Annotated in this window: 46 protein-coding genes, 2 tRNA genes, 3 rRNA genes and 2 pseudogenes (2 of these 53 cut by a window edge); 31 read left to right on the top strand and 22 right to left on the bottom strand. The window is 64.6% G+C overall.

Annotated elements, in window-relative coordinates; all coding sequences use genetic code 11:
• A protein-coding gene (locus H8F24_RS03695; RefSeq protein ID WP_197171014.1) for a response regulator crosses the window boundary here: on the bottom strand, positions 1–2732 show its 5' portion. The gene continues 28 nt to the left of window position 1, outside the view; only the first 2732 of its 2760 coding nucleotides appear in the window; the start codon lies at positions 2730–2732; its stop codon lies beyond the left edge, outside the window.
• Between the two features lie 193 nt (positions 2733–2925).
• On the opposite strand from H8F24_RS03695, the gene H8F24_RS03690 reads away from it, so the two are divergent.
• The 5 genes from H8F24_RS03690 (at position 2926) to H8F24_RS03670 (ending at position 8195) form a co-directional block, all read left to right on the top strand.
• Positions 2926–3555, top strand: coding sequence for a two-component system response regulator (locus H8F24_RS03690; RefSeq protein WP_197171012.1), 630 nt, complete (start codon positions 2926–2928; stop codon positions 3553–3555).
• Positions 3556–3582: 27 nt separating this feature from the next.
• Complete coding sequence (locus H8F24_RS03685) at positions 3583–4674, top strand: IS630 family transposase (protein WP_197169690.1); 1092 nt, start codon at positions 3583–3585, stop codon at positions 4672–4674.
• Positions 4675–4774: 100 nt separating this feature from the next.
• A complete protein-coding gene (locus H8F24_RS03680) occupies positions 4775–6322 on the top strand; it encodes an IS1182 family transposase (protein WP_197169597.1) in 1548 nt (515 codons plus the stop codon).
• Positions 6323–6503: 181 nt separating this feature from the next.
• On the top strand, positions 6504–7067 hold the full coding sequence (locus H8F24_RS03675) for an HD-GYP domain-containing protein (RefSeq protein ID WP_231598080.1): 564 nt from the start codon (positions 6504–6506) through the stop codon (positions 7065–7067).
• 27 nt (positions 7068–7094) lie between these two features.
• Positions 7095–8195 (top strand): ABC transporter substrate-binding protein, encoded by a 1101-nt coding sequence (locus H8F24_RS03670; protein WP_231598079.1) that lies wholly within the window; start codon positions 7095–7097, stop codon positions 8193–8195.
• A gap of 564 nt (positions 8196–8759) precedes the next feature.
• On the opposite strand, the gene H8F24_RS03665 is transcribed toward H8F24_RS03670, so the two are convergent.
• Together H8F24_RS03665 and H8F24_RS19100 are read right to left on the bottom strand one after the other, a co-directional pair.
• Positions 8760–9593 (bottom strand): IS3 family transposase, encoded by an 834-nt coding sequence (locus H8F24_RS03665; protein ID WP_231598221.1) that lies wholly within the window; start codon positions 9591–9593, stop codon positions 8760–8762.
• 49 nt (positions 9594–9642) lie between these two features.
• Entirely contained in the window at positions 9643–9930 is a 288-nt protein-coding gene (locus H8F24_RS19100; protein ID WP_231597691.1) for a transposase, read from the bottom strand.
• Here H8F24_RS19100 and H8F24_RS20070 point away from each other — a divergent pair.
• The 3 genes and pseudogenes from H8F24_RS20070 to H8F24_RS03655 form a co-directional block, all read left to right on the top strand.
• Positions 9827–10168 (top strand): annotated as a pseudogene (locus H8F24_RS20070) (hypothetical protein); the annotation flags it as partial. The gene H8F24_RS19100 and the pseudogene H8F24_RS20070 sit on opposite strands and share 104 nt — an antisense overlap.
• Positions 10169–10213: 45 nt before the next feature.
• Complete coding sequence (locus H8F24_RS03660; protein WP_231598078.1) at positions 10214–13135, top strand: response regulator; 2922 nt, start codon at positions 10214–10216, stop codon at positions 13133–13135.
• Positions 13136–13149: 14 nt separating this feature from the next.
• Positions 13150–13371 carry a hypothetical protein gene (locus H8F24_RS03655; protein ID WP_197158317.1) on the top strand — a complete coding sequence of 74 codons (222 nt, stop codon included), beginning with the start codon at positions 13150–13152 and terminating at the stop codon, positions 13369–13371.
• A gap of 245 nt (positions 13372–13616) precedes the next feature.
• On the opposite strand, the gene H8F24_RS03650 is transcribed toward H8F24_RS03655, so the two are convergent.
• On the bottom strand, positions 13617–14765 hold the full coding sequence (locus tag H8F24_RS03650) for a DUF819 family protein (RefSeq protein WP_197171008.1): 1149 nt from the start codon (positions 14763–14765) through the stop codon (positions 13617–13619).
• Positions 14766–14866: 101 nt separating this feature from the next.
• Between H8F24_RS03650 and cax the strand changes: the two genes are divergently transcribed.
• The 9 genes from cax to H8F24_RS03605 all read left to right on the top strand — a co-directional run bounded on the left by cax (position 14867) and on the right by H8F24_RS03605 (position 24774).
• Positions 14867–15976: a calcium/proton exchanger gene (gene cax / locus H8F24_RS03645; protein WP_197171006.1), complete on the top strand. Its 1110-nt coding sequence runs from the start codon at positions 14867–14869 to the stop codon at positions 15974–15976.
• Positions 15973–17163, top strand: a complete 1191-nt coding sequence (locus tag H8F24_RS03640) for a pentapeptide repeat-containing protein (RefSeq protein WP_197158323.1) — start codon at positions 15973–15975, stop codon at positions 17161–17163. Before cax ends, H8F24_RS03640 begins: the two co-directional genes overlap by 4 nt.
• Positions 17163–17945 carry a GIDE domain-containing protein gene (locus tag H8F24_RS03635; protein ID WP_197158325.1) on the top strand — a complete coding sequence of 261 codons (783 nt, stop codon included), beginning with the start codon at positions 17163–17165 and terminating at the stop codon, positions 17943–17945. Before H8F24_RS03640 ends, H8F24_RS03635 begins: the two co-directional genes overlap by 1 nt.
• Positions 17946–18755: 810 nt before the next feature.
• A 16S ribosomal RNA gene (locus tag H8F24_RS03630) occupies positions 18756–20241 on the top strand.
• A gap of 262 nt (positions 20242–20503) precedes the next feature.
• Positions 20504–20577 (top strand) — tRNA-Ile (locus H8F24_RS03625).
• A gap of 9 nt (positions 20578–20586) precedes the next feature.
• Positions 20587–20659: transfer RNA gene (locus H8F24_RS03620), tRNA-Ala, on the top strand.
• 467 nt (positions 20660–21126) lie between these two features.
• A 23S ribosomal RNA gene (locus H8F24_RS03615) occupies positions 21127–24008 on the top strand.
• 153 nt (positions 24009–24161) lie between these two features.
• Positions 24162–24278 (top strand): 5S ribosomal RNA (rrf, locus tag H8F24_RS03610).
• The 16S, 23S and 5S rRNA genes sit together here with 2 tRNA genes alongside, the layout of an rRNA operon.
• 214 nt (positions 24279–24492) lie before the next feature.
• Positions 24493–24774 (top strand): hypothetical protein, encoded by a 282-nt coding sequence (locus tag H8F24_RS03605; RefSeq protein ID WP_197158327.1) that lies wholly within the window; start codon positions 24493–24495, stop codon positions 24772–24774.
• Positions 24775–24780: 6 nt separating this feature from the next.
• Here the strand turns inward: H8F24_RS03605 and H8F24_RS03600 are convergent, their stop codons facing one another.
• Positions 24781–25119: a hypothetical protein gene (locus H8F24_RS03600; RefSeq protein WP_197158329.1), complete on the bottom strand. Its 339-nt coding sequence runs from the start codon at positions 25117–25119 to the stop codon at positions 24781–24783.
• Between the two features lie 154 nt (positions 25120–25273).
• Between H8F24_RS03600 and H8F24_RS03595 the strand changes: the two genes are divergently transcribed.
• Positions 25274–26200, top strand: coding sequence for a class I SAM-dependent methyltransferase (locus H8F24_RS03595; protein ID WP_197158331.1), 927 nt, complete (start codon positions 25274–25276; stop codon positions 26198–26200).
• A 10-nt stretch (positions 26201–26210) separates the two neighbouring features.
• On the opposite strand, the gene H8F24_RS03590 is transcribed toward H8F24_RS03595, so the two are convergent.
• Entirely contained in the window at positions 26211–29312 is a 3102-nt protein-coding gene (locus H8F24_RS03590; RefSeq protein WP_197158332.1) for a DEAD/DEAH box helicase, read from the bottom strand.
• Positions 29313–29339: 27 nt separating this feature from the next.
• On the bottom strand, positions 29340–29771 hold the full coding sequence (locus H8F24_RS03585) for a hypothetical protein (RefSeq protein WP_197159025.1): 432 nt from the start codon (positions 29769–29771) through the stop codon (positions 29340–29342).
• 68 nt (positions 29772–29839) lie between these two features.
• Here H8F24_RS03585 and alaS point away from each other — a divergent pair, with 68 nt between their 5' ends.
• Both alaS and H8F24_RS03575 read left to right on the top strand, forming a co-directional pair.
• Positions 29840–32551: an alanine--tRNA ligase gene (gene alaS, locus H8F24_RS03580; protein WP_197158334.1), complete on the top strand. Its 2712-nt coding sequence runs from the start codon at positions 29840–29842 to the stop codon at positions 32549–32551.
• 52 nt (positions 32552–32603) lie between these two features.
• Positions 32604–33017 (top strand): hypothetical protein, encoded by a 414-nt coding sequence (locus H8F24_RS03575; protein ID WP_197171004.1) that lies wholly within the window; start codon positions 32604–32606, stop codon positions 33015–33017.
• Between the two features lie 124 nt (positions 33018–33141).
• Here H8F24_RS03575 and H8F24_RS03570 read toward each other — a convergent pair whose 3' ends face one another.
• The 3 genes from H8F24_RS03570 to H8F24_RS03560 all read right to left on the bottom strand — a co-directional run bounded on the left by H8F24_RS03570 (position 33142) and on the right by H8F24_RS03560 (position 34557).
• Positions 33142–33654, bottom strand: coding sequence for a BCAM0308 family protein (locus tag H8F24_RS03570; RefSeq protein WP_197158337.1), 513 nt, complete (start codon positions 33652–33654; stop codon positions 33142–33144).
• Between the two features lie 85 nt (positions 33655–33739).
• Positions 33740–34300 carry a DUF924 family protein gene (locus H8F24_RS03565; protein ID WP_197158338.1) on the bottom strand — a complete coding sequence of 187 codons (561 nt, stop codon included), beginning with the start codon at positions 34298–34300 and terminating at the stop codon, positions 33740–33742.
• A gap of 5 nt (positions 34301–34305) precedes the next feature.
• Positions 34306–34557, bottom strand: coding sequence for a hypothetical protein (locus H8F24_RS03560; protein ID WP_197171003.1), 252 nt, complete (start codon positions 34555–34557; stop codon positions 34306–34308).
• A 298-nt stretch (positions 34558–34855) separates the two neighbouring features.
• Here H8F24_RS03560 and H8F24_RS03555 point away from each other — a divergent pair, with 298 nt between their 5' ends.
• The 4 genes from H8F24_RS03555 to H8F24_RS03545 all read left to right on the top strand — a co-directional run bounded on the left by H8F24_RS03555 (position 34856) and on the right by H8F24_RS03545 (position 38727).
• Positions 34856–36385, top strand: coding sequence for a deoxyribodipyrimidine photo-lyase (locus H8F24_RS03555; RefSeq protein WP_197171981.1), 1530 nt, complete (start codon positions 34856–34858; stop codon positions 36383–36385).
• 488 nt (positions 36386–36873) lie between these two features.
• Positions 36874–37119 (top strand): hypothetical protein, encoded by a 246-nt coding sequence (locus tag H8F24_RS03550; protein ID WP_197171001.1) that lies wholly within the window; start codon positions 36874–36876, stop codon positions 37117–37119.
• On the top strand, positions 37019–37489 hold the full coding sequence (locus tag H8F24_RS20065; protein WP_370594793.1) for a DM13 domain-containing protein: 471 nt from the start codon (positions 37019–37021) through the stop codon (positions 37487–37489). Before H8F24_RS03550 ends, H8F24_RS20065 begins: the two co-directional genes overlap by 101 nt.
• A gap of 146 nt (positions 37490–37635) precedes the next feature.
• A complete protein-coding gene (locus H8F24_RS03545; RefSeq protein WP_197158344.1) occupies positions 37636–38727 on the top strand; it encodes an AI-2E family transporter in 1092 nt (363 codons plus the stop codon).
• Positions 38728–38777: 50 nt separating this feature from the next.
• On the opposite strand, the gene H8F24_RS03540 is transcribed toward H8F24_RS03545, so the two are convergent.
• On the bottom strand, positions 38778–39599 hold the full coding sequence (locus H8F24_RS03540; RefSeq protein ID WP_197170997.1) for a cytochrome c biogenesis protein CcdA: 822 nt from the start codon (positions 39597–39599) through the stop codon (positions 38778–38780).
• Positions 39596–40018 carry a co-chaperone YbbN gene (locus H8F24_RS03535; protein WP_197170995.1) on the bottom strand — a complete coding sequence of 141 codons (423 nt, stop codon included), beginning with the start codon at positions 40016–40018 and terminating at the stop codon, positions 39596–39598. Before H8F24_RS03535 ends, H8F24_RS03540 begins: the two co-directional genes overlap by 4 nt.
• 315 nt (positions 40019–40333) lie before the next feature.
• On the opposite strand from H8F24_RS03535, the gene H8F24_RS03530 reads away from it, so the two are divergent.
• The 3 genes from H8F24_RS03530 (at position 40334) to H8F24_RS03520 (ending at position 43439) form a co-directional block, all read left to right on the top strand.
• Positions 40334–41674 carry a cation:proton antiporter gene (locus H8F24_RS03530; RefSeq protein ID WP_197158350.1) on the top strand — a complete coding sequence of 447 codons (1341 nt, stop codon included), beginning with the start codon at positions 40334–40336 and terminating at the stop codon, positions 41672–41674.
• Positions 41675–41682: 8 nt separating this feature from the next.
• Positions 41683–42552: a DUF6671 family protein gene (locus tag H8F24_RS03525; protein ID WP_197170993.1), complete on the top strand. Its 870-nt coding sequence runs from the start codon at positions 41683–41685 to the stop codon at positions 42550–42552.
• 317 nt (positions 42553–42869) lie between these two features.
• A complete protein-coding gene (locus tag H8F24_RS03520; RefSeq protein WP_197170991.1) occupies positions 42870–43439 on the top strand; it encodes a Crp/Fnr family transcriptional regulator in 570 nt (189 codons plus the stop codon).
• A 470-nt stretch (positions 43440–43909) separates the two neighbouring features.
• Here H8F24_RS03520 and H8F24_RS03515 read toward each other — a convergent pair whose 3' ends face one another.
• A complete protein-coding gene (locus tag H8F24_RS03515; protein ID WP_197170989.1) occupies positions 43910–44506 on the bottom strand; it encodes a hypothetical protein in 597 nt (198 codons plus the stop codon).
• Positions 44507–44569: 63 nt separating this feature from the next.
• Here H8F24_RS03515 and H8F24_RS03510 point away from each other — a divergent pair, with 63 nt between their 5' ends.
• A complete protein-coding gene (locus H8F24_RS03510; protein WP_197170987.1) occupies positions 44570–45979 on the top strand; it encodes an FAD-dependent oxidoreductase in 1410 nt (469 codons plus the stop codon).
• A gap of 18 nt (positions 45980–45997) precedes the next feature.
• Here the strand turns inward: H8F24_RS03510 and H8F24_RS03505 are convergent, their stop codons facing one another.
• Positions 45998–46663: an SDR family oxidoreductase gene (locus tag H8F24_RS03505; protein ID WP_197158360.1), complete on the bottom strand. Its 666-nt coding sequence runs from the start codon at positions 46661–46663 to the stop codon at positions 45998–46000.
• 178 nt (positions 46664–46841) lie between these two features.
• Here H8F24_RS03505 and H8F24_RS03500 point away from each other — a divergent pair, with 178 nt between their 5' ends.
• Positions 46842–47294, top strand: a complete 453-nt coding sequence (locus tag H8F24_RS03500) for an Hsp20/alpha crystallin family protein (protein ID WP_197158361.1) — start codon at positions 46842–46844, stop codon at positions 47292–47294.
• Positions 47295–47350: 56 nt separating this feature from the next.
• Here the strand turns inward: H8F24_RS03500 and grrM are convergent, their stop codons facing one another.
• The 5 genes from grrM to mnmE form a co-directional block, all read right to left on the bottom strand.
• Complete coding sequence (grrM, locus tag H8F24_RS03495) at positions 47351–48508, bottom strand: cyclophane-forming radical SAM/SPASM peptide maturase GrrM/OscB (protein ID WP_197158363.1); 1158 nt, start codon at positions 48506–48508, stop codon at positions 47351–47353.
• Between the two features lie 8 nt (positions 48509–48516).
• Entirely contained in the window at positions 48517–48930 is a 414-nt protein-coding gene (grrA, locus tag H8F24_RS03490; RefSeq protein ID WP_197170985.1) for a GrrA/OscA1 family cyclophane-containing rSAM-modified RiPP, read from the bottom strand.
• A gap of 83 nt (positions 48931–49013) precedes the next feature.
• Positions 49014–49973, bottom strand: a complete 960-nt coding sequence (gene grrP / locus H8F24_RS03485; RefSeq protein WP_231598076.1) for an extracellular substrate binding-like orphan protein GrrP — start codon at positions 49971–49973, stop codon at positions 49014–49016.
• A 136-nt stretch (positions 49974–50109) separates the two neighbouring features.
• Complete coding sequence (gene nadC, locus H8F24_RS03480; protein ID WP_197158366.1) at positions 50110–50994, bottom strand: carboxylating nicotinate-nucleotide diphosphorylase; 885 nt, start codon at positions 50992–50994, stop codon at positions 50110–50112.
• Positions 50995–51065: 71 nt separating this feature from the next.
• Positions 51066–52373, bottom strand: coding sequence for a tRNA uridine-5-carboxymethylaminomethyl(34) synthesis GTPase MnmE (gene mnmE / locus H8F24_RS03475; RefSeq protein ID WP_231598075.1), 1308 nt, complete (start codon positions 52371–52373; stop codon positions 51066–51068).
• 111 nt (positions 52374–52484) lie between these two features.
• Here mnmE and H8F24_RS03470 point away from each other — a divergent pair, with 111 nt between their 5' ends.
• Positions 52485–52985 carry a DUF2062 domain-containing protein gene (locus tag H8F24_RS03470; RefSeq protein ID WP_197158367.1) on the top strand — a complete coding sequence of 167 codons (501 nt, stop codon included), beginning with the start codon at positions 52485–52487 and terminating at the stop codon, positions 52983–52985.
• Here the strand turns inward: H8F24_RS03470 and H8F24_RS03465 are convergent.
• The 3 genes and pseudogenes from H8F24_RS03465 to H8F24_RS03455 all read right to left on the bottom strand — a co-directional run bounded on the left by H8F24_RS03465 (position 52972) and on the right by H8F24_RS03455 (position 57064).
• Positions 52972–53160, bottom strand: coding sequence for a hypothetical protein (locus H8F24_RS03465; RefSeq protein ID WP_197158369.1), 189 nt, complete (start codon positions 53158–53160; stop codon positions 52972–52974). The genes H8F24_RS03470 and H8F24_RS03465 overlap by 14 nt on opposite strands.
• Before the next feature lie 132 nt (positions 53161–53292).
• A pseudogene (locus H8F24_RS03460) lies at positions 53293–54621 on the bottom strand (protein adenylyltransferase SelO family protein).
• A 40-nt stretch (positions 54622–54661) separates the two neighbouring features.
• Complete coding sequence (locus H8F24_RS03455; protein ID WP_231598073.1) at positions 54662–57064, bottom strand: bifunctional (p)ppGpp synthetase/guanosine-3',5'-bis(diphosphate) 3'-pyrophosphohydrolase; 2403 nt, start codon at positions 57062–57064, stop codon at positions 54662–54664.
• A gap of 92 nt (positions 57065–57156) precedes the next feature.
• On the opposite strand from H8F24_RS03455, the gene H8F24_RS03450 reads away from it, so the two are divergent.
• A protein-coding gene (locus tag H8F24_RS03450) for an ABC transporter ATP-binding protein (RefSeq protein WP_197158370.1) crosses the window boundary here: on the top strand, positions 57157–57671 show its start. Its footprint extends 1159 nt past the window's final position; only the first 515 of its 1674 coding nucleotides appear in the window; its start codon is at positions 57157–57159; the stop codon falls past the right edge of the window.

Raw genomic sequence — 57671 nt, 5'->3', positions numbered from 1 at the left:
CTGCCAGGGTGGCCGCAGAGCCGGCGGATCAGGGCGATGGCCTCGGCCACGTCGAACGGCTTGGTCAGAAAGGCGTCCATGCCCGCCTCCATGGCGGCCTGTCGCTGCCCGGTGGTGGCCCCGGCGCTGAGGGCCACCACCGGCAGGTGGGCCAGGCTCTCCTGGGCCCGGATCTGCCGGGTGGCAGCGCAGCCACCCAGGCCGGGCATCTGCAGATCCATCAGCACCAGATCGGCGCTGCCGGGGTGGGCCGCCAGCCAGTCGAGGGTCTGCTGGCCCCCCTCCGCCTGGCTGACGCTGGCCCCCTCGTTGCTGAAGATCCGCTCGGCCAGGTGGCGGTTGAGCCGGTTGTCATCCACCACCAGCAGATGCAGGCCCTCCAGGGGCTTCCGGGCTGCTGCTGTCTTGGTCGCTGCGGTCGGGGCCGCTCCAGTCTCGGTCGCTGCCGTCGGGCGATCTTCGGCCATGGCGGCCGCCAGTGCCGTGGCGGTGATCGGCTGGTCGAGCACGCCATCCACGCCGGCGGGCAGGCCGGAGGCATCCAGGGCCAGGCTCTGGCCAGCCCGCACGATCAGCAGGATCCGCGGCGGCGGCTCTCCGCAGGCCTGGCGAATCTCCTCGGCCCCTGCCGCCCGATCCAGCAGCACCAGCTGCGGTGGCGGCTGCTGCGGGTCATCGCGGTGGAGCAGGGCCAGGGCCGCGGGGCCGTCGGCCACGGCGCTGGCCTGCCAGCCCAGGGCGCGGCAGTGCAGCAGCAGGGCGTCGCCGCTGGCGGGGTCGTCGTCCACCACCAGCACCCGCAGGGGCGAGCGGGCCGGTGCGGCCAGGGCGGTGGGCAGCCGTTCGAAGCTCACCGTGAACTGGAAACAGCTGCCCTGGCCCGGTGTGCTCTCCACCGCCAGCTGGCCGCCCATCAGCTCCACCAGCCGGTGGCTGATCGCCAGCCCCAGCCCGGAGCCGCCGTAGAGCCGGGCGATCGAATCGTCTTCCTGCACGTAGGGGCGGAAGATCGCCTCCTGCAGCTCCTGCGGGATGCCGATGCCCGAGTCGCGCACCTCGAAGCGAATCTCCACCCGCCGCGGCTGCAGCTCCAGCACGGTGGTCAGAAGGCTGATGTGCCCCTGTTCGGTGAACTTGGCGGCGTTGGTGGTGAGGTTCACCAGCACCTGCTCGAGCCGGGTGGCATCACCCCGCAGGCGGCCCAGGGGGTAGGCCGGCGGGGTGATCCGCAGGTCGATCGGCTTGTTGGCGGCCGCCACGGCCAGGATGGTGGCGAGGCGATCCAGCACCGCGTCCAGCGTGAAGATGCCGTCCTCCAGCTGGAGCTGGCCCGCATCGATCTTGGTGAAATCGAGGATGTCGTTGGTGAGGCTGCGCAGCAGCTGTCCAGACGCCTGGATCTGACTCACCAGCTTGCGCTGACCGGCCGTGAGTGTGTCCTGGGCGAGCAGATGGGCCAGCCCCAGCACCACATGCAGCGGCGTGCGGATCTCATGGCTCATGTTCGCCAGGAAGGCGGTTTTGGCCTCGGCGTTGCTGCGGGCCTCCTCGGCCCGGGCGGCGAGCTGGCGATTGACGCTCATCAGCCGCAGGCGAAAGCGCGTCAGCCGCAGGCCGTTCAGCACCGACAGGCCCAGCAGCAGGCTGGTCGGCAGCAACACCTCGCGCCGGTGCTGCCCCACGATGGCGGCCCGCTCGGCGGCGCTCAGGTGAATCACGGCCAGCCGATCGAACCCCAGGCTGCTGCTGCCGCCGCTCAGGTGCCTGCCACCGGCATGGCCGCGGCTGAGCATGAGCACGTGATCACGGATGACCTGCTGGGTGTCGATGCTCTTCCAGATCCAGTCCCCGTCCTGCAGGCTCGCCGATCCCTTGGGTGCCGATGCCATCGCGGCCCAGGCGGCGGGGTCTGTGTGGGCCAGGCTGATGCTCTGCTGATCGGCTCGGGCACCTGGCAGCAGGAAGGCCCAGTTCTGCAGCTGCTCGGCTCGGCCCAGCCGGATGCCCTCGCGGTTCACCAGCATCAGGTGGCGGGTGTCGTTCTGGATCTCCAGGAGCCAGGTGCGCAGCAGGCAGCGGCCGGAACTGTTCAGCACCACCAGGCCCTGCCGTTGGCCGCCGGGATCAAACAGGGGCAGCGCCAACCGGAACGTCGGCCGGTAGGGCCGTTCCGGCTGGCCGTGCTCCTGATTCAGGTCGAGGGCGGAGACGTAGAGCTGGCCTGGCAGCAGGCGCAGGCCCTCCCGCACGTAGGGCCGGTCGGCCTTGTTCTGCAGCTCCTGGGGGGGCACGGAGACCATGCGGCTCCCCCTTTTGTTGATCGCCACCCGCTCCTGGCCGTTGCGATCGATCCAGCGGAGCTGATCGGTGCAGTGTCCGGTGGAGGCCACGGCGTTGAATCCCTCCGCCAGGGCCGTCAGGTTGGTGGCACTGGGTTGGGCCACCGCCGCCGCCAGGGTGGGGAGCCCCTGGGCCGCCCAGAGCTGGTCCACGGCGCTCAGGGTCGCTTCGTTCACGGCCGCCAGGGCCAGCTCCAGGCGTTCCATCCGGCGCGCGGTCAGGCTGAGGAGCTCTTCGCGGGCGAGTCCCTCGGCGATCAGCCAGCCGGCGGCCGTGATCAGCAGCACGATCGGCAGGATCTCGGGCAGGAAGTGGCGCAGGAAACGGGCCCGACCAGGCCTGGCCTCAGCACCGGCCTTGGCCTCGCCAGCGTTCGATTCAGGGCCGGACATCCCCGCCAGTGCACTTCTTTGTGAACCGTAAACCCTTGGTCGCTATGCAAAGCTTCGGCCCAAAGCCAGCTCGATGTGCTCATCTCTGAACGGCCAGCCATGTCGCCACATCGGGTGGACGCGATTGACTAAAGTAAATCGACTTTTGATTTTAATGGTAAAATCGAATGATTAAGAGCCAGGTTATTCTTCCATGGACTTTTCTTTGGTACAGACTGTCCACGCATTCGATGCTGCTTCTAAATTAAAAAAACCTACGATTCTGGTCGTTGACGACAGCGTCAGCAGCCTGGATCAGATCTCGGCCGTTCTGCAGGTTTTCTACCAGGTGAAGGTGGCTACGGGTGGAGCCAAGGCCCTGGAGATTGCGGGCGCCAATACGCCGCCCGATCTAATCCTGCTCGACGTCATGATGCCGGGCTTATCCGGTTATCAAGTCTGTAAAAAGCTGAAGGATGAGGCTTTTACGCGGGACATTCCGGTGATCTTTCTCACGGCGAACTCGTCTGTCGACGATGAGGCAAGTGGCTTGCTGCTCGGAGCGGCTGATTTCATCGCCAAGCCTGTGAATCCGCCGATTCTGCTGGCTCGTGTGGCCACCCAGATGCAACTCAAGGCCGCTGCAGATCGTCTGCGCGATCAGAATGATCATCTGGAGCGAGAGGTGCAGAAGCGCAGCCATGAACTGGCCGCGATTCAGGATGTCACCATCCACGCTATGGCTTCCTTGGCTGAAACGCGCGACAACGAAACCGGCAACCACATCCGCCGCACGCAAAACTATATCCGCGCCCTAGTATGCCGTCCCGGAAATAACAGCTAGAATCGAGAGTGTCACCCGAGGTGCCTTGTGGCGCTTGGTCGTCCGATGCCTCCGCTGGTCCTCAGCGAGGACGAGGTTCAGCAGTTGCGGGCCCTTGCAAATTCCCGGTCGTTGCCGCATTCGATCGTGCAGCGCGCTCAGATCGTGCTGGCCTGCGGTGCCGGCGAGACCAACACCGCCATCGCCAAACGGATGGGGCTGACGGGGATGACCGTTGGCAAGTGGCGCAAGCGGTACCGGGAGCTGGGCCTGGAGGGCCTGCATGACGAGCTGCGGCCGGGTAGGCCTCGCACCTACGAGGACGACACGGTGGCGGAGGTGATCAACCGGGCACTGCAGACCAAGCCCACCGATGGCAGCACCCAGTGGTCTGCGCGCTCCCTCGCGGCTGCCACCGGCATCTCCAAAACCACCGTTCACCGCTGGCTGCAGACTTTCTCGGTCCAGCCCCACCGGCAGAAGTCGTTCAAGCTCTCCACCGACCCGTTCTTTGTGGAGAAGGTCCGCGACATCGTCGGCCTGTACCTGAACCCTCCGGATAAGGCGATGGTGCTCTGCGTCGACGAGAAGACGCAGATCCAGGCACTGGACCGCACCCAGCCGCTGTTGCCCATGGGCCTGGGTTACGTGGAGGGCGTCACCCACGACTACATCCGCCACGGCACCACCACGCTGTTCGCTGCTCTGGATGTGGCAACAGGCGAGGTGATCACCCAATGCAAGCCCCGCCATCGGCACCAGGAGTTCCTGGGGTTCCTGCGCCAGATCGAGAAGTCGGTCCCCGAGGAGCTTGATGTCCACTTGATCGTCGACAACTACTGCACCCACAAGCACGCCAAGGTGAGGGCCTGGCTGGCGCAGCGGCCCCGCTTCCACGTGCACTACACACCGACCTACGCCTCCTGGATCAACCAGGTGGAGCGTTGGTTTGGGATCATCACCCAGCGGGCGATCCGACGCGGCAGCTTCTCCAGCGTCAAGGAGTTGATCTCCAAGATCGAGCAATTCGTGGCGGCCTACAACAAGACCAAGGCGCCGTTCAACTGGACGGCCACAGCGGATTCAATCCTGGAGAAGCTCCAGCGACTTTGCTCGCAGATCTCCGGGACGGCACACTAGGAGCCTGTCGCGCATAGATCAGCACCCAGTCTCTCCACAGCCGCCCATCAATCTGCCCAGATCCCAGTGACTGCAATGGATCTGGGCGATACACTCGGGCATGCAGAAGCGCAAGACCTTTCGCCCCTGGCAGCCGCAGCAGGCCACCCTGCTGCCGCCGTCACCGCGTGAGTGGCTCTCAGAAGACCACCAGGTGTATTTCCTGCTGGACCTGGTGGATGAGCTGGATCTCTCCGCGATCCTCGTACCCGCTCAGGCCAAGGACCCCCGCGGAGAGAAGGGATTCGATCCACGCATGATGACGATGCTGCTGCTTTACGCCTACTGCGTGGGCATCGTCTCCTCCAGGAAGATCGAGCGGGCCTGCTACGAGGATCTGGCATTCCGCGTGCTGACCGGCAACCAGCAGCCGGACCACAGCCGAATCAGCGAGTTCCGCCGGCGCAACCTTGATGCCCTCAAGGGCCTGTTTATTCAGATCCTGCGCCTGTGCCAGAAGGCGGGGATGGTGAGCCTGGGCCATGTGGCCCTCGATGGCACCAAGGTGCAGGCCAATGCCTCCAAGCACAAGGCGATGAGCCACGAGCGGATGCTCAGGGCGGAGAAGGAGCTCCAGAAGGAAATCAACGCCTTGATCCGCAAGGCCGAGATCCTGGATGCCCAGGAAGACCGGCGCTACGGCAAAGGAAACCTGGGCAGTGAACTTCCCGATGAGCTGCGCCACAAGCAGGGCCGCCTCGCAAAAATCCGTCAGGCCCGCAAGGAGATGGAGGCGGAAACCGCTGCAGCTGCAGCGCGGCAGCGGCAGGAGGAAGCCGAGAAGGCCAGAGCCAAAGCGACCGCAGCCGAGGAATCGGATGGATCGGCCCCTGAGCAGGCCGAGCTGAACAGGAAAGCGGAAGCCGCAGCGGCAAAGGCAGCAGCGGCGGGGGACAAAGCCATCGAGGCCGCCGAGAGCGCTGGCCTCGAGCCACCAGATCTGGAGCCACTCGCCTCTGACGCGATGCCCAGGCGTGGTCTGGCGAGAAAGGCTGACGGCACACCGACGGCCAAGACCCAACGGAATTTCACAGATTCCGACAGCCACCTCATGCAGTCCGGCGGCACCTACCTGCAGGGCTACAACTGCCAGCTGGCGGTCGACAGTGACCACCAGGTGATCGTGGCGGTGGGCGTCAGCAACCAGCCACCGGACGTGGAGCACCTGGAGCCCATGCTGGAGCGGATCGCCGCCAGCGCCGGTGAACTGCCGGACGTGATGACGATGGATGCGGGCTACTGGAGCGACGACAACGCAGGTCACTGTGAGGACCTTGGCATTGACGCCTACATCGCCACCGGCCGTCTGCCGCATGGGAAGCCGCCACCGCCACAGCGAGGACCGCTGCCCAGAGATGCCGACGCCAGAACCCGCATGGCCCGCAAGATCAGAAGCAAGAAGGGATCCAGGATCTACGCCCAGCGCAAAGCGATCGTGGAGCCGGTGAACGGCCAGATCAAGGAAGGCCGGGGCCTGCGGCGGTTTCTCTTGCGGGGCCTGGAGAAGGTCGATGGTGAATGGCATCTGATCGCTGCCACCCACAACCTGCTCAAGTTGTTCCGGTACAGGCGATCACAGCAGCAGCTCTGGGCAGCAGCGACGGGATGAGGGGTAGAGACCCTGGCAATGCCGCCAGGGCTGAGTCAACCTCGCCCCAATGAACCAGCTCAGCGGGAGAGGTAGACCTCAGAGCTCACCTCACCGGGATTCGTCGTGACCAGGGGCTCGCTGCTCTATTGGCAACAAACTCCTAGCTCTCAGGCTGCGCCACCATGAGCGCTTCCGTGCCGTGCTTGACAACGACCTGACGATTGATCTGCTCTACCGCAGCGCACCGCTACATGACATCGGCAAAGTGGGAATTCCGGATCGCATCCTGCTCAAGCCGGGTCGCCTGACGCAGGAGGAGTTTGAGGTGATGAAATCCCATACTACCCTTGGCTTGGCTGCGATTGAATCGGCAGAAAATCAACTCGACCTCAAAGTAGATTTCCTGCTTTATGCCAAGGAGATCGCCTACAGCCACCACGAGAAGTGGGATGGCACGGGCTATCCCCTCGGATTGGCGGGGGATGCGATTCCAGTCTCCGCTCGTTTGATGGCTGTGGCCGATTTCTACGACGCCCTGATCAGTCGACGTGTCTACAAACAGGCCATGTCGCATGCGCAAGCCATGCAGGCCCTGCATGAAGGCCGCGGTAGCCATTTCGATCCCGATGTGGTTGACGCCTGTGATGCGATTCAAGAGGATTTCCAGGAGATCGCGCGGCGCTACAGCGATACCGACCAAGACCTTCTCGAGAAGGAGCGTGTGATCCGAATGATGCAGGGGGAGCCGCCCATGCTGGGCTGAGCACTATGCGGATTCAGATGCTCTCGTTTGCTCGACCTGCTTCGAAGGCACCGCGGCAAAGCTTCATCGTCTTTTCTTTGTTTTGCATGGAGGGGGTCGCTTTTGTTTAAGTTTTTTTTCCGCGAGTGTCGCGCCGCGCTCTTGGCAAAACGGTCGAACGGATGTTTCTTGAAAGTCTTTCTTCTAGGCCTGCCGGTTTTTCTGGTTAGTTGCGGTGTGGTGCCTCAGCAGACCCTTCGCATTGGCGCCAACCTCTGGCCAGGCTATGAGACTCTCTACCTTGCTAGGGAGCTTGGCTATTACAAAGATAAGCCGATTCGACTTTTTGACTATCCATCAGGAACCGAACAAGTCAAGGCTTATCGAAACAGTGAGATCGATGGCGCAGGGCTCTCTATTGATCAGGTTCTCGACCTTGCCGCTACCCAAGCAAACATCAAAATCATTGCTGTGATGGACTTCTCCAGCGGTGGTGACGTTATTCTCGGGCAGCCTGAGATTAAAAATGTTAAAGCACTTATGGGTCGTCGCATCGGAGTGGAATCAACAGCTCTTGGAGCCTTTTTACTTGCCAGAGCACTGGAGAGGAATGGTCTGCATCCTCAGGATGTTCAGATCGTGTCCCTTGAACTGGCTGATCACGAGCAAGCGTTTAGAAATCGAGAAATAGATGCAGTTGTCACATTCGGGCCAGCGCGCTCAAGACTCCTGGAAGAGGGAGCCACACAGATATTTGATAGTAGCATGATTCCAGGAGAGATTATTGACGTTCTTGTGGTTAGTGACGACGCAATTGCGCGCAATCCCAAAGCTGTGCAGGCTCTTGTTGACGGCCGATTCAAAGCACTTGGCTACTTCGAGAGAAACCCTCTGCTGGCTGCCAAGCTTATGGCTAAGCGTACCCAGGTGAGGCCTGCACAGCTGCTTGACTCATTCCAAAAACTGAAGCAGCCATCCCTTCAGGAAAATCAAGCTCTTCTCGGTCAAAAGAATGCTAATCTGGCGCTATCCATCAATAAACTTGTAGATCTAATGATCAAGAACAGGTTGATTGATAAGAGGGTTGATCCTTCCGCCTTGCTTGATGATCAATTTGTTAGGGCATCGTCATCCCAGGCAAGTCAATGAAAAGAATTCTGAGAAAATACCCCCCCCCACTTCGTTATGCGATTCCTGCGGCACTTGTGCTGTTTGGCAGTCTAGCTGGGTTAGCATTATTCTTGTTTGAGGTTAATGCGACTTATCGCTTGGCCGAGAATTCTGCCAAGGCAAATCTCAGGAGGGTCACAGCTCAAGTATCCCAAGTCATCGAATATCTGTATCGATCAAGTGATAGTGAAAGTCAGATTGAGGCACTTGTAAGCCGACTGGGCTCGTACCGGGGCTACTTAAGTGCGATCATTTTCAGCGAGAATAATACTGTTATTCAGTCTAATGACTACCGGCAAATAGGCAATGCAATGAGAGATACACAGGCTTTTAAGTATCAATCTGAATTCCTTAAGATTAGACAGGCGCTGGCTGGCGTAATATTGAAAGTAGATAATGGTGACCGGCTAATTGCGCTGTATCCTGTATTGCTAAAGTCGGGTAAATATGAAATTAAGCCTTCCAGGGTAGCAATTCTGTTCGTTGAGTATGATCTTAGCGGTCTGAATCAGAAGGCTTTTGCCAATGTGAGGTGGGTGCCTTTTATTGGACAGTTCCGGCCCCTGACATCGTTAACCCAGGACGGGTGGAACATGGTTCGGCCTCAGTGTAGACCGCGTGGGGAGTTTTGCCTCCAAGGGAACTGTGAGGTCTTACATGGCAATACCGCCACAGGAAGCGGGCCAGGCTGATTTCAGCGTCCCAGCCATCGCTGTATGCCCGTAGGTAGACCTCCTCGTACTTGACAGTCCTCCACAGCCGTTCAACAAGGATGTTGTCGTAGCACCGCTTTCTGCCGGACCAGCTGATCTGGATCCGCTCCCCTTTGAGTCTGGCCACAAAGTCAGCGGACGTGAACTGACAGCCTTGATCGGAGTGGAAGATCTCTGGCCTACGGCCGCCTCCCAAGGCCATCTCCAGGGCCTCCAGACAGAACTTCGTGTCAAGGCTGTTGGAGAGCCTCCAGCTGAGCACATGCCTGGAATGGAGATCCATGATCGCCACCAGATAGAGGAACCCTTTCTGCAGAGGGATGTAGGTGATGTCGGTCGCCCAGACCTGATCCACCGACGTGACCTGCGTGAGGTCCACCAGGCAGGGGAACCGCACGGACGGATCACCTGGAACCGTCGTCCGGGGCTTCTGGTAGATCGCCCGTAATCCCATGCGCCGCATGAGGTTTCGCACTCGATCTCGGCTGATCGGGATACCATCTTGGGCCAGATAGTCCACCATCCGGCGGCTGCCGCTGCAGGGATCCTCCAGGTAGAGAGCATCGATCCTGGCCATGATCCGCAGCGTCGATACACGGACCGGTGTCGGCCGGTAGTACAGCGTGGATCGAGGCAGCCCCAGCAGCGCACACTGCCTGCTGATGCTGAGCTCGGGGTGGTCGTGATCGACCAGCTTGCGCAGTTCACGGGCATCAGAGCAGTTGAGACTTTTTTTTGAGCCACTCCAGCTCCATCTGCAGCCGTCCGATCTGCTGGAACAGCTCCGCCTCCTTGGCCTGCCCCTCCTCCTTGTCCTTGGTCTTCTTGCCTCGGGTGAAGAGCTCGCTGGCACCGTCCAGGAGCTGCCGCTTCCACTGGCTCACCTGGATCGGGTGGATGGCGTGGTCGGCGGCGATCTCCTGGATCGTCTTGCGGCCACTGATCGCCTCCATGGCGACCCTGGCCTTGAACTCGGGGCTGTGGGTGCGGCGCTTGCTCATCGGTGGGAGCCCCTTTCAGGGGCGGTACCCCGCCTCAGAGGTTAACGATGGGGCCTGTCCAGAAAAGCCAGACCACCTCAATGCTTTCAAGCGGGCTATTGGTTCTAGCATAGTATTGGTCATTTTCTGTCTATTATTGTGGCTGTATTTCGAGTCTACTCTCAGCAAGCGAATCCAGAAGCTAGTTGCTGCAAGTAATGATTTTGGAGAAGGTAGGCTCAATTCCCGCAGCTTTCTGACAGGGTCTGATGAGCTCGCTTCTGTCTCTGCTGCTTTTAACAGCATGGCAGACAAGATGCAAGTCAATTCGGTCAGGTTGGAGAAACTGGCAAGCAAGGAAAGGCTTCTCCGCGAGATTAATCATCGAATTCACCAGTCCCTTGAGCTTGATCAGATTTTCGAGACTGCCACATGCGATATTCTTCATTATCTCAAAGCAGATAGAGTTGCAATTTATCAGTTTCTTCCTCGATCCGCCCACAAGCGGGGCCGATTTGTTGCCGCATCGGCAGCTCCTGGTGTGACTTCAATCCTTCATTTAGAAGCCGAAGACAAGTGCTTTTCTCCCCAGCTTGTTGAGCGTTACCTGTCGGGTGGATTCCATTTTGTCGATGATGTTCGGACGGCAAATATATCTACTTGTTATCGCGAGCTTCTTGGGAGGTTTGGTATTGTTTCCAACGCTGTTTTTCCCCTTGCTTATTCAGGCCAGTTGTGGGGACTTCTTTGCATACATCAGTGCAAGGCAGCGAGGGTGTGGAGCGAAGAGGATATCGAATCTGTCGATTCCGTCTCCCGTCAAATTAGTATCGCTCTGCAGCAGTCTAATCTGTTTAGTCGAATTCAGCAAGAGTTGTCTCGCACCAGGCGCGCCCAATCAAGCCTTGTGCGGGCAAACAAAAAAATGGTACAGGCAAACACTGAATTGGCTCGTGCGACACGCTTAAAGAATGAATTCCTGGCCAACATGAGCCATGAGATCCGCACGCCGATGAATGTGATTATCGGGATGACGCGGCTGCTGCAGCAGACTGATCTCGATCGCAGGCAGGGCAATTACGCTGCAAAGGTGCGCACATCTGCGGAAAACTTGCTTGGTATTATCAACGACATCCTTGACTTTTCCAAGATCGAATCCGGCCGTTTGATCATGGAAGCGACCGACTTCTCCCTCGACAATGTGCTTTGTTATGTAGGGGATTTGATCGGGATGAGGGCTGGAGTAAAGGGCCTGGAACTGCTCTTCGATCATTCGATTGATTCCCCTGACTCCCTGTTGGGTGATCCGCTGCGTCTTTCGCAGGTGTTGATTAATCTCTGTGACAATGCAGTGAAGTTTTCTGATCAGGGCGAGGTTGTTGTGAAGGTGGAGATACTGGACGTTGGCGTTGATTCCGTGATGCTGCACTTCTTGGTGCGGGATACGGGCATCGGCCTGTCAGAAGAACAGATTGGCCTTTTGTTCCAGCCGTTCAGCCAGGCCGACAGCTCGGTGACGCGCAAGTATGGCGGCACGGGATTGGGGCTGGCGATTTCCCGGAATATTGCGGAAATGATGGGCGGCTCGATCTGGGTTGACAGTGTCCCCAATGTGGGCTCCACGTTCCATTTCAGTGCTCGTTTCGGCCTGCCCTATGGGGCTGCCAATCCGATGTTGTGTTTGGAGGAGTTGCGCGGTGTGCGTGTGCTGGTGGTGGACGACAACTCCACTGCCCGCGAGATCACCGTTGCCATGACCCGCAGCTTCGGCATGGAGGTCGACAAAGCCAGCGATGGTGAGCAGGCGGTGCGGGCCGTGCGGCAGGCCGATGCTGCAGGCCATCCCTATGCCCTCGTGCTGATGGATTGGAGAATGCCGCTGATGAACGGGGTGGAGGCGGGTCTGGAGATCAGGGCGCTGCCTTTGCAGGCGCAGCCGCGCCTGTTGATGCTGACGGCTTTAGGGGCCGATGATATCTGGCTGGACGCCGAGCGTGATGGGCTCGTGTTCCACGGGGCGATCGCCAAGCCCACCACGCCCTACTCCCTGCTGAAGGCCATCGCCGCAGCCCTGGATCATCTCCAGATCCAGTCGCAGGCGTCCCGTTCTGAGGCGGAACGGCAATCGGCGGAACCGATCACGGCGCTGACCGGCGCCCGGGTGTTGCTGGTGGAAGACAACGCCATGAACCAGGAACTGGCCTGCGAGCTGCTGAGCCAGGCCGGCCTGGTGGTGGAGACGGCCTGCAACGGCCAGGAGGCTCTCGATCTGCTGGCGCACGATCGCCGCTTCGACGGCGTGTTGATGGATTGCCAGATGCCGGTGATGGATGGCTACACCGCCACACGCGCGATCAAGGCCGATTCAGCCCTGGCATCGATGCCTGTGATCGCGATGACGGCCAATGCCATGGAGGGGGATCTCGAGAAGGTGCTGGCGGTGGGCATGGTGGATCACATCGTCAAGCCTCTGGATGTGGAGGCGATGTTCCGCACCCTGGCGCGCTGGATTCAGCCTCCTGCAGCATCACCACCTGATGCCGCCCGGGCGCCGGAGTTTCCGCTTCTGCCGGGCCTTGATCAGCGTGCCGGTATGACCAGCACCATGGGCAATGCCCAGCTGTACCGGCGCTTGCTGCGGCGTTTTGCCGACGAGCAGCAGACCTTCGAGGCCCAGTTCCGGGCGGCGTGGCAGGGGGGCGATGTCAGCACGGCCACCCGTCTGGCGCACACGCTCAAGGGCACGGCGGGCACCATCGGCGCCCGCGGCGTGCAGCAGGCGGCCGCGACCCTGGAAGCGGTCTGTTCGGAGCAGTCGGAGCTATCCGAGCAATCGGAGCAATCCGAGCAAGCAGACGCTGAAAGCGCCCAGGTTGAGGATGCACTGCAGGTGTTGCTCGCCCAGCTTCGCCCTGTGCTGGCGGGCCTGGAGGCCCTGGAACCTGGCGAGGGGTCGTGCGAGGGCTCTGGTTCCGTGGACCGCTCAAGGGCCCGGGTGGAGCAGGACCCTGCCGCTCTCGCTCTCCAGCAGAAACGGCTGGAGCATTGCTGCAGCTTGCTGGCCGCCAGCGATGCGCAGGCGCGGGAGGCGTTGGAGGACCTGGCGGAGCAGCTCGGTCCCTCCGCTCTGGGAGATCAGGTGCGCCGGGCGCTGCACTGCGCCCGCCGCTTTGACTTCGATGCGGCACTCGCCGCCCTGAACACCGTTCCGGCTGGTTCGGCCTGAGTCTTCAGCGGCGCTTGGTTCAGCCGTGCCTTGATCTGTGCTGCCGTGATCAGCGGCGCCCCAGCAGCTCTTCCCAGGAGGGTGTCTCCTGCGGGGTACTGCTGGTTCCGCGCCCCTCGCTGCTGCACGCAGCGCTGCGGGATGGAGCGCTGCGCGACGGGGCGGTGTTGCGGTTGGCGCCAGCTTTGTTGGTTCTGGTGATGGGTCGGTTGCGGGTGATGGACATGACGTTGTGACTGGATATGGATCACGCACCGGCCAGCTGCCACGGTCCCCGATGGGACTCGCACACGGGCAGCACAGACGTGGCGGTGGATCACCGCCAGGGCTTTGGTCCTGAAGGGCCGTCCCCAGGAAGCGCAGGGGCGGCTCGGTGCTGGTTCCGGCATGCGCGAGCACGCGGCTCGCCGGCTTCTGCCAGATGAGAGCAACGTAACCCACAAAACGGCAGAACGGCAGGAACCCTCACATTCGGCCAGGTTCAGGTCGGTATCGGCGCCGCCACAAGCGCCGCCATCAGCAGCCCGAGGTAGGTGCCCAGCATGTAACCGATCAGCCCCACGGCCACCCCCGGCACGGCCAGGTCCTGGCGGCCGCAGGAGGTGGCCAGGGCCAGAGCTGTGGAGGGCCCGCCCACGGCGGCCTGGCTGGAGACGAGCGTGTCCACCAGGCCCCAGCGGCGCCAGCGGGCCAGGGCCAGCACCCCCACCGCCTGCACCGCCACCACCAGGGCGGCATAGATCAGCACGTTCAACCCTTCCCCCAGCAGCGCCATCACGGCCGCGCTCAGGCCGATCACCGCAAAGAAGGGATGGATCGCCAGCAGGCCCAGGGGGTAAGCCAGCGCCTTGCAGCGCAGGCCGGGAATCTGGGCCACCACCAGCGCCAGGCTGGTGAGCACCACGATGCCGAGGCCCGGCACCTGGGGCAGCAGGGGCTCCAGCCAGGCGGTGAGCGCCGTGGCGGCCAGCATGGTGAGCACGGCCAGCGCCAGGCAGGCCAGGGCCTGGCCACCCCACTGGCGCCAGTGCCGCCACACCAGCGGAATGAAGCGCGCGCCGGGATCGAGCGCTCCGGCCTCCGTCTCCAGGTGGAGGTTGTTTTGGCGTCGATGCCCCAGCAGCAGGCTGAGCAGAAACCACACTGTGAAGACCAGCTGATCGGCGGCGGTGGCCAGGGTCACCAGGTCGGGCCGCACCGCCAGGGCCCGCGCCACTGACACGAAATTGAGGCTGCCGCCGGTGTAGGTGGCCGTGAACAGACCGGCCAGGGGCGGGGTGTCTGCCCCGAGCGCGGGGCCCAGCAGCAGGGCGCCGAGCAGGGCTGCCAGACAGGTCACCACCACCGCGGCGGCGAAGGGGGCGATCAGGCTGCGGCCCTCCTCCCACACCCGCCGGCCATCCACCGCCAGCAGCAGCAGCACGATCGCCACCGAAGTGAGCGGCCCATTCACGCCCTCCGCCACCGATTCCGGCAGGCGTAGCCCCAGACCATTGGAGGCGAGCAGGCCGAGGCTCAGCACCCAGAGCGTGGGGCCGAGCCGCCCGAACCAGCCGGGGCGCTCGCCCAGCCAGAAGCCCATCGCCGTCAGGCCCAGCACCAGCGCCCAGCCCGCCAGGGTGTCGTTCATCTGTGTCGCCGTGTCGGCACCCGGAACCTGGCGCCCATGCTGCAGCCGCCCCAGCCGAGCCGGGCTGGTGCCGTCAGAATGCGCCGATCCGATCCCGGCGCATGACCCCCCGGAACGCCATCGCGTTCGGCCTGCTGGTGATGGTGCCCCTGTCGGCCTTGGCCGAAACCCTGCACTGGGGCGATGGGGCGGTGTTCGCCACCTCGGCGCTGGCGATCATTCCCCTGGCGATCTGGCTGAGCACGGCCACCGAGGAGCTGGCCATCAGCTTCGGCCCCTCGATCGGGGCTCTGCTCAATGCCGTGTTCGGCAATGCCACCGAGCTGATCATTGCCCTCACCGCCCTGAAAGCCGGTCTGGTGGAGATCGTCAAGGCCAGCATCACCGGCACGGTGATGGCCAACCTGCTGCTGGCTCTGGGGCTCTCGATGCTGGTCGGTGGCATCGGGCGCAGTGAGCAGCGCTTTCAGCCGGTGGTGGCCCGGGTGAATGGATCGGCCATGACCCTGGCGGTGCTGGCGATCCTGCTGCCCAGTGTCGGCAGCCTCGCCAGCGGCAACCTGGCCGGTGGCGGCGATGGTGGCGTGGCAGCGGCCGGCCGCGAATCCTTCTCCCTGTTCGTGGCCTGGGTGCTGCTGGCGGTCTACGGCCTCACCCTGTTGTTTTCGCTGCGCACCCACCGCACCCTCTATGCCGTGGCCGAAGCCGACAGCGAGGAGCTCGCCCATGGCGGGGAGCGCCCCAAGGTGCTCCCCTGGGTGATGGTGCTGCTGCTGGCCACCCTGGCGCTCACCTATGAATCCGAGCTGTTTGTCGGCGTGGTGGAGAGCGTCACCGAGGGCTTCGGGCTCACGGCCCTGTTCACCGGCGTGGTGTTGCTGCCGCTGCTGGGCGGCGCCGCCGAATACCTCACGGCGGTGAGCATGGCCCGCAAGGACAAGATGGATCTGTCGGTGTCGGTGGCCCTGGGCTCGACCCTGCTGGTGGCCCTGCTGGTGGTGCCCCTGCTGGTGCTGCTGGGGCCCTCCCTGGGCCACCCCCTCGATCTGAGTTTCAACCTCTATGAACTGGTCGCCGTGATCGCCGCCGTGGTGGTGAGCAACCTCGTCAGCCTCGATGGGCGTTCCGACTGGCTGGAGGGGGTGCTGCTGCTGGCGACCTACCTGATTCTGGCCGCAGGTTTCTACTTCCAGGGCGGTTCCCTGCCATGAGTCAGCTGTCCGACGAGCGCCGCACGGCTCCGGCCCCCTTCCGCCCGATCACCCTCTGGGCCCTGCTGCGCCAGTCGCCCCTGCTGCGGTTGCTGCTGGCGGTGGCGCTCACCCTGGCGGCCTCCCTGGCTGGCCTGGTCTGGGTGGCGGCGGCGGCGGCCCTGCTCACCGTGGGGCTGTCGCTGCATCAGTTGCTGCCGCCGCTCTGGCAATTGCTGCGCCAGCGGATCGACGATCCCCCCACCGCCCGCATCGCGGCCGTGCTGGCGCTGGTGCTGGCCCTGGTGGTGATCACCCTGCAGCTGGGCTGGTGGGATCCCCTGCTGGGGATCTACCGCCGCGCCGACTGGGAGGCGATCGGCGCCATCGGCGAAGGGGTGATCGGCGCCTTCGGGCAGATCCTGGTGGCTTCGGTGGCGCTGATGATCGCCTGGCGGCAGGTGATGGTCGACCAGCGGCTCACCACCCAGCAGAACCGCATCACCCAGGCCCAGACGATCGACAGCTTCATCCACGGCGTCTCCGAGCTGATCAGCGACGACGAAGGCCTGCTGGAAGACTGGCCGCTGGAGCGGATGCTGGCCGAGGGGCGGCTGGCGGCCGTGCTCAGCAGCATCGATGCCGACGGCAAGGCCCGCATCCTGCGCTTTCTCTCCCATGCGCGCCTGCTCACACCGCTGCGGCGCGACCATCGGCTCGGCCGCGCCATCCTCGATGGCCAGGGAAGCTACGAAGAAGACCGGGTGGCCGGCGTGCCCGTGATCCAGCTGTATCAGAGCCTGCGGGGTCAGGACCTGGCCGGCACCGATCTGCGCGGCATTGATTTCAATGGCGCCGACCTGCGCGGCACCAATCTCGAAGCCACCGACCTCAGCGACGCCAACCTGGCCGGTGCCGATCTGGGCGGGGCCTGCCTGGAGGGGGCACGGCTGGAGCGCACCCGCTTCTTCTATGGCCCGCTGGAGAGCGCCACGCCGCGCCAGATCGGTCTCAGCCCTGATTTTCTGAGTGGACGGGGCACCGGCGCCCTGGTGGAGAACATCAATCTCACGGGGGTGCGGCTGCTGGATCCGGAAGCCCGCCACTACCTGGCGGCCTGGAGCGGCAAGCGCTCCCGCCAGACCCTGCCGGGCGGCTGCAAGGGGCTGCCGGATCGGCTGGCGCTCCGCGCCGAGGAGGGCGCCTGATGGGCTGGATCGCCCTGGTCGCGGCCCTGGCCGCCGGGTTCTGCGGCTGGAGCTCCCTGCATCAGGGGCGCCGCCTGCGCCTGCTGCGGGCGGCGCGCAGCAGCAGCGTGGCCGAATTGCTGGATCTGCACGCCACCGTGGTGGATGGCATCGGCGGGGGCTCCTTCCGGGAACTGGTCAAGCTCGAGGGGGAGCTGGTCTGCGAGGAGCCGCTGCAGGCCCCCTGGAGCGGCGAGGCCTGCGTCGCCTTCGTCGATACGGTCACGCACCTGTATCAGGAGCGGGTTGAGGAGCAGACCACCGATTCCGAAGGGCGCACCACCACCAAAAGCCGCTGGGAGCAGCGCTCCCAGGAGGTGAGTCGGCTGGAGCGGCGCTGCTGCTTTCGCCTGGCGCAGGCCGGGCAGGAGCTGCCGGTGGAACCGGAGCAGGCCGAGCTGGAGTGGGAATCGGTGCTCTCCGTCCTCGAACCCGACGACGAGGCGGCGCCTTCCGGCAAGGGTCAGGCTTTGGCGCGTCAGCAGATCCGCAGCCTCGGGATGCGCCGCGATGAGGAGGTGTTCCGCTCAGGTGGGCGGATCTTCGTGGTGGCCGAGGTCAGCGATGCCAGCGGCAGCCTGGCCCTGCGCAAGCCGGAGCAGGAGGGCCTGTTCCTGATCCGCCGCGAAGGTGAGCAGCTGCTGCTGTCACGAACGTCGCGTCAGCGTCGGATGTGGGCCGTGGGCAGCGCCGTGCTTGTCGTCACGGCCGTGGTGCTGGTGGTGCTGAGCTTGGCGGGCTGAGGCTGCCCGCGGCTCCATCAGTGGGCGGCTTGCCCGATTGAAGGTGTATGGGGTATGGTTTTGGACTGCGCGGCACACCGGGAGCGAGAGCACCGGTGGAAACGCAGAGTCTTCGGTGCTGCGAGGCACTGAGGGCGAGTGCCGTTTGCCTGGAAGGGTGAAGGGTGCGTGCTTACGACGAAGGAGGCGCGAGCCACCGGTGTTGTAGGTTTCCTGAGTCGCTGAGAGGCGACGCGCCGAGACGACCCGGAGCCGAGAGGCCAAGGGAGTGGAGGCAGCACCTGGACAATTGAAAAGTTTAGGAACTGACGCTTCTACCGCGTCATTCTGATCGGATCGAACGGTTCTGAGTTCGCAGTGGACCAGCCTTGTGCTGGCGCCAGTGTGGAGTCAAAGCCCGTTGGATGCGGTGTCGAGGATGACGAAACGAGCGGTAGAGGTGTGAGGTCCCGTCAAACATTTTAAGCGACGGGAACCTGCAGTGATGTGGTGCTGCCTTGAGGTCTCACGCCTTGGGTCAGAACTGGGTGAAAACCAGCTGTGGGTGACTGAAGCGAACCGGATCTGAGATCTGGGAAAGTCACGGGATTGTGACGTGAACCATCAGGAAGAATCTGTTCGGAGAGATCCAGATAGAGAGGTCTAGACGGCAAGCGAAACAGTTGTGTGCACTCTCGAACCCTTTCGGTCAGTCGAAAGGTGGTCCCAACTGAAGACTGTGCGCCAGTGCAGGATTTGGGTGAGCGACAAACTTCTCTGCGATGAAAGCTCAAGCGAAAGTTTAGAGCTGACGTTTAAAGGGGGAAGACTACTACGGAGAGTTTGATCCTGGCTCAGGATGAACGCTGGCGGCGTGCTTAACACATGCAAGTCGAACGAACCTTCGGGTTAGTGGCGGACGGGTGAGTAACGCGTGAGAATCTGCCCTCAGGAGGGGGATAACGGCTGGAAACGGCCGCTAATACCCCATATGCCGAGAGGTGAAATGAATTTCGCCTGAGGATGAGCTCGCGTCTGATTAGCTAGTTGGTGGGGTAAGAGCCTACCAAGGCTTCGATCAGTAGCTGGTCTGAGAGGATGATCAGCCACACTGGGACTGAGACACGGCCCAGACTCCTACGGGAGGCAGCAGTGGGGAATTTTCCGCAATGGGCGAAAGCCTGACGGAGCAACGCCGCGTGAGGGATGAAGGCCTCTGGGCTGTAAACCTCTTTTCTCAAGGAAGAAGATCTGACGGTACTTGAGGAATAAGCCACGGCTAATTCCGTGCCAGCAGCCGCGGTAATACGGGAGTGGCAAGCGTTATCCGGAATTATTGGGCGTAAAGCGTCCGCAGGCGGCCTTGAAAGTCTGCTGTTAAAGCGTGGAGCTTAACTCCATTTCAGCAGTGGAAACTACAAGGCTAGAGTGTGGTAGGGGCAGAGGGAATTCCCGGTGTAGCGGTGAAATGCGTAGATATCGGGAAGAACACCAGTGGCGAAGGCGCTCTGCTGGGCCATAACTGACGCTCATGGACGAAAGCCAGGGGAGCGAAAGGGATTAGATACCCCTGTAGTCCTGGCCGTAAACGATGAACACTAGGTGTCGGGGGAATCGACCCCCTCGGTGTCGTAGCCAACGCGTTAAGTGTTCCGCCTGGGGAGTACGCACGCAAGTGTGAAACTCAAAGGAATTGACGGGGGCCCGCACAAGCGGTGGAGTATGTGGTTTAATTCGATGCAACGCGAAGAACCTTACCAGGGTTTGACATCCTGCGAATCCCTTGGAAACGAGGGAGTGCCTTCGGGAGCGCAGTGACAGGTGGTGCATGGCTGTCGTCAGCTCGTGTCGTGAGATGTTGGGTTAAGTCCCGCAACGAGCGCAACCCACGTCTTTAGTTGCCAGCATTGAGTTGGGCACTCTAGAGAGACCGCCGGTGATAAACCGGAGGAAGGTGTGGATGACGTCAAGTCATCATGCCCCTTACATCCTGGGCTACACACGTACTACAATGCTACGGACAAAGGGCAGCAAACTCGCGAGAGCTAGCAAATCCCATAAACCGTGGCTCAGTTCAGATCGTAGGCTGCAACTCGCCTACGTGAAGGAGGAATCGCTAGTAATCGCAGGTCAGCATACTGCGGTGAATACGTTCCCGGGCCTTGTACACACCGCCCGTCACACCATGGAAGTTGGCCACGCCCGAAGTCGTTACTCCAACCCGTAAGGGAGGAGGATGCCGAAGGTGGGGCTGATGACTGGGGTGAAGTCGTAACAAGGTAGCCGTACCGGAAGGTGCGGCTGGATCACCTCCTAACAGGGAGACAAACTGATTGTGATGTCTGAATACTTTATTTTCAGGCCATGATCCTGTCACTCTAGGTCGATCGGTACCTCAACTGTGGAAGCGGAATGGCAACATGTCCGTCCAAGCAGGTTCAGTTCCTAAACTTTGTCTAGGTCACACCCCAACGATTTTTGTTGAGGCGGTGTTGAAACCTGAAAGATGAAACGGTAGCGATACTGAATCATCAATCAGGTCAGACACAACTTTGACGCGATCGCGAGGTCGAACTCCTGGGCCATTAGCTCAGGTGGTTAGAGCGCACCCCTGATAAGGGTGAGGTCCCTGGTTCAAGTCCAGGATGGCCCATTCGTGTTTGGGGGTTTAGCTCAGTTGGTAGAGCGCCTGCTTTGCAAGCAGGATGTCAGCGGTTCGAGTCCGCTAACCTCCATTCCACACTGACGAGCGCCCTCACGGAAGCAAAGGAGAGATTTCTTTGGTGTGATCCTGACGTCTTGGTGACGATTCCAGCCTGCTTTCATTCCCTGAGTGGTTGAAAGCATGCTGGATTCCCTGTCCGCAAGGATGGGCATTCAGCAAGAACCTTGACAACTGCATAGGAAAAGTCTGGAAAAGAAAGCATCTCATAGACGCTGACTTTCCGGTTCTCTCTGGTCGCGGCCTCGGCTGCGGCATCCCAGCGAAAGCGAAGGGAAGATTGAGGTGCAAGCCTCAATCTGAGAGAAACAGGAAAGCCAGTGATTCTTGAGTTAGAGCCGAGTACAGCTCGTGTCTTCTGTCTGGCATGGCCACAAGCCACCAAGCAGGAGTTTGATTCTGGCTGTCTGAGATCTCTTGATTGAGAGCTTAGACACCGGAAGAATAGCCTTCAACAAGCTAAACGCGAGTTGTGATTATGGTCAAGCTACAAAGGGCTCACGGTGGATACCTTGGCACACAGAGGCGATGAAGGACGTGGTTACCTGCGATAAGTCTCGGGGAGCTGGAAACACGCTTTGATCCGGGAATTTCCGAATGGGGCAACCCCTAGAACGGCCGCCTGAATCCATAGGGCGGCGCGAGCCAACCCAGCGAACTGAAACATCTTAGTAGCTGGAGGAAAGGAAAGTAAAAACGACTCCCTCAGTAGCGGCGAGCGAACGGGGAAGAGCCTAAACCGATGGGTTCGCCCATCGGGGTTGTGGGACAGCAACGTGGACCAGGGACGTTAGAGGAAGCGTTTGAATGGCGCGCCAGAGAGGGTGAAAGCCCCGTACTCGAAAGCGAAACTGGCCTAGCTGTATCCCGAGTAGCACGGAGCACGTGAAATTCCGTGTGAATCCGCGAGGACCACCTCGTAAGGCTAAGTACTCCTGTGTGACCGATAGCGCAACAGTACCGCGAGGGAAAGGTGAAAAGAACCCCGGGAGGGGAGTGAAATAGAACATGAAACCGTGAGCTTACAAGCAATGGGAGTCCTACTCATAGGATGACCGTGTGCCTGTTGAAGAATGAGCCGGCGACTTATAGGCACTGGCAGGTTAAACCGGGAATGGTGGAGCCATAGCGAAAGCGAGTCTGAATAGGGCGATCGTCAGTGTTTATAGACCCGAACCCGGGTGATCTAACCATGGCCAGGATGAAGCTTGGGTGATACCAAGTGGAGGTCCGAACCGACTGATGTTGAAAAATCAGCGGATGAGCTGTGGTTAGGGGTGAAATGCCAATCGAACCCGGAGCTAGCTGGTTCTCCCCGAAATACGTTGAGGCGTAGCGTCTAGTGCTCCAGCAGGGGGGTAAAGCCACCGTTTCGGTGCGGGCTGCGAGAGCGGTACCAAATCGAGACGAACTCTGAATACCCTGTGTGTAACTAGGCAGTCAGACTGTGGGGGATAAGCTCCATGGTCGAAAGGGAAACAGCCCAGACCGCCAGCTAAGGTCCCCAAATCAATGCTGAGTGATAAAGGAGGTGGGATTGCCCAGACAACCAGGAGGTTTGCCTAGAAGCAGCCATCCTCAAAGGAGTGCGTAATAGCTCACTGGTCGAGCGATCCTGCGCCGAAAATGAACGGGGCTAAGCATTGTACCGAAGCTGCGGATTTGAATCGTAAGATTCCGATGGTAGGGGAGCGTTCCATGTGGGGTGAAGCGTTAGCGTAAGCGGGCGTGGACTGCATGGAAGTGAGAATGTCGGCTTGAGTAGCGAAAACATGGGTGAGAATCCCATGCCCCGAAACCCTAAGGGTTCCTCCGGCAGGCTCGTCCGCGGAGGGTTAGTCAGGACCTAAGGCGAGGCCGAAAGGCGTAGTCGATGGACAACAGGTCAACATTCCTGTACCTGTCATGTTTTGGGAAGGGGGACGGAGAAGGCTAGCCCAGCCAGATGTTGGTTACTGGTCCAAGCGTTCGAGGCGTTGAGAGCTGGCGAAAACAGCTTGAGCTGAGGCGTGAGTGCGAGCGGCTACGGCCGCGAAGTGGGTGATGTCAAGCTTCCAAGAAAAGCCCTATACCCGTTAAGGCATGATGGCCTGTACCCGAAACCGACACAGGTGGGGTGGTAGAGAATACCGAGGGGCGCGAGGTAACTCTCTCTAAGGAACTCGGCAAAATGGCCCCGTAACTTCGGGAGAAGGGGTGCCACCGCAAGGTGGTCGCAGTGAAGAGGCCCAGGCGACTGTTTACCAAAAACACAGGTCTCCGCTAAGTCGCAAGACGATGTATGGGGGCTGACGCCTGCCCAGTGCCGGAAGGTTAAGGAAGCTGGTCAGCGCAAGCGAAGCTGGCGACTGAAGCCCCGGTGAACGGCGGCCGTAACTATAACGGTCCTAAGGTAGCGAAATTCCTTGTCGGGTAAGTTCCGACCCGCACGAAAGGCGTAACGATCTGGGCGCTGTCTCGGAGAGAGGCTCGGCGAAATAGAATTGTCTGTGAAGATGCGGACTACGTGCACCCGGACAGAAAGACCCTATGAAGCTTTACTGTAGCTTGGTATTGTGCCCGGGCTCTGAATGCGCAGGATAGGTGGGAGGCTTTGATCCATGGCTTGCGGGTCATGGTGAGCCAACGGTGAGATACCACTCTTTCAGAGCTAGGGTTCTAACGGTCACCCGTCATCCGGGGACCGGACAGTATCAGGTGGGCAGTTTGACTGGGGCGGTCGCCTCCTAAAAGGTAACGGAGGCGCGCAAAGGTTTGCTCAGGCTGGTTGGAAATCAGCCGACGAGTGCAAAAGCAGAAGCAAGCTTGACTGTGAGACCTACAAGTCGAACAGGGACGAAAGTCGGCTTTAGTGATCCGACGGTTCTGAGTGGAAGGGCCGTCGCTCAACGGATAAAAGTTACTCTAGGGATAACAGGCTGATCTCCCCCAAGAGTTCACATCGACGGGGAGGTTTGGCACCTCGATGTCGGCTCATCGCAACCTGGGGCTGAAGTCGGTCCCAAGGGTTGGGCTGTTCGCCCATTAAAGCGGTACGCGAGCTGGGTTCAGAACGTCGTGAGACAGTTCGGTCCATATCCGGTGCACGCGCAGGAACATTGAGAGGATTTCTCCCTAGTACGAGAGGACCGGGAGGAACGCACCTCTGGTGTGCCAGTTATCGTGCCAACGGTAAACGCTGGGTAGCCATGTGCGGAGTGGATAACCGCTGAAAGCATCTAAGTGGGAAGCCCACCTCAAGATGAGTGTTCCCATGGCATAAGCCAGTAAGGTCACGGGAAGAACACCCGTTGATAGGCTCTACGTGGAAGCCGGGTAACCGGTGAAGCGGAGGAGTACTAATAGACCGAGGGCTTGACCATTCCATCCCTTGCCATCCTGACCGGATGACACAGGGATCACGCGCTCAAAGCTTTTGGATCCAGACCGGTTGCTTGTCAACCGCTCCTATGCAGTTCTCAGGGTTCAACCTGGGGGCAAAGACCGGCAAGGGGCCTGAAGAGGCCGTTTGCTTTCCTGGTGTTCATGGCGCTGTGGACCCACTCCGATCCATCTCGAACTCGGTTGTGAAACGCAGCAGCGGCAACGATAGTTGGAGGGTAGCCTCCTGCGAAAATAGCTCGATGCCAGGTCAAACTTTGCTCCACGACGACGCCCCCGATGGCAGCCTGATGGCTGCGATCGGGGGCGTTTTCGTGTGCCTGGGTTGTGGACTCCGCCTGGACGCTTGATTGCCTTGGTTGCCCGAGGGCAGCGGTTGGTTTTTCCGGTTTCTCTCCTGGCAACGATGGGCCACGGAGCGCCCCTGAAGGCGGCAGAATGTTTCCAGCTTGTTACGTTCCTCTCATGATTCTCGGGGAGCTGTTCCTGGAGGCCCTCGCCAGTGGCGTGATCACGCCGTCAGAGTTGTCGTGGGTCACCGCGCGGCAGAGCACCTTCTCTCGTGTAGAGGAAGCCACCGCTCTACGACTGGGTCGTCTGCTCGATGACGGCACCATTCAGTTGGGCTGCCGTCTGCCCCAGTTCAAGCTGCACCACGACAGCATCCGGGAAGACTGGATCGAACCCCTCGGCCGCCGGCGGGGGCGTTCGACCCTGGAGGACGCTGCTGTGTTGTCGCTGGCTTGACCAGGTTCAACCTGGGCTTGCAGACCCGTCAGGATCGTCGTCTGGCTCGTCTAGGGCATCCTCCAGACTGGTTTCCAGCGTGGTGAGCAGCAGGACCAGAGCTTCATGCTCTGGCAGATCCTGGCTGCTCACCTGGGCCAGCCAGGATTGGCACAGTCGTTCAATGCGGTTGAACAAGCCGCTGCTGCCCCGGAGGGATTCCATCACCCGTTCGGTGGTGGCGTCGTCAATGTCGGGCGGAAAGCCGAGCACCACGTAGCGCCGCCCGTCGTTGCCGATGTAGGTGAGACGGCCCTCCTCGTCGAGCATCGGGGCGGCGTGGGGCGTCACTGGTTTCTCCTCCATCACTCCCCCTGGCTCCCTGCTACTGGCTAGCTCGGTCAGACGCACCTGCCAAGCGTTGATCAGGCCTGCTGATCGCTGAGCTGGCTGGCCTGGCCACTGGTGGGAGGGTTGATTGCGGGCGGTAGGTTCTGGATCCGTGCCCATCCCCTTGCCCATGCGTGTCGCCACCGAAGACCGCAGGCCGGATCTCACCAGTCGTCTGGTGGGCCAGGCCCTGGCTGTGAAGCCCCTCTGGGCTCTGGCCAAGGGGCAGGCGCGGCGGATGATGATCCAGCGGGCCGAGCGCCTCGGCATCCCCTGGCGGGAAACCGTGGCTGAGTTGAGCCAGCAGGACTGGCAGCCGCTGTGGCAGTCGATCCAGCGCGACGATCTCGCCTACCCCGCCAACTACACCGCCTCGTTTCACGGCTACGACGCCGGCCACCTCTGCTGGGAGGCGGCCTACGAGTTCGAGGTGGCCTCCAATGCCGTGCACTCCAGCCTCTATCCAGAGGCCGGGCCCGCCAGTGATCGGGCGCTGAGAGAGGGCTATCACGCCGTCCTGCTGAGCCAGCTCCCCCAGCCGCCGGCCCGCATCCTCGATCTGCATGCCACCGTGGGGCTGAGCAGCTTCGCTCTGGAGCAGGCGTTTCCGGCGGCAGAGGTGACTGGTCTCGACTTCTCGCCCCACTACCTCAGCCTGGCCGCCTACAACGCCGCCCGACGCGGCTCCAAGGTGACCCGCTGGATCCATGCCCTGCCGGAAGCCACCGGGCTGGCGGATCGCAGCGCCGATCTGGTCTCGGCCTTTCTGCTGTTCCACGAGATGCCGCAGGGCACAACGCGGCGAATCTTCCGGGAAGTACGCCGGCTGCTGGGGCCCGGTGGCAGCTTCGCGCTGATGGACATGAATCCCGCCAGCGGCGCCTACCAGACCATGCCGGCTTTCGTGATGACCTTGCTCAAGAGCACCGAGCCCTACATGGACGCCTATTTCGCGCTCGACCTGGAGCAGGAACTGCGTGAGGCTGGTTTTGATGAGGTCGTCAGCTCCGTCTGCTCGCCGCGCCACCGGGCCATGATCGCGCGGGTGGCCGGTTGAGAGTACTGGCTCAGACGTCGTCGCTCAGGGCCACCAGTTCGCGCAGCTGTCCCACCTCCAGGCCGCCGAGCCAGTCTTCGCCGGAGCCCACGATCTCCTCGGCCATTTTTGATTTCTCGCGGATCATGCGGTCGATCTTTTCCTCCACCGAGCCGCTGGTGATGAACTTGTGCACCAGCACCCGATTCTGCTGTCCGATGCGGTAGGCGCGGTCTGTGGCCTGGTTCTCCACGGCGGGATTCCACCAGCGATCAATATGAAACACGTGGCTGGCGCGGGTGAGGTTGAGCCCCACGCCGCCAGCCTTGAGGGAGAGTAGGAACAGCTGCGGTCCGCGGGGATCCTCCTGGAAGCGATCCACCATCGCCTGGCGCTCCGCCTTGCTGGTGTTGCCATAGAGGAAGGGCACATCCTGGCGCCACTTCCGCTCCAGATGGGCCTGCAGCAGATGACCCCATTCGGCGAACTGGGTGAACAGCAGAGCGCGGTCGCCGGCTTCGATCACCTCCTCGAGAATCTCCTCCAGCCGTTGCACCTTGCCGCTGCGGCTGGCGAACTGCCCGTCGACCCCCTCTTCCTTGAGGGCCAGGGCGGGGTGGTTGCAGATCTGCTTCAAGCGGGTGAGCAGGGCAAGCACCTGGCCGTGCTTCTGGCCCAGGGGGGCGCGGGCGATCGCCTCGAGGCTGTCGTCCACCGTTTTGCGGTAAAGCTTCGCCTGCTCGCTGCTCAGCCCCACCCATTCGTTCAGCTCCACCTTCTCCGGCAGGTCCGAAATGATCGACTTGTCGGTCTTGAGGCGCCGCAGGATGAATGGCCCCACGCGTGCCTTCAGGTCCCGCAGGGAGGCCATGTCGCCATAACGCTCGATCGGCAGCCGGTAGCGCTGGCGGAAGAAGGCCTCCTCCCCCAGCACCAGGGGGTTGAGAAAATCCATCAGGGCCCAGAGCTCGCTGACGCGGTTTTCCACCGGAGTGCCGGTGAGGGCGATGCGGAAGCGACCCATCTTGCCCGGACGGGCCAGATCGCGGGCCGCCTGGCTCTGCTTGGCGTTTGGATTCTTGATCGCCTGGGCCTCATCGATCACCATGCCCTGCCAGTCGAGGGTCTCCAGCAGCTCGCTGTCGCGTTGCAGCAGCCCGTAGCTGGTGAGCACCAGATCGACGCCCTGCAGGGCCTTCTTCAGGGCCGCTGGGCTGGAGGGGCGGCGCGGGCCGTAGTGCTCCCGCACCTCCAGTTCCGGGGTGAAGGCGGCGGCCTCCCGTTTCCAGTTGGTCAGCACCGAGGTGGGTGCCACCAGCAGCACGGGCCGCTTCAGCTCCTGTTCCGCCTTGAGGTGCTGCAGGAAGGCCAGCAGCTGGATGGTCTTGCCCAGACCCATGTCGTCCGCCAGGCAGGCGCCCTGATCGAAGCGATGCAGGAAGGCGAGCCAGCCCAGGCCCCGTTCCTGGTACGGCCGTAGCTGACCGGCGAAGCCCTCCGGCGCCGGCAGCGGGTCCGGCGCCTTCTGCTGGTGGTACTGCTCCAGCACCGCCTTCAGCCGTGGGCCCGGCTCGAAGCGGTGCACCGGCAGCCGCATCAGCGTGTCGCCATCCGTGGCGGTGAGGCGCAGGGCGTCGTCGAGGCTGAGGGCCGGATCCGCGGCGCAGAAGCGTTCGGCATTCCTGAGGTCGCTGGGGCGCAGTTCGATCCAGGCGCCCTTGTGCTGCACCAGCGGGCTGCGCTTGGCCGTGAGGCGCTCCAGATCCCTCAGGCCGAGCGTGACACCGCCGATCATCAGCTCCCACTTCCAGTCGAGCCCCTCGCCGAGGGTGAAGCCCCGCGATTTGCCGGGCAGCTCCGCCTCGATCGAGAGACCCAGCCGGCTGGCGAGGCCGCCGCTGAGGCTGGCCGGCAGCACCACCCCCACCCCCACGTCCCGCAGGCGGTCGGCGGCGGTGCGCACCAGCACGAAGGCTTCCGCCGGGGTGAGCTGCATCGCTTCGGGGGTGGCCTCATCCAGACCCCGTTCGATCGGATCGAACACCTGCAGGGCGCGGCCCAGGCCCTCCAGCAGCAGCTCGCCGGGTTGTGGCACCGGGATCTCGCCCAGCTGCAGGGGCCGGTCGCCAGCGGCCCAGACCGCGCCGGCCGGCAAGCGGAGGCTTGGGTCCACTTCCGCCTGCAGGGAGAAGCGCAGCTCCCAGAGCTCCTCTCCCTCCGCCGGGGTGAACAGTTCCAGGCAGGCCCGGGCCGGTGCCACCTGGCCTGCCACGGCTTCGCGCCAGTGGTGGGTGGCCACCTCGAGGCGCTCGATGGCTTCGCCGTCGAGGTCCACGGCGCCGCTGCCCGGGCCCAGGGCCTTCTGCCAGGCCAGCAGCAGCGGATCCAGCCCGTCGCTGGCGGGGGTGAAGCCGCTGCGCAGCTGCCCATCGAGCAGGGCCTCCAGCAGGCTGGCCACCCGCAGGCGCCCACTGCCGGGCCGGCGACAGGCCAGGGCCGTGTCCGCCATGGCACAGGTGGCCACCTGCGGCAGACGGCTGGCCAGTTCCTCGAGGCGGCGCCGGTCGTCCTCGCGGTTGAGCAGGGGCAGCCAGCGCGCCATGTCGCCCTCCACCTGGGGCAGCCAGCGGCCACGGGCGATCAGGCTGAGCGACCAGCGCTGCAGGTGGCTCCACCAGCGCAGTTCATCGGCCATTTCGGGATGCTGGCCCGACAGCGGCAGGGCACTGAGCCACTCGGCGGCGGCGGTGGCATCGAGGGCCAGACCCTCCACCTGCCAGGGCCACCACTCCACCTGCTTCGGAATCGGTTCGCCGGCTTGCAGCGGCAGCCCGCTCCAGCCCTCCTCCTCGCTCTTGCGGCGGCCCCGGGCCGCCTGGCGCCGGCTCGGCAAGGTGAGGGTGGCGCTGGCCGGACGGACCGCCTCAGACCAGAAGTCGTTGTCCTGCAGCCAGGTGGCCAGGTCGTCCCAGTTGAGGGTGAGCGGGTGTTCGGGGGCTTCAGCGGCGGGTTGGACAGCCTTGGCCACGCGCCAGGTATCGGCCCAGAGCAGCAGCCGTCCCCGGGTCGGAACTCCCGCGGGTACGGGTGATCCCTCCAGGGGAAACAGCCAGGTGGCGTGCAGCAGGCTCATGGCAGGGAGAGACGGCCGTGCCGCAGATCAGGGCCGCAGGGCGGGCAGGAGACGTTGGAGTCCGCGCAGCAGCAGGGCACTGCCCACCAGTGGCAGCCAGAGCGGCAACCACCCACGGATCACCTCCATCATCATCGATGGCAGTACGGCCCCCAGTTGCCCCTGAGTGGCGGCTGCGATCGCTTCCGGCAGGGAATGGCTCAGCGGCAGGGCGGCGCCCAGGCTGCGGATGCCGCACACCGCCCCCACCAGGCCGGCCTGCAGGTGGGAGTCGTCGGGATCGACCCGCTGCAGATGGAAGGCGAGCAGGCCATAGAAGAAGCCGCAGCCCGCCGATCGCAGGGCCGGCTCCAGGCCGAGCGGCAGCCCCAGCACAGCGGCGCAGCCGGCCGCCAGCAGGGCCCAGCTGAGCGACTGCAGCCGCAGCTGTGAACGACTGCCAGAGGTGGCCAGGGACAACGGCAAGGAAGCGATGACCTGCGCTGGGCGATCATGCCTTGTTCAGCGTTCCTTCGCATCGCAGGGCTATGGCCGCCGCCTCCGACCGTTCCGCTGCCAGCGGATCCTCCACCGGACGGCCCCGCAGCGGCGCAGAGATCCGGGCGGCCTTTCTGGACTTCTACGAGCAGCGCGGGCATCAGCGCACGGCCAGCGCCTCGCTGATTCCAGACGATCCCACGGTGCTGCTCACCATCGCCGGCATGCTGCCGTTCAAGCCGGTGTTTCTCGGCCAGGTGGAACGGCCGGCTCCACGGGCCACCAGCAGCCAGAAGTGCATCCGCACCAACGACATCGAGAACGTGGGCCGCACGGCGCGGCACCACACCTTCTTCGAGATGCTGGGCAACTTCTCCTTCGGCGATTACTTCAAGCCGGAGGCGATCCAGTGGGCCTGGGAGCTCTCCACCCAGGTGTTCGGTCTCTCGCCGCGGAACCTGGTGGTGAGCGTCTTCCGCGACGACGACGAAGCGGAGGCGATCTGGCGCGACGTGGTGGGGGTGAACCCGAAGCGGATCATCCGCATGGATGAGGCCGACAACTTCTGGGCCTCCGGCCCCACCGGCCCCTGCGGCCCCTGCTCGGAGATCTACTACGACTTCAAGCCTGAACTGGGCGACGACGGCATCGACCTCGAAGACGACAGCCGCTTCATCGAGTTCTACAACCTGGTATTCATGCAGTACAACCGCGACGCGGAGGGCAGCCTCACGCCGCTGGCCAACCGCAACATCGACACCGGCCTGGGCCTGGAACGCATGGCCCAGATCCTGCAGGGGGTTGCCAATAACTACGAAACCGACCTCATCTATCCCTTGATCGAGACGGCCGCCGGCCTGGCCGGGGTCGATTACCGCGCCCTCGATCCGAAGGGCCAGACGAGCCTGAAGGTGATCGGCGACCACAGCCGTGCCATCACCCAGTTGATCGGTGATGGCGTCACCGCCAGCAACCTGGGCCGCGGCTACATCCTGCGGCGGTTGCTGCGCCGCGTGGTGCGCCATGGCCGGCTGGTGGGCATCGATCAGCCGTTTCTGGCCCGCATGGGGGAGGCGTCGATCGCCCTGATGGAGACGGCCTACCCCCAGCTGCAGGAGCGGCGCCAGGTGATCCTGGCTGAACTGGCCCGCGAGGAGGCCCGCTTTCTGGAAACCCTGGAGCGGGGCGAGAAGCTGCTGGCCGAGGTGCTCGCCGCCAGGCCCAAGCAGATCAGTGGCGAGCAGGCCTTCGAGCTCTACGACACCTACGGCTTCCCCCTGGAACTCACCGAGGAGATCGCCGAGGAGCACGGGATCACGGTGGATCTGGCCGGCTTCGAGGCGGCGATGGAGCAGCAGCGCCAGCGGGCCAAGGCCGCGGCGGTGAGCCTGGATCTCACCCTGCAGGGTGCCATTGAGCAGATGGCGGCGGAGCTGGAAGCCACGGCCTTCCAGGGCTATGAGGCCCTGGAGCACCCCAGCTGCGTGCTGGCCCTGGTGGTGAACGGCGAGCCGGCCGAGCGGGCCGTGGCGGGCGACAGCGTGCAGCTGGTGCTCGACACCACACCGTTCTATGGCGAGGGCGGCGGCCAGGTGGGCGACCGCGGTCTGCTCCTGGGCGGCGGTGCCGATGGGGCGGGCCTGATCGTGCAGATCGATGGGGTGTCGCGCAACCGCAGCGTGTTCGTGCATCAGGGCCGCATCGAGCGGGGCAGCCTGGCGATCGGCGATCTGGTGACGGCCCAGGTGGATCGCGCCTGCCGCCGCCGAGCCCAGGCGAACCACACCGCCACCCATCTGCTGCAGGCGGCTCTGAAGCAGGTGGTGGATCCCGGCATTGCCCAGGCCGGTTCCCTGGTCGACTTCGATCGGCTGCGCTTCGATTTTCACTGCCCCCGGGCGGTGACCTCCGCGGAGCTGGAGCAGATCGAGGCGCTGATCAACGGCTGGATCGCCGATGCCCACACCCTCGAGGTGCAGGAGATGGACATCGAGAGGGCCAAGGCTGCCGGTGCCGTGGCGATGTTCGGGGAGAAATACGCCGCTGTGGTGCGGGTGGTGGATGTGCCAGGCGTTTCGATGGAGCTGTGCGGTGGCACCCATGTGGCCAACACCGCCGAGATCGGCCTGTTCAAGATCGTGGCCGAGTCCGGGGTGGCGGCCGGCATTCGCCGCATCGAGGCGGTGGCGGGGCCGGCGGTGCTGGCCTACCTGCAGGAGCGGGAGGCGGTGGTGAAGGCCCTGGGGGATCGCTTCAAAGCCCAGCCCGGCGAGATCGTCGAGCGGGTCAGTGCCCTGCAGGAGGAGCTGAAGGGCGTGACCAAGGCCCTGGCGGCTGCACGCCAGGAGCTGGCCCTGGCGAAATCAGCGGCGCTGGCGGGGCAGGCGGTGGCGGTTGGGGTGGCCCGCGACGGCCACCCCTTCCAGCTGCTGGTGGCGCGCCTGGATGGCGTGGAAGGAGGGGGTCTGCAGAGCTCTGCCCAACAGCTTGCGGATCACCTGGGCCCGGGTGCTGCCGTTGTGCTGGGGGGGCTGCCCGATCCGTCCGATTTGGGCAAGGTGGTTCTGGTGGCAGCTTTTGGCCCGGCGGTGATCGCCCAGGGGCAGCAGGCCGGCAAGTTCATCGGTGGCGTGGCCAGGCGCTGCGGCGGAGGTGGCGGGGGCCGGCCGAACCTGGCCCAGGCAGGCGGTCGGGATGGATCGGCCCTGGAGGAGGCTTTGGCGGCAGCCAGGCAGGAACTGGGCCGTGCCCTGGAGGGGTGAGTGCTGACTCAGGGGGGGACCTAGCCTCCTGATTCCCCTGTGGTGCCCACCGATGCGTTTCGTCTGGACTCCCGTGGCGACCATGGCGCTGCTCATGATCAGTGCCTCAGCCGCCTTGGCTGCACCGGCAACGGCCCTGCTCAAGGAACTGAAGCTGCCGCTTCCCAAGCCAGCTCCTTCCCTGTTCGCGGCCAACGCGATCGGCCAGACCAGCCTCAACACGCAGCTGGGTGGGGCGCCTGAGCAGCTGCTGGCCAAAGTGAAGGCCGCGTTGACCCAGCAGGGCTACACCGAACGCACGATCAACACCGTGAGCGGTGCCTGGGGCTTCAACCTGGTGATGGATCCGCCCAGCGGCACCAAGGTTGATGGAACCCCCGACGGCAAAACAGCCGCTCTGGTGCTGCAGTCCACCGCGATCGGTCCGGGCAAGCTGAATCTCAACGTGCGTTTTGAGGGGCTGTAAAGCCTCAAGCCAGGACGGCTTCCAGACCTGGGGGCTCACAGAGAAAGGGCATCCGGAGGATGCTGAGCCACCGCTGACCACTGTGACCCCTCGAACAGACCGCCTTGGCTGTGTGGAGCACCCCTCAATCGCGCTGCCAACGGGCGCGCATCGGGGCGCCGGCCTCCGGGTAGGGCGCGTCCAGTGCTCCCGAGAAGGCATGCACCAGGGCCTCCGCCACCCCATGGGTGGCGTGGATGCCGGTGAAGCGCAGCAGCACTTCACCACTGGCCGGATCGCCGCTGGTGTCGATCAGGCGCTCCAGCGGATGCTCCTGGCGGATGTGCAGCTCGGTGTTGTTGACCAGCCGCATCACCTCCTCGGCGTGCGCCGCCAGGAAGCCGCCGGAGAGACTGAGTTCACCTCCTGGCGCCTGATCCCTGATGCGCTCGCAGGCCGGGCAACGGTGGGTGGCAGCACCGGGCTGGGGTGCGTCCCAGCTCCAGCGACCGTCGTGATAGCTGGCCTGGCAATCCGGACAGGTGCTGGGTTCGGACGGCTTGTGGCGCTGTAGGTAGGGATCGCTGGTGTGCCCGCTCTCCATCCCGTCATGGCGGGCCGCATGGCTGGATGGTGCATTGGGGGTGTTCGTGTGCATGAATCCAGACCTCACTGTTCCTGCTGTAGCCACGCGCACCGGCACTGTCAGGACGTGGTGCCGCAGGGCTGCAGGGCTGCAGGGCTCAGAAGCCTGAGCCGGGGGTCTGCAGGAAGGCCAGTTCCTCAGCGGTGCACACCCGGCCGAGAATGGCATTGCGGTGCGGGAAACGACCGAAGCGGGCGATCACGTCGCGGTGGCGGGCGGCGAAGGCGGTGGTGCGGGGATCGGTGAACCGCTCGAAGAGGGGGATCGCCGCGTCCTGGATGGCCAGGTCTTCGCTGTGCATCCGCGGCATCAGCCAGAACTGGCGTCGGGCCTGATCGGCTTCGGCTTCGATCCAGCCACGTTCCATCGCCGCCAGGCTGAGGGCGAGGGCCTGGGCATCCCCCGCAAAGGCCATGGCGGTGTCGCGCCAGATCTGACGGGGGAACTGATCCAGCAGCAGCGCCAGGGCCAGGCCGCTTGAGGGAGCCTCCCCCCAGGAGGTCAGCTCAGCGGCAACGGCCTGGCGGGTCAGGACGATGAACCGATCCCGCAGCCGCCGATCGAAGGCAGGATCCTTGCTGAACCACTGGCGCGGCTCGGTCTCCTCAAACCAGACGTGCAGAACGTCGTCGCTGGATTTGGGAGCGGCATCAGGCAAGGGGGTCAGCAGCAGGGGACAGGCCGATGGCCGAGGCCCCGGATGGCGTGGCGAACGGCCTGGGGGTCGGCCTCGGGGCGGCGGATGCGGGCGCGATAGGCCACGTGGATGGGGCCCAGGTGCTCAATCAGGGCCTCGCGGGCCTCATGGTGCAGTTCTTCGAGGGAGGGGGCGGTGATGGTGATGGGCTGATGTTCGGCCCTGGCCTCCAGGTGGCCTGGTCGCTCGCTGATCACGCGAAACACGATCTCGCGCATGACGGGGATATCTCTGTTTTCCAACTCCATCCTTGGACCGATCACCGTTTTCTGCGGGTGCCCGGCGATACGGGGATCCGTCCTGCGCCACTGGGTGAACCAGACCCCCACACACCGGAAGGCGTAGCCGTCATTGACGAAGCCGTTCACATGGCCCCTTCCATCCGTCTGAAGCGGTACCTCGATCGGCGCGGAGATCACTTCAGGCCAGAGCAGCCGGAATGTGTCGCGATTCCAGGCGGTCTACGGGGCGCCAGAGCCAGCCGCGCCCGGCCGCGTGCCTTCTAGGGTCGCGGCCATGGGCCCGGTGCAGATCGTCTGGTTCAAGCGGGACCTGCGGGTGGTGGACCACCAGCCGCTGTTGCAGGCCAGTCGGCTTGGGCCCGTGCTGCCCCTGGTGGTGGTGGAGCCTGAGCTGTGGCAGCAGCCCGATGCCTCGGCTCGGCAGTGGGCCTTCTGCTCCGAGAGCCTGGAGGACCTTCGGCGGGCCCTGGCGGAGCTCGGCCAGCCGCTTGTGGTGCGGACCGGCAGGGTGGAGGCGGTACTGGAGCGAGCCCGGCGGCACTTCGGCGTCGCGGGCCTCTGGAGCCATGAGGAAACCGGCAACGGCTGGACCTACGACCGCGACAGGCGTGTGGCCCTCTGGGCGCGCCACCATGGCATCACCTGGACCGAGAGTCCCCAGACCGGGGTGATCCGTCGCCTGCGCAGCCGCAACGGCTGGGCGCGCCGCTGGGAGGAGCGCATGGCCGGCTTGCTCAGCCCTGCACCGGAGGCACTGCAGCCCCTGGGCGATCTCGACCCCGGCCCGATTCCCTCGGCCTCCGATCTGGGACTGGCACCCGATCCCTGCCCAGGCCGGCAGCTTGGAGGCCGGCAGGAGGGGCTGGTCGTTCTCGAGAGCTTCCTGAGCGAGCGCGGCGCCCGTTATCACCGCGAGCTCTCCAGCCCGCGCACGGCCTTCCGCAGCTGCTCCCGGCTCTCCCCCCATCTGGCCTGGGGTACTGTGTCGCTGCGGGAGGTGGTGCAGGCGAACCGCCGATACCCGGGCCGGCGGCGGGGCTTCGAGGAGCGGCTGCACTGGCACTGCCACTTCATTCAGAAGCTGGAAAGCCAGCCGGATCTGGAGTTCTGCGAGCTCCATCCGCTCACCGCCGGTCTGCGCAGCAGCGATCCCGAGCGCCTGGAGGCCTGGGCTGAAGGGCGCACCGGCTTGCCGTTCGTGGATGCCTGCATGCGGGCCCTGATCGCCACCGGCTGGATCAACTTCCGCATGCGGGCGATGCTGATGTCGGTGGCCAGCTATCACCTCTGGTTGCCGTGGCGCGAGAGTGGGATGCGGCTGGCGCGCCTGTTCGTCGACTACGAACCGGGCATTCACTGGAGCCAGTGTCAGATGCAGTCGGGTACCACGGGCATCAACACGATCCGGATCTACAACCCGATCAAGCAGGGTCAGGACCATGACCCCAACGGCGACTTCATCTGCCAGTGGGTACCGGAACTGGATCGGGTGCCGCCGGTGCATCGGCATCAGCCGTGGACGATGGCGGCCACCACCCAGCTGCGCGTCGGCTGTGTGCTGGGCGTGGATTACCCGCTGCCGATCGTGGACCCCGCCGTCGCTGCTCGGGAGGCTCGCGAGAGACTCTGGGCCCTGCGTCAGGAGCAGGGCTTTGCGGAACTTGCCGATGCGGTCCAGCACCGGCATGGCTCCCGCCGCTCCGGCCTGGCAGCCAGCGGCGGGCGGCGGGGTGGTGGCTCGTCGCGCCAGCCATCCACCGATCAGCAACTGCGCCTGAACCTGGATCCTGAAGGCTGCGGCTGATCGGGCGATGGCGATGGCTCCGATGACCAGAGAGATGCTGGTGAGCGCCAGATCAGCCAGGGAGCCCAGGAGCAGAGCCAGCGGGATGTCGACGCCGATTCCGCCGCCCAGGTAGGCGAGCAGCAGCAGCAGGCAGCACACAATCGAGGCCTGGGCCAGCCTACGCAGGACCCTATTGAGCCCGCCGCCGTGAATGCGGCGAGGACCAGGGGAAGGATCGCCAACGACCCCACGCCGTCGCCTGTAGCGCCGAGGTGGCTGCGTGGCCAGGCCAGCAGGCCCAGCAGTGCTGCCCATGCCACAGAGCCGAAGCGGAGTCCGGGCAGGCGCAGGGGGTAACCGATTGGCAGCAGGGAGAGCCCCGGTCACGGAAGGGCCGAGCCAGCTGGATCCGGGTGCTGCTCCGGTCGTTGATGCCAGCGCAGTGATGTAAGTGCGGCGCGCTGAAATCTGCTCGTTTCCGCTTCAGCGGAGGCTCCACGGCGCTGATGGGTTGTGATCACTATGCGGCATGCCGCAGGGTCTTGCGCATCCTGCTCTTCGGGGTGGTAGTGGCGGGCGGTCTGGCGACTGTTGTGATCCTGGGATCCACCACGTTGTGGGCGCTCCTGTACTGCAGCGTCAAGACGCCGCTTGACTGCCTCATCTCGCTCGTCGTCGTTCTGCTGCTCTGGGGAGCGGCAGCCGCTCTGGTCGGTTTCACCCTGCTGGGAGCCAGGCGTCTCCGGGGCTGAGAGCCCTGCGGGCCTGCTGGGGCTCTTGCTGTCGCATCAAGAAGCCCGTTGCGGTTGGCCCTCCGGTGATCGGAATCTCCAGGAACGATTCTGTTGTCGCCACGACGGACCCAAGGCACTGCAGGCGTGCCGTGGTCAACGGCGTTTCCTTGAATTGGATCCAGTCTTTTCGACCTCAATCTCGGGTCCTGATCTGGTCGTGGTTTTTCACCGATCCCAGGATGTGCTTGGTTCCAGCCGGCCCCCGGCTTTTCCGATCAACGATCGAGACAACGCGGTTCTGGCGCCTTTGAATCACTACAGCGGAGCACAGAGTGATGCCATTTCAGGCGCGATCAATCTCCATGGCGATGCCTCTGTCGCGATCTGATGTCGTCGCTTCAATGCAACCTTTGGCGCTGATGCGCTGAAGCCCTGATCCAAGTGGAAGGGATGCAACATGATCCGGTGACCCCGAGAGCCACCCCTTGGACAGCGCGACCATCCATGCAAGGGTTGGCCTAGCTGCCTGGCCCCATGAACCTGCCTTCTCCCTTGCCTCGCTCGCTGGTGCTGGGCCTCGGCTTTCCTGTGGTCGTGCTGAACCTCTGGGTGTTCAGCTCGCTGTATCGCGCCTTCGAGGGAGTTGCCTCCACCTTCATCCTGGCGGGGGTGATCGCCCTGATTCTCAACCTCCCGGTGCGGTTGCTGCAAAGGCGCCTGGGCCTGCAGAGGGGCTGGGCGATTGGTGCGGTGTTCCTGCTGTTCATCGGTGGCGCGGTGCTGGCCAGCGCCACCGTGATCCCCTTGCTGTTGCTCCGCTTCATCGGGTTCACCCAGGCGTTACCGGAGTGGATCGATTCCAGCGTCGGCAAGTTGGTGCTGCTGAGCGGCAGGGCCAACGAGGCGGGCCTGCCGCTTGATGCCAGCGTGATCATTGAAGGCGTGGCCGCCAACGTGAAGGATCAGATCGAAAGTGTGCTGCTTGGAATTCCCGGCTTCGTCTCCGGATCGCTTGGCAGCTTCTTCAGCCTGTTTTTCCTGCTCGTGCTGACCATTTTCTTCCTGATCTATGGAGGTGAGCTGGTCCGGAACTGCCTGGTCTCCTGGTTGCCGGGTGACCGTGGCCTGCAGGTTCTCAGCGTGCTTCGGCGTAACTTCAACAGCTATATCTTCAACCAACTGGTGCTGGCCGTGGTGCTGGTCTGTGCGCTGACGCCAGCTTTGGTTGTGCTGCAGGCACCGTTCCCCATCCTTTCGGGTTGCGTCATCGGTCTGATGGGATTCATTCCGTTTGGCGCCATCCTTGGCATTCTGTTGGTCAGCGTCCTGTTTCTGTTCAAGAGCTTCTGGCTTGGTGTGAGAGTGTTCTCCGTGCTGATTCTGTTGGATCAGGTGATTGAGAACATCCTTCCGCCCCGGCTGCTGGGAAAGCTCACCGGCCTCAATCCGATCGTGATCCTCTTTTCGGTGATGGTGGGTGCCACCCTGGCGGATTTCTATGGTGTGATCACGGCTGTACCCATCGCGGCCACGATCAAGGCCTTGTTTCTGGCTCCCAGCTCGCTCCCTGCCACTGCTACTGCCTCCGCCGCCCTGCCGGGTGGTTGCACCACGGAAGAAGTCTGAAGCCAGGTGATGATTGCTCACCTGCCCCCTCTTTTCGGCGTCGATTGGACTCAGCTCTGCCAGGTCCAGCTCCAACCCTGGACGATGTAGTAAGTGCCAGCTGCCAACAGGATCAAGGCGCTGAATCGGGTGAGCCTTCCGCCATGGCTGAGCAGCCGCCTTGAGGCGGTCATCAGCCCAACCCAGAGGCTGGTGACGGCAATCACAGCGGTATAACCCAGGGCATAGCTCATCATCGTGATCACCGACAACAGGGTGGAGCCAGTGCTCGCCGCCGCGGCGAGCACTGAAAACAGCACTGGACTGGCGCAGGGGGAACTGACCAGGCCAAAGCTCATGCCCACCAGGAATGGGCCGCCGGCAGGGGGCAGTTCGGGCAGTCGGGGCAGGGTCAGCGGCAGCCACCCTCCCAGATTCAGGCCCATCAGCAGGATGATCAGTCCCACCCCCAGATGGACCGGACCGCGGTGGTCCACCACGATGGCTGAAGCGAAGGAGGCGATCAGTCCGAACAGGCTCAACACCGCGACGGTGCCGGCCACGAACCCCCCAACCCTGACGATGGCCTGCAGCCGGCTGCGCGGTCCGAGGGTGCCGATGTAACTGAGGTTCATCGGCAGCATCGCCAGCACACAGGGCGACACGCTCGCCAACAGCCCACCCCCAAAAGCGATGAACGGAAGAAGAACCGTGGGGCCTGCGGGGCTGGCCTCGAACCGCTCGGCATAGGTCTGTGACGCTGACAGGATCGCCAGATCCAGGTGGGTGCCGATCCCTGGGAGCCCGTGCACCATCGCCAGCACCACCAGTGGGGCCACTCCCAGGAGCAGCAGAACGGTCAGTCCTGTTCTTCGCACGGCCGAGCGGCTCAAGGTTTGATCATCGATTGAGTTTTCTTGATCGCTGCGCTGTAGGCGCTCGCGTCCGTGCTGGCTCGGAAGGTCTGCACCGTGGCGCCGGTGGCTGGGTTGATCACGGCCACCAAGGAGGTCTGGCTGCGGTTGGCCTCCAGGAAGGGACCAAGGCCAAGGGCACGGGCTCGCTCGCGCGATGCCTTCAACTTGGCGGCATCAGACACATCGAATCGCACGAAGGTGGCCTTGCCGGCCTTCTGCTTTTCCAGGGAACGCAAGGTCGGTTCGATCGTGCGACAGGCGGGGCACCAGCTGGCGTAGATGTCGACCACAACGGGTTTGCCCTGCAGGGACGGGGCGAGGGCGGCACCGGTTTTCTGGGCGACCCATGGGCTGGCACCCTGGGCTGGCGGTGCGACTGGAAGGAATCCAGGCATGGGAATGGTCTGCCCACTCCCGAGCGTGAGCAGGAGAGCGGCAAGGGAAACTTGCATCGCGGCAGGAAGGGCGAATGGTTGGAGTACAAGCCAAGCGTCCAATTGGATTGCTTCGATCCGGCAACGCCGCTCAGATCTGTTCTGAGGCTTGTTGATCTACACCATCGCAACAGGCGACCGATGACCGGTGGATCCGGCTCGATTGATCACCTGTGCTGATTGCGGTGATCACAGCCTCCTGTGGGTTCCGATCGACTGCATCCACCCGAATGGTTCGATTCCCACCTAAAACAGCTGGCACCTCTTCCACACTTGATGGATCCCTTGCCCGCGCTGCTGATGGAAGTCGGTAGCCACCAGGTTGAAGTGGCCGAGACCCTGATCGGGGTTGGTCGGTTTCTCGTGATTTTCGTGGCGGCACGCGCCATGGCCGAGCTGATGGTGCGCCTGCAGCTCCCCACCATCCTCGGCGAACTGGTTGCCGGCGTGTTGATCGGTGTCTCCGGTCTGCATCTGGTGCTCCCGCCGGAGACGCAGGCCCAGCTCAGCGGTGCGGTGCTCGGTCTGGTCGGCTCCCTGGCCGATGTGTCCCCCGAAACGGTGACCTCGGTGTATCGCGAGACGTTCCCCAGCCTGCAGGCTGTGTCTCAGATCGGTCTCTACGCCCTCTTGTTTCTCACGGGGCTTGAAAGCGAACTCGATGAACTGGTGGCCGTGGGGGTGCAGGCCGGCACGGTGGCCCTCACCGGTGTGCTGTTGCCCTTTGCGCTCGGCACCGCGGGCCTCTACTACCTCTTCCATGTGCCTCTGATCCCGGCGGTGTTTGCCGGAGCCGCCATGACGGCCACCTCGATCGGCATCACAGCCAGTGTGTTTGGTGAGTTGCAGTGGCTCAAGCGCAAGGAGGGCCAGATCGTCATCGGCGCGGCCGTGCTGGACGACATCCTCGGCATCGTGATCCTGGCGGTGGTGGTGGCCCTGGCTGGTGGTGGTGCCTTCACCATCGGCCCGATTCTCAAGCTCTGTGCTGCGGCCCTGGTGTTCGTGGCGGCGGCCCTCTTCCTCAGCCGCACCGCTGCGCCGGTCTTCGACTGGGTCGTGGATCGCCTCAAGGCTCCCGGTGATGTGGCCGTGGCCAGCTTCGTGGTGCTCACCCTCAGCTGCTTTGCCGCCCAGGCGATCGGCCTGGAAGCCGCCCTCGGAGCCTTTGCTGCGGGTCTGATCCTCAGCGCCTCAAAGCACACCCACGACATCGACGCGGCCGTCAAACCTCTGGTGGCCCTGTTTGCCACCGTGTTCTTTGTGCTGATCGGCACCGGTATGGATCTGTCGGTGCTGAATCCGTTCGACCCAGCCAACCGTGAAGGGCTGATCGTGGCCGTCTTTCTGCTGGTGGTGGCCGTGGTGGGCAAGGTGGCGGCGGGCTGGAGCTACATCAGCAAAGAACCCAGCAACCGTCTGGTGGTGGGGCTCGGCATGATGCCCCGTGGCGAAGTTGGCCTGATCTTTCTGGGGCTCGGCACCCAGGCCGGCATCCTCACCCCAGCCCTGGAGGCTGCGATCCTGCTGATGGTGATCGGCACCACCTTCCTGGCACCGATCCTGCTGCGCCTGGTGATCGGTGCCAAGCCGGTGCCTGCCCCCCAGCCTTCCTGAGACCAACGATGGTGCCGGCCTCTCCCTATGCCGGGCGCAGGGTCTGCCTCACCACGCTCCATGGCAAGGAGCGGGTGCTGGCCAGGCCTGTGTTTCATGGGCTGGGGGCGGAACTGCTGGTCTGCGGCTGCGACACCGATCAGCTCGGTACCTTCAGCGGCGAGATCGAGCGTCCGGCCGATCCGGTAAGCACCTGTCGCCTCAAGGCCAAACTCGGGCTGGCCGCCACCGGGCTGCCACTGGGTTTGGCCAGTGAGGGCAGCTTCGGGCCCCATCCCGCCGTGCCTTTTCTGCCTGTGGGCCAGGAGGTGCTGGTGTTCGTTGATCTGGAACGTCAGCTCACCGTGGTGGAACGGCGCCTGGAGATGCGCACCACCTTTTCCAGCCGCACGGTGGGGCCGTCGGATCTCAACAGCACTGGCTTCAGCACCTGGTTGCAGCAGGTGCGTTTCCCCAGCCATGCCCTGATCGCTCGCCCAGCCCAGCACGACCCCAGCGGCCGCTGCATCAAGGCCATCCGCACCATCGCTGACCTGGAGGTCGCGTTGGCCCACTGCGCTGCAGCGTCCTCCAATGGCGAGGTGCTGCTCGAAACCGATATGCGAGCCCATTGCAATCCCACCCGGATGGCAAGCATCCGCCGACTGGGCTTCCAACTGGTGCGACGGATCCGTCAGCTGTGTCCGGCTTGTGAATCACCGGGCTGGGGACGAACCGAGGCTGTGGCAGGCCTGCCGTGCCGTTGCTGCGGAACTGCCACGCCGCTGATGGCGCAGGAGCGCTGGGGCTGTTCGGCCTGTTGCCACAGCGAGCTGAAGCCCCGCCGGGATGGCAGGCGGGAGGCTGACCCGATGCATTGCCCCTGGTGTAACCCCTGACCCGCCACCAGGTCCGCTGGCCCGTTGCGGTTGCTCCTCAGGCGGCGGGAATCTCCAGGCGTTGATCACGCTGACTTATGGATGCAATCTGGAATCCTGCGGGTTTAAATCGACACATCTGCCAAAGCAAGACTTAAGGTTTGCGGACCTAATTCAGCCGTGATTTCCCCTGTGTCTATGGTGAGTATCTTCGGCAGTCGACATGTTTTCAGGGGACGATGTCTCCCTCTCTCCTTTGTCTTCTGTCGGCCGATCTTCGCTTCTTGATGCGCTGACTGCCTCAGGCTTGCTGCTTCTGCTCCTCGCCGTATCCCGTGATGGCCATCTCCATGTCACGTCGTTGTCTTCGCCTGAGCCTGCGGGCCGGGGAGAGGTTGCCCGCCAACCTTTGCTGGCGGATTGAGCAGGGTCATGTCTGGTTGGCCCGCTGGAGTGCGGGGCTTGACCCTCTCACCCTCGGGGTCTGGGGCCCCGGCGAGGTGGTGATCCCGGCGCTGATCGGCCTTTCCGGCCTCGAACTGCGCACGCTCTCGCCGGTTGTGGTCGAAGAGGAGGAGGCCTCCAGCGCGATGGAGCGCGAGTTTCTCGAAGAACAGTTGCGTCAGGCGGCCATCCTGTTGATGCTCAGCCGTGTGCGTCCTGCGGAAGCCCGGCTGCTGCAGTTGCTGGATTGGTTCGGCACGCGCTTCGGCACCATGACCAGCCAGGGGGTGACGCTCACGTTTGGCGAGAAGCTCCTCACGCATCAACAGCTGGCAGACATCGCCGGCATGACCAGAGTCACGGTGACCAAGGCGCTCACCAGCTTCCGCCAGGCTGGTGTGATTGCCTGTCAGGCCGGCGGATCGCTCCTGCTGCGGCTTCCTTGTTCTAAATTCCTGGATTAGAGCTGAACGGCAGGGGCATGACGACGAGGACCATGCCCGGATCCACCATCAAGTGGCTGGAGTTTCCGGAGCAAGCTCTGCCGTATCTCCAGGATGGCCGCCTCCAGAGAGGATCCCAGCATCGATGGGCCCTGGGATCAGCGGATCGGAATCGCTGAATCGAGAGTGGTGGCAGCCGCCGGCCCCGACAGACTGAACCGCCCATTGGGCCCGCACCATCCACCCGCAGCATCCATCGATCCGCAGCATCCAACGATGGGAAGGTTCAACAGGCCATCACGACGGCGTCGCCGCAGCACCACCAGACCACGGTATGCCCCACCAGCAGGCCGGCCAGGACTGTCCTGGGGCGTCGTGGCCACGATCGCCCTGGTGCTGGTGTTCTTGCCGGTCCTGCTTTACACCCAGCATCAATCAGGCCATCAGCCCCTCAAGATGCGCAGGGAGCTCCGCAAGTTCTGAACACAGCATCAGCGCCACGCGCCCTCACTGAGTCCAGACGCATTGCTCCTATTCCCATCATCGGAGCCTGAGGGCCTGCCGCCGCAGCTGGGGTCTCCGTTGTCTGCTTCCCGCAGGGTTGTGACCACCTCCGTCAGCAGCGCCTCGCCCTGGGCACGAGCCTCGACGGGCATCGAGAAACCCAGCACCACGGTCTCGCCGCTGGCCAGGGGCAGTGCGTAGATCTCCCCGAGCCGTGGCCGTGGGATGGAGGTGGTGAAGCTGTCACCGTCCACTGGGCGGCCCAGCAGCGTGCGGCGGATCGGACCACCGCCCGGACCCGCGGCCAGGAAGATGGAGCGCACGTAGGCGCGCAGTTCGCCCGGCGTCATGCCTGCCTTGGTGCTGCTGGCCTCAGGGCCGAAGCGAACAGCGGTGATGCTGAACCGCTGGCGCTCGAAGGGCACGCCGGCGGGGAACCCGACGGCCAGGGCGTCGAGGCCAACCGGTTCCGGCGTTGAGAAGGGCTCGGCGGTGCGCCAGCAGAGGCCCTGCATCCTGGTGACATGGCCAGGAGTCAGCGCCAGGAGCCCCAGGCCCATGGCCAGCATGGAGGGCAGGCCCATCGACCCCGCAGCGGCTTGCGCGAGGCTAATGCTGCTCTCGCGCCCGGCCGTTTCACTGGATCCATGCCTCTTCCATCGGTTGAACCTGTCGATGTCGTGGTGGTGGGTGGCGGCCTCTCCGGCCTGGTGGCGGCCCGGGCCCTGCAGGCGGCGGGCCGCTCGGTGCGCCTGGTCGAGGCGGCCGGGCAGCTGGGCGGCCGTATGACCGGCCAGCGGCTGCCGCTGCCCAGCGAACCCTGGATCGACCTGGGCGGTCAGTGGGTCGGTCCCACTCAGACCCGCTTCCTCGCCCTGCTCGATCGCCACGGCATCCGCCGCTTCGAATCCCCCCATGACGGCGCCACGGTGCTGGTGTTCGGCGGCAGCCGCTGTACCTTCGCCGGCTTCTTCCAGGGCTTTCCTGAGGGGCAGCCCCCGGCGGTGCCCAGCGCCGACTGGGCCGATGCCATGGCCGCCCTGGAGCGCTTCCAGGCGCTGGTGGCTCAGTTCCCCGACGGCCACCCCCACCACCATCCCGCCGCCGCCGAACTGGATCGCCTCAGCTTCCAGGACTGGATCGACGCCCACACCCACACCCCCTTCGCCGCCTGGTATTTCGCCTACTTCTGCCGGGCGGTGGGATTCCTGGGCCCGGCCGAGCCGGAGCAGGTGTCGCTGTTGCATGTGCTCTGGGGCCAGCACACCGCCTCCCAGGGCGAACACCCCGAGCAGGAGCTGCTCCATGGCGGCGCCGGCCAGCTGCCGGCCCTGCTGGCGGCGGAGCTGGGCGAGGGGGTGGTGGTGCTGGGAGAACCGGCATTGGAGGTGCTGGAAGACCCCGGCGCCGCTTCGCCTGTTGCGCTCACCGTGTCCACCGATCGGGCGGCATATCCCTGCCGTGCGGTGATCGTGGCCATGCCGCCGGCGATGGTGGCCCGCCTGCGCTTCTCGCCGGAGCTGCCCGCCGACCGCCAGCAGCTCAACCAGGAGATGGTGATGGGCGCCTGCGCCAAGGTGCTGGTGGTGTATGCCAGGCCCTGGTGGCGGGAGCAGGGGCTGTCGGGGATCGCCATCGGCGATCAGCCCACGGTGGAGCTCTGCGCCGACAGCTCCGATCCCGAGAGCGGTGCGGGTGTGCTGGCCGCCTTCATGGTGGGCCATCGCTATCACCGCTGGGCAACCCTTTCCGAGGTGGAGCGGCGGCAGGCGGTGCTGGCGGATCTGGCCGCCTATCTGGGCCCGCAGGCCCTTGAGCCCGTGGCCTACGTGGAGAAGGACTGGCCGGCCATGCCCTTCGTGGGCGGTGCCTTCGCCGGTTGGATGCCACCGGGACTGTGGAGCCGCTGTGGTGAGGCGATGCGCCGGCCCCATGGCCGGGTGTTCTGGGCCGGCACCGAGGTGGCCGAGCGCTGGCCGGGCTTTTTTGAAGGGGCGGTGCGCAGTGGTGAAGAGGCGGCGGCGGCGGTGCTGGAACGGCTCGACGCAGGCTGCTGAGTCCTCCGGCCGCAGGCTCTACCAGGGCAGTACCTGGCCATTGGCATGCCAGAAGGTGCCGGAGGTCTCGAGCGTGAGGGCATCGATGCGCTCCAGCAGGCCGCGCACTGCCTGCTCCGTGGTGATGCCCTGCTCGGTGAAGCCCGTCATGCGGGTGCGCACCAGCCCGGGGTGAAGGATGGCCACGGCGATGCCACGGGGCGCCAGGTCAACCGCCAGCGACTTGCCTGCCATGCACAGCGCCACCTTGGACATCCGGTAGCCATAGGACCCGCCGGAACTGTTGTCGGCGATCGAACCCATGCGGCTGGTCATCAGGATCAGCTTGGAGCCGGCGTGCAGCTGGTCCAGCAGGGCCCGGGTGAGCCGCAGCGGGCCGAGGGCGTTCACCTCGAACTGGCGCCGCACGCTCTCCGGATCGAGATCCTGCAGGTTGGTGCGCTCAAGGATGCCGGCGTTGTGGATTAGGCCATCGAGCGGCAGGCCGCCGAGCCGCTCCACCAGGCTGCCCATCGCTGTGTCGGAGGTGATGTCCACCCCCGCTTCGATTCGCACCCCAAGGGCCTCCAGCTCCTCCGATGGGGTGCGGCAGACCGCGACCACGCTGTCGCCCCGCGCCTGGAGCTGGCGGCAGTATTCGGTACCGATACCGCGGTTGGCGCCGGTGATCAGGTAGGTGGCCATGGCCGGATCTGCTGGACGGACACCCGCACCTTCTCACCCAGGGCCGGCGGATGAATAGTCAGAAGTGGAAGGGCCCTGTGGATCCAATCGCTACAGCTTCGGTGAATCCGTCTGTGCTGCGCAGTGGATCCAGTTCCGGACCCATTCCCCCTACCCATGCATCCCAGGAGGTCACACCATGGCTCTCTTGAAACGAGAATCCCTCAAGGACGTTGAGGATCTGTTCGATCGCTACCCCCTGTCGCTCCCATGGCCCTTCGGGCGGAGTGGCTCCAGTCTCTCGACCATGGCCCTGAGCGACTGGCAGCCCCGGGTGGATATCTCCGAATCCGCCAGTGGCTACGAGGTGCGAGCCGACATCCCCGGAGTCTGCAAGGAAGACCTGCGGGTGACCCTCCAGGATGGGATCCTCACCATCCAGGGGGAGCGCCACCAGGAGAAGAAGGAGGACTCCGAACGTCTGCATCGGGTCGAGCGTGTCTACGGAAGCTTCAGCCGCAGTTTCCACCTGCCGGAAGATGCCGATGCGACAGCGATGCAGGCCGCGGCAAAGGACGGACAACTCACTGTGACCGTGCCGCGCAGGGAGTCTGCACCCAGTGAGGAACCGGTTCAGATTCCGGTTCAGTGAGCGATCAGCCCCATCGCGCGCGGTCGATTCGGCTCTGCGGGATGGGGCTTCCAACCTCAGACACTCAGGCCCAGTTCCTCCTCCATGCCGGCCAGCACCACATCGGCCACCAGCTGGATGCGGTAGCGGCAGGCCTGCGTGACACTGCAGTCGAAGCTGCCGTGCTCCCAGTACTTGTTGCTGCCGGCGCCACCGCCGCACAGCCCGAAATAGTCACAGTCCCGGCGGCAACGCGCGACACCGGCGGCGATCTCCCGGTGGACCATCTGAAACTTGTCGGTGGCGACCGACGCTTCGAGGCTGCCGGTGAGCACATTGCCGAAGGAAAAGTCGCCGTATTCCGCCGTGGAGACCGACAACAGCTCCGGATCAAAGGTGGAGAAGTTACCCCTGGCATCCACGTTCACGATCACAAAGGGCGTGTTCATATCCGTCTGTTCCATCCGGGCGTCGGCGCAGGCAAGGCTGGTGACACCGTCGAACTCGCGCACCCGCAGCCGCTCCGGTTCGGCCCGGGTCCGCTGCCAGAGATGCTCCAGGAAGACGCGATAGCGGCGCTCTCCATCGGGGCGCTCCAGGGTGGACTGGAGGTTTTCGCCCTCGGTTTCCTCCATGTTGAAGCCCACGTCCTCGATGCCGTGATCGGTGAAGAAGCGGTAAATGGCCTCGGCGTGGTCGAGAGCATCGGCCGTGAGCACGCAGATCACCTGGAAGGGAATGCCGCGCTGCTGCAGATGGGCGATCCCGCGCATCACAGCGCCATGGGTGGGCTTGCCGGTGCGGGTGACGCGATGGGCGTCGTGCAGAAAAGCGGGACCATCCATGCTCACGCCCACATGGATGCCGTTGCGTTCAAAGCAATCGCACCAGGCATCGTCGATCACCGTGGCGTTGGTCTGCAACGATTGGTGGATCGTGTCGGGCGGCAGTCCATGGCGCGCCAGCACACGTTCAAGACATTCAGTGGCCGCGTCGTAGAACGCGATCGGCATGGTGAGCGGCTCCCCCGCATGCCAGAGCAGGGTGAAACCACCATCGACATAGGGGCTCTCAAGCACCCGCTCCAGCGCTGCCTCCAGGATGTCCAGGGAGATCCGGCGGCGGTCGTTGCGGCTGGGCAGATAGCAGTAGTCGCAGTCGAGGTTGCAGAACGGGGTGGGCTGCACCACCAGCAGACGCACGGGGCCGAATCGCCCAGGCAACGGCTCATGCAAGGGCTGAGTCACCAGTGATTGCGGAAGCCCCCGTTACGGAATCCCCCCCCGTTGCGGAAACCGCCGTTGCGGAAACCGCCATTACCGAAGCCCCCATTGCGGAAGCCGCCGTTATAAAAACCGCCGTTGCGGAAGCCGCCGCCATTGGCCCAGCCAATCCCGGGAGCATTGACGAAGATCGCCGAAATCGCCCCCTCGGGGATGGACGTGGTGGTGGAGTCCATCACCTCCTCTCCCTGCTGTTCCCGCATGGCGGCGGCGATGCGACGCAGGCGAGCCTCAACGCTTCCCTGCGGCGGCGGATCGTCCAGCGGCTCCTGACGACTGCCGGCCCCCAGGGCAAGGGCCGCCCCTGGATCCATGGGCAACGACGCCATGATCAGCAGGAGGCCGAACAGACGGGAACGGGAAAGGAACGCCATCGAAGCAGGGGCTGACGAAGGAACGGAGGGACGGCCCGGAGGCAACCGACCTCAGGGGACGGCCTGGTTGGGAGCGTGCTGATTCAGGGGGTGGGCTGTGCCGACGACTTGGCCGGTGGCAGCGGCCTGATGGCCTCCACACCCAGCAACACCGACTCGTAGTAGGTGCGGATCTGCTCCGGGGATCGGTTCAGGGCACTGCCCGGGCCAACCCAGCGATGGACGGCCGTGACCGCATCATTCTGGCCATCGAGGTAGCCCTGCAGGAAGCGGGCGATCGCCAGGTTGACCAGATTGCGGAAGGCCGAATCGTTCTCGGGGAGAACACAGGCCAGCGCATAGTTTTCGTAAGGAACCTCGGGCGTCAGCACCAGGGGAGGAGACGCTGGACCCCCGGCGAGGCTGGCCAGCAGGGCCGTGTCGCCGATCACCCCATCCACCTGTCCGGCCTTCAAGGCAGCCACCGCCGCGGCCAGGGAGGGGAAGTCCACCGCCTTGGCCTCAGGCTGAATGCCCTGCAGTTCGGTGGCGGCCAGGGATTCGCTCACCACGCCGATCCGGCGGCCCGCCAGCGATTCGGGCGAACCATCCAGGCGCCCGGCGGGGGCCAGCAGCCGCAGGCCGGAAATCCCGATCGGCAGGGAGTAATCGATCCACATGTCCCGCTCCCAGCTGAACGGCAGCCCGCAGGCCAGATCAGCCTTGCCCTCGGCGAGGCGTTGACCCAGGTCGCCTGGGTTGGTCACCGCCTCGAAGCGCAGTTTCACCGGACGTCCCACCGCGGAGGCCAGCTCGGCCTGAATGCGACGCGCCACCTCGACGCCGTAACCGATCGGCTGGCCCTGGGCGTCGACGGAGACCAGGGGCGCCAGATCCGACGGGCCGACCAGAACCAGCTCTCCGGTGCGAGCAACCCGATCGACGACCCCCTCAGGCTGGGCCTTGGTCTGGGCCCGGGCCAGCGGCGTCCAGGCAAGCGTGAGCAGTGTCAGAGCGGTGGAGGCCAGCCAGCGGCGGCGGCCTGAACGGTGAGGTCGCGGCAAGAGGAGGCGCAGCGGAGGCCGCTTCCCAATGTGGAGAGGGATGGCCCACCTGGCCACGTTGGCAGCGGCTGTTGGGGCGATTCTTCACCAAACCCCTGAGACAAGCAGCAGATCGGACGTTTCGGCTGACTTTCCGTCAGGCGACGACAGGATCGAAGCGCATGCTCAGGTCCAGCCAGGCCGAGCGGGTGATCGGTGCACTGGTGGAGATCAGATCGATGCCGGTGGCGGCATAGGCCCGCAACTGCTCCGGGGCGATGCCGGAGGCCTCCAGCACGACCCGCCCCCTGCCGTGCCCCGCGACGGCGGCGGCCAGGGCCTGTTCGCGCAGGCGGGGCACCAGCTCATGCAGCTGATCGGGGCTGAATTCATCCAGCAGCACCCCATCGGCACCGGCGGCCACGGCGGCTTCGGCTTCGCGGGCGGTTTCGGCCTCCACGATCACCGCCGCCGGCCAGGGCGCCTGGGCGCGCACCGCCGCCACGGCGGGGGTCACACCACCGGCCCAGGCGAGATGGTTCTCCTTGAGCATGGCGGCATCATCAAGGCCGAGGCGGTGGTTCAGACCGCCACCGCAGCGCACGGCGTACTTCTCCAGCAGCCGCAGGCCAGGCGTGGTCTTGCGGGTGTCGGCCAGGCGCACGCCTGTGCCCGCCAGCGTCGCCACCAGGGCGGCGGTGGCGGTGGCGATGCCGGAAAGTCGCATCGCCAGGTTCAAGGCGGTGCGCTCCCCGGCCACCAGGGCTTCAGCCGCCCCCTCCAGTTCCAGCAGCTGCTGACCCGCCTGCACCGCCTCCCCCTCTTCCACCAGACGCCGCACCCGCATCTGGGGATCGAGCAGGCCGAACAGGGCCTCCGCCAGCACGGCTCCGCAGAGCACCCCAGGCTGTTTGGCGATCCAGTGGGCATGCCCCTGGCGCCCCCGCAGTGCTGGAGCGGTGAGATCACCGCGGCCGATGTCCTCCGCCAGCCAGGCGCGCAGCTGGGCCTCGAGCTCCGGCGTGACAGGCAGGTGCGGCATGGCGCAGGCGGTGAGGCGGCATCGACAAAGCCTGCCTGAGCCGATCACCCCAGGGCACGATCACCGCCGCCTCACTTGCCGATGCAGAAGCGCGCAAACACCCGATCGAGCACCGCTTCGCTCACCTCCTCACCGGTGATCTCACCGAGGGCCCGCACCGCCGCCCGCAGATCGATGGTCCAGAAATCCCATGGCAGCTGCTGACCCGCCGCCTCGAGGCTGCGCTCCAGGCTGGCGGCGGCCACCGCCGCCAGATCCCGCTGGCGGGCATTGAGGGCCACCTGCAGCCCCTGCGCCTCACCGGCTCCACAGCGCTGCAGCAGCAGCTGGGCCAGGGCCTCGCAGCCGTCGCCACTGAGGGCACTGATCGCCACATCGGCGGGCGCCGTCGTGGGCAAATTCCCAGGAGGGATCGCACCGGCGTTCACGCCGGCCGCATCGGCCTTGTTGCCCACCACCAGCAGCGGCACCGCCTCGGGCACCTGCTCCAGCAACTCCTGATCAGCGGCGGTCCAGCCGGCCTCAAGGTCGAACAGCAGCAGCACCCCATCCGCCGCGGCCAGGGCGGCGCGGCTGCGGGCGATGCCGAGCTGCTCGACCCGGTCGTGGGTGGGGCGGATGCCGGCGGTATCGAGCAGGGTGAGGGGCACGCCGCCGAGCACCAGCTCGCTTTCGAGCAGATCGCGGGTGGTGCCCGGCAGATCGGTCACGATCGCCCGCTCCCGCTGGCTGAGCCGGTTGAGCAGGCTGGATTTCCCCACATTGGGGCAGCCCACGATCGCCACCCGCAGGCCCTCCCGCAGCAGCTCCCCCTGGCGCGCCTCCCGCACCAGGGCCTCCAGCTGCTCGCCCACCCCCGCCAGGGCGGCGACCACGGCGGCGGCATCCAGGGGTGGCAGATCCTCCTCGAAGTCCACCCGGGCCTCCAGCTCGGCCAGCTGATCGAGCAGCTGCTCACGCAGCCCTGCGATGCGGGACTGCAGTCCCCCGTCCAGGCCGGCCATGGCCAGCTGGGCGGCCCGGCGACTGCGGGCGGTGATCATCTCGCTCACAGCCTCGGCGCGGGTGAGATCGAGCCGACCGTTGAGGAAGGCCCGCTGGCTGAATTCCCCTGGCAAGGCACGCCGAGCCCCGGCCGCCAGCACCAGCTCCAGCACCCGCTGCACCGCCATCAGGCCCCCGTGGCAATGAAGTTCCACCACGGTTTCGCGGGTGAAGCTGCGCGGAGCGCGCATCAGCAGCAGCAGGGCCTCGTCGACGCGCTCCCCACTGGCCGGGTCGACCACGTGGCCGTAGAGCACCCGATGGCTGTCCCAGGTCTGCTGGCCAGGCGCCCGGAACAGCGACCGGCCGATCGGCTCCGCCTCGGGTCCGGACATTCTTACGATCGCAACGCTGCCCTGACCCGCCGCGATCGCGGTCGCCACCGCCGCGATGGTGTCGTCGCCATGACCCTGACTGCCGTTCCCCTGCCCGCCGTCCACCTGTTCATGGCGCCGCACTTCTCCCAGTTTCGACCGCACGGATCCCTGGTGCGACTGATCCAGCGTGCCGGCGTCTGGCTCTGGCACCAGGAGGGCAGCCCAGGACAACGCGCCCGCGGCCTGGCGGCCGGGGTGTTCTGCGGCTGCTTCCCGTTCTTTGGTGTGCAGACCCTGCTGGGGATTGCTCTGGCCAGCGTGATGCGCGGCAACCACCTGCTGGCCGCAGCCGGCACCTGGATCAGCAACCCCTTCACCTATGTGCCGCTCTATTGGATCAACTACAGAATCGGCTCACTTCTGCTTGGACCCGGCAAGGGATGGCCGGGGCTGGAGGTGATGCGAAGCGAAGCGATCTGGCAGCTGGGCTGGTCGTTCGTCAACCGGATGTTGCTGGGCTCGCTGCTGATGGGCCTGGTGGCGGCCAGTCTCTGCGGCTGGACCTATTGGCGCTGGCTGCAGCGCCATGGCAACGCCCCGGCAAACCTGAACGACCTCACAAGTTCGTGAGGCCGGGGAACACCATCAGATCGATGTGGCCGCCATTGGGATGGCGCCATTCCCGGAATTCAGCGGCCAGGGCCCGCTGTTCCTGGGGCAACGACTGAGCCTGCAGATCCTGGAGGCGCTGATGCACCAGATCAAGGGTGTTATCGATCAGCTGGGCAGCCTGTTCGGAGGTCATGTTGCACACTGCGGAGGGGCCAATACCCCGTTGGTGGTGCGTTTGTAGAGAAACCAACCCAATGCAGCTGTAGCGCCAGACACCCGGCCCCAATGCTGTGGGGGGATGCTCACCAGCAAGACGCAGCAGAGATCAGTCGGGAGACAACTGCGTGCCGTCCAGCCAGGAGTGGAACGGCTGCCAGTCGTCGTGTTGATTGATCGCCGTGTTGATCGATCGCCTCCCAGATCTGCTCGATCACCGGACGGATCGGCGTTACCGGCAGGTTCCAGCGCTGCAGCCGGGCCGCCACAGTGTCGCCATCGCCCATGCCGGCCTCACCTGCGCTGGCAGCATCCGAGCCGGCAGAGTCAGCGCCGTGGCTCCAGCTCCACCAGGCCTCCCGCCAGGCGAGCCATTCAGACCGCGGCGGCTCGGCAGCCTCCGGCACGAAGGGAATCAGATCCTCAGGCCCCGCCGGCAAGCCATGGGTGCCCACATGGGCGGCCAGAGCGGCGAAGAAGCTGCCGTAGCCCACTGGCCAGGCCGCCAGCAACTGCAAGGTGGAGAGCACCGGATCGGGCAGCTCTGCCCTTGCGGTCGCCAGGCCGAGCAGGCGCAGCAGGCCGTGGCGGTCGTGGGCGTCGTAGGTGGGGGCAAAGCGCTCCAGCCGGGCCTCGAGTTCGGCTCGCGGCAGCAGCATGGCCAGGGGCTCCTGCAGCAGGCGCAGGTTGTGATGGCAGATCAGTGGCTGCTGGCCATAGGCGTACAGACCGCTGTGGTCGAAATAGGCGGCGGTGAAGCCGGGATCCCAGCGGTCGAGAAAAGCGAAGGGGCCGTAGTCGAAGCTCTCACCGGCTAGAGACATGTTGTCGGTGTTGAGCACGCCGTGGGTGAAGCCGGCGGCCATCCATTCGGCAGCGAGCCGCGCCATCCGTTCCACCAGCTCGCCATAGAACGCCAGCAGCTGGGGTTCGGTGTTGTTCGCAGCGGCATCCGCAGCGGCACCGGGCCGGCAATCGACCGGATGGGCAGCGGCGATGGAGGGGTAATAGACGGCCACCACATGGCGCAGCAACCGCTCCAGCAGATCGGGACGGCGCCGATGCAGCAATCGCTCGCAGGTGCCGAAGCGGAGGTGGGTGCGCGCCATCCGCTGCCTTTTGTGCCGAGGTCCTGCAGCTGGCCGTGGCGATCGCGCAGCTGGCCGTAGAGAAAGCCGCGGCCATCGCCGAGGAAGGGGTTGTAAGTGCCGAACTGGTAGCCGTGGTAGCGCAGGGCCAGCAACGGCTGCCGGGCCTCGAAGCCTCCGTAGGCCGCCTCAAGATCCGCATCAGCCACAGCACTGGGATCAAGGCCCAGCTGCTCGAGCAGGGCATCGTTGCGGAAGCGCAGTGTCGTGCGGGGGAAACGGGCCGCCTCCGCCACATCCCAGTACTCAGGGCCGAGCCCCTCGATGGAGGGCTCGAAGGGCAGGCTCAGCAGGGGATTGCCCTGGCCGGCCGGAGCTGAATCGGGCCGTTCAGCCAATGCCGGTGCGGCAGATGTCAAGCACATCGGCCATGGAGCGGATCTGATCCATGGTGGTGCGTAACTGGCTGGCGCTCATCAGTTCAACCCGCAGATCAATGCGGGCCGGCTTGTCGTAGGCGGTGCGCACCCGGGCGTCGCTGACGTTGATGCGGTGATCCGAGAGGCGGGTGAGGATGTCCTTGAGCACGCCCACCCGATCCAGCACCTCGATGCGCAGCTGCACGGGATAGCGGCGCTTGCCCTGATCGATGGCTGGGTTCCAGCGCACCGGCAACCGCCGCTCCAGGGGGACCTGGGCCACGTTGGAACAGTCCTGCCGGTGAATGGTGATGCCGTGGTTGCCCAGGGCCACACTGCCCAGGATCGGCTCGCCAGGCAGTGGACTGCAGCAGCCTCCCAGCCGGTATTCCAGACCCTCCACCCCGAGGATCGGACTGCCGGCGCCGCTGCCTGGCGCCAGGGGGACAGCGGTTGCCTGCGCCCCGACCCCGGCAGCGACCTGCTCATTGCTGAGCACCGGGGCCGCCGCTTCGGTCGCGAGCCGGATCTCCTCCCGCAGCCGGTTGAGCACCTGGTGCAGGGTGACCCCACCAAAGCCAAGGGCCGCCAGCAGGTCTTCGGTGCCGACCAGATTGCAGCGCCGCGCCACCCGGGCCATGGCCTCGCCATTGAGCAGGCCATCCAGTCCTTCGCGGCCCAGCTCACGCTCCAGCATGGCCGTGCCGCGCTGGATGTTGTCTTCCCGGTGGCTGCGCTTGTACCACTGACGAATGCGATTCCGTGCCGTGGGGGTGGCGACGAAATTGAGCCAGTCGAGGCTGGGGTGGGCGTTCTTGGCCGTGATCACCTGCACGAAGTCGCCATTCTGCAGCGGCGTGGCCAGCGGACAGAGGCGGTCATTGATCCGCACACCCTGGCAGTGATTGCCCACCTCCGAGTGGATGCGAAAGGCGAAATCCACCGCCGTGGATCCTTTGCGCAACCCCACGACATCACCCTTGGGCGTGAACACGAACACCTCCTCATCGAAGAGGTCTTCCTTGATTGAAGCCAGATAATCGCTGCTGTCCTCTCCCCCATCCTCCTTCTGCCAATCCACCAGCTGGCGCAGCCAGTTGAAGCGTTCGGTGTCGCCTCCAGTGGAGGCCGGTGACCCCCCTTCCTTGTACTTCCAATGGGCGGCGATTCCATATTCAGCCACCTGGTGCATATCACTGGTGCGAATCTGCACTTCGATCGGCCGATGCCGACCGATCACCGCCGTATGCAGAGACTGATAGCCATTCGGCTTGGGCAGACCGATGTAATCCTTGAAGCGTCCAGGGATGGGGCGGAAGGTGTCATGCACCACCGCCAGGGCCCGGTAGCAGGCTTCCAGGCTGGGGCAGAGGATCCGCAGGGCTGCCACGTCGTAGATCTCGTGGAACGCCTTCTGCTGACGCTCCATTTTGCTCCAGATGCCGTAAAGGTGCTTCGGCCTGCCGCTCACCTCGCAGTCCTGCAGACCGGCGGCGGCAAGACGATCACGCAACAGCTGCACCGTGACCGCCAGCCGCTGCTCCCGCTCGCTGCGCTTGGTGGCCACCTGCTGCTGCACATCCCGGAAGGCCTCCGGCTCAAGCATCTTGAAGGCCAGATCCTCCAGTTCCCACTTGAAGCGTCCGATGCCGAGGCGGTTGGCCAGGGGGGCATAGATCTCGCGGGTCTCGCGGGCGATGCGCTGCTGTTTCTCGGGCTTGAGCGCCCCGAGGGTGCGCATGTTGTGCAGCCGGTCGGCCAGTTTCACCAGCACCACGCGGATATCGCTGGCCATGGCCAGAAACATGCGCCGCAGGTTTTCCGCCTGGGCCTGGGTGTGGTTGGTGAAGTGGATGCCGCCCAGCTTGGTGACGCCCTCCACCAGGGCCCGCACCTCGGGGCCGAAGTGGGCCTCGATCTCCTCGGGGGTGACGTCGGTGTCCTCCACCACGTCGTGCAGGAAGCCCGCAGCGATCACCCCGGCGCTGGCACCGATGTCGCGCAGCAGATCCGCGACGGCGATCGGATGAATGATGTAGGGCTCGCCGCTGGCCCGGTACTGGCCATCGTGGAGCTGGTAGGCAAAGTCAAACGCCGAGGCCAGCAAGGCCTCGGCGTCCCTGGGACAGACGTCGCCCGCACCAGGGGGGACGTGCTCGATACAGCGTTGCAACCACTCGGGCAGGGGAACGCCGTAATCGGCCGGGCTGAGAATTCGCGGTCGCGCCGCCGCGGCTTCCACGGCCTCGGTCCTGTCCAGTGCCAGCCCTCCAACCTCCGCTGCAGCTGGCCCACCGGACCGCTTCGTGCCCGCAGCTGCAGCCTGGGCTGCCGTCCCTACAGGAGACATCGGTTCGGAGGCGGCCTTGGGCATGCATCCCCGCAATCCACTCCATGGTATGCAGCCTGCGACAGGTCGTAGAGGATCCGACAGGATCAGCGAGCAAGCTGGTGGACAAACAGGCCATGGTCGACGAGCCTTCTGCCCCTGCCGCACCAGGGCCATCAGCCCAACCGGTGTTGCGGATCGCGAACCTGGTGGTGCGCTATCCCCTCAGCGACCGCCCCACCCTGGATGGCCTCGATCTGAGCCTGGCACCGGGAGACCGCCTCGCCCTGGTGGGCCCCTCCGGCTGCGGCAAGAGCACTGTGGCCCGAGCCGTGCAGCAGTTGCTGCCCCAGGGCAGTCTCTGCAGCGGCCAACTGGAGGTGGCCGGGGTGGATCCGCGGCAGCTGAAGCGCCCTGCCCTGCGGCGGCTGCGGGGTGAGGCGATCGGCCTGGTGTTCCAGGACCCGATGACCCGGCTGAACCCCCTGCTCACCATCGGCGAGCACCTCAGCGACACTCTCGAGGCGCACCGTGCCCACTGGCTCACGGGGGCACCGATGGGCGCCTCCCGGCGGCGCCGGGCCGTGCGGCAACGGGCCGAAGCGCTGCTGACCCGTGTGGGTATCGGCGTGGAGCGCTACGGCAGTTACCC

The organism is Synechococcus sp. CBW1002 (genome assembly GCF_015840915.1).
Classification (GTDB): Bacteria; Cyanobacteriota; Cyanobacteriia; order PCC-6307; family Cyanobiaceae; genus CBW1002.
This window is presented reverse-complemented; position numbering and strand designations above follow the sequence as displayed.

Coding starts and splice junctions, on each gene's coding strand:
- H8F24_RS03690 (WP_197171012.1), top strand. CDS start 2,926: ATGGACTTTTCTTTGGTACAGACTGTCCACGCATTCGATGCTGCTTCT.
- H8F24_RS03680 (WP_197169597.1), top strand. CDS start 4,775: ATGCAGAAGCGCAAGACCTTTCGCCCCTGGCAGCCGCAGCAGGCCACC.
- H8F24_RS19100 (WP_231597691.1), bottom strand. CDS start 9,930: ATGAGCAAGCGCCGCACCCACAGCCCCGAGTTCAAGGCCAGGGTCGCC.
- H8F24_RS03660 (WP_231598078.1), top strand. CDS start 10,214: ATGGCAGACAAGATGCAAGTCAATTCGGTCAGGTTGGAGAAACTGGCA.
- H8F24_RS03650 (WP_197171008.1), bottom strand. CDS start 14,765: ATGAACGACACCCTGGCGGGCTGGGCGCTGGTGCTGGGCCTGACGGCG.
- cax (WP_197171006.1), top strand. CDS start 14,867: ATGACCCCCCGGAACGCCATCGCGTTCGGCCTGCTGGTGATGGTGCCC.
- H8F24_RS03640 (WP_197158323.1), top strand. CDS start 15,973: ATGAGTCAGCTGTCCGACGAGCGCCGCACGGCTCCGGCCCCCTTCCGC.
- H8F24_RS03635 (WP_197158325.1), top strand. CDS start 17,163: ATGGGCTGGATCGCCCTGGTCGCGGCCCTGGCCGCCGGGTTCTGCGGC.
- H8F24_RS03605 (WP_197158327.1), top strand. CDS start 24,493: ATGATTCTCGGGGAGCTGTTCCTGGAGGCCCTCGCCAGTGGCGTGATC.
- H8F24_RS03600 (WP_197158329.1), bottom strand. CDS start 25,119: ATGGAGGAGAAACCAGTGACGCCCCACGCCGCCCCGATGCTCGACGAG.
- H8F24_RS03595 (WP_197158331.1), top strand. CDS start 25,274: ATGCGTGTCGCCACCGAAGACCGCAGGCCGGATCTCACCAGTCGTCTG.
- H8F24_RS03590 (WP_197158332.1), bottom strand. CDS start 29,312: ATGAGCCTGCTGCACGCCACCTGGCTGTTTCCCCTGGAGGGATCACCC.
- alaS (WP_197158334.1), top strand. CDS start 29,840: ATGGCCGCCGCCTCCGACCGTTCCGCTGCCAGCGGATCCTCCACCGGA.
- H8F24_RS03575 (WP_197171004.1), top strand. CDS start 32,604: ATGCGTTTCGTCTGGACTCCCGTGGCGACCATGGCGCTGCTCATGATC.
- H8F24_RS03570 (WP_197158337.1), bottom strand. CDS start 33,654: ATGCACACGAACACCCCCAATGCACCATCCAGCCATGCGGCCCGCCAT.
- H8F24_RS03560 (WP_197171003.1), bottom strand. CDS start 34,557: ATGCGCGAGATCGTGTTTCGCGTGATCAGCGAGCGACCAGGCCACCTG.
- H8F24_RS03555 (WP_197171981.1), top strand. CDS start 34,856: ATGGGCCCGGTGCAGATCGTCTGGTTCAAGCGGGACCTGCGGGTGGTG.
- H8F24_RS03550 (WP_197171001.1), top strand. CDS start 36,874: ATGGGTTGTGATCACTATGCGGCATGCCGCAGGGTCTTGCGCATCCTG.
- H8F24_RS03545 (WP_197158344.1), top strand. CDS start 37,636: ATGAACCTGCCTTCTCCCTTGCCTCGCTCGCTGGTGCTGGGCCTCGGC.
- H8F24_RS03535 (WP_197170995.1), bottom strand. CDS start 40,018: ATGCCTGGATTCCTTCCAGTCGCACCGCCAGCCCAGGGTGCCAGCCCA.
- H8F24_RS03530 (WP_197158350.1), top strand. CDS start 40,334: ATGGATCCCTTGCCCGCGCTGCTGATGGAAGTCGGTAGCCACCAGGTT.
- H8F24_RS03525 (WP_197170993.1), top strand. CDS start 41,683: ATGGTGCCGGCCTCTCCCTATGCCGGGCGCAGGGTCTGCCTCACCACG.
- H8F24_RS03520 (WP_197170991.1), top strand. CDS start 42,870: ATGGCCATCTCCATGTCACGTCGTTGTCTTCGCCTGAGCCTGCGGGCC.
- H8F24_RS03515 (WP_197170989.1), bottom strand. CDS start 44,506: ATGGGCCTGCCCTCCATGCTGGCCATGGGCCTGGGGCTCCTGGCGCTG.
- H8F24_RS03510 (WP_197170987.1), top strand. CDS start 44,570: ATGCCTCTTCCATCGGTTGAACCTGTCGATGTCGTGGTGGTGGGTGGC.
- H8F24_RS03505 (WP_197158360.1), bottom strand. CDS start 46,663: ATGGCCACCTACCTGATCACCGGCGCCAACCGCGGTATCGGTACCGAA.
- H8F24_RS03500 (WP_197158361.1), top strand. CDS start 46,842: ATGGCTCTCTTGAAACGAGAATCCCTCAAGGACGTTGAGGATCTGTTC.
- grrA (WP_197170985.1), bottom strand. CDS start 48,930: ATGGCGTTCCTTTCCCGTTCCCGTCTGTTCGGCCTCCTGCTGATCATG.
- nadC (WP_197158366.1), bottom strand. CDS start 50,994: ATGCCGCACCTGCCTGTCACGCCGGAGCTCGAGGCCCAGCTGCGCGCC.
- mnmE (WP_231598075.1), bottom strand. CDS start 52,373: ATGTCCGGACCCGAGGCGGAGCCGATCGGCCGGTCGCTGTTCCGGGCG.
- H8F24_RS03470 (WP_197158367.1), top strand. CDS start 52,485: ATGGCGCCGCACTTCTCCCAGTTTCGACCGCACGGATCCCTGGTGCGA.
- H8F24_RS03465 (WP_197158369.1), bottom strand. CDS start 53,160: ATGACCTCCGAACAGGCTGCCCAGCTGATCGATAACACCCTTGATCTG.
- H8F24_RS03455 (WP_231598073.1), bottom strand. CDS start 57,064: ATGCCCAAGGCCGCCTCCGAACCGATGTCTCCTGTAGGGACGGCAGCC.